This window comes from Serratia sp. LACPHL-BACT-2024-00286 (assembly GCF_043109535.1).
Taxonomy (GTDB): domain Bacteria; phylum Pseudomonadota; class Gammaproteobacteria; order Enterobacterales; family Enterobacteriaceae; genus Serratia; species Serratia sarumanii.
On record NZ_JBICNA010000003.1, the window covers coordinates 223,518 to 279,596 of the forward strand.

The 56,079-nt window shown below is 60.5% G+C and carries 55 protein-coding genes and 1 tRNA gene (2 of these 56 running past the window's edge); 17 read left to right on the forward strand and 39 right to left on the reverse strand.

What is annotated here, in order from left to right:
- Positions 1–773 carry the 5' portion of an SLC13 family permease gene (locus ACF8MC_RS10775; protein WP_164040025.1) on the reverse strand. 340 nt of this gene lie to the left of the window's left edge, so 773 of the gene's 1,113 nt are visible here — the first part of the coding sequence; it begins with the start codon at positions 771–773; its stop codon lies off the left edge, out of view.
- Between the two features lie 154 nt (positions 774–927).
- On the opposite strand from ACF8MC_RS10775, the gene apbE reads away from it, so the two are divergent.
- Entirely contained in the window at positions 928–1,959 is a 1,032-nt protein-coding gene (gene apbE, locus ACF8MC_RS10780) for an FAD:protein FMN transferase ApbE (RefSeq protein WP_039564940.1), read from the forward strand.
- A gap of 62 nt (positions 1,960–2,021) precedes the next feature.
- Here apbE and ACF8MC_RS10785 read toward each other — a convergent pair whose 3' ends face one another.
- The gene (locus ACF8MC_RS10785; protein WP_004936201.1) at positions 2,022–2,243 is read right to left on the reverse strand and encodes a hypothetical protein; all 222 of its coding nucleotides are present in this window, start codon (positions 2,241–2,243) and stop codon (positions 2,022–2,024) included.
- 212 nt (positions 2,244–2,455) lie between these two features.
- Positions 2,456–3,676 (reverse strand): beta-ketoacyl-ACP synthase I, encoded by a 1,221-nt coding sequence (gene fabB, locus ACF8MC_RS10790; RefSeq protein WP_039564934.1) that lies wholly within the window; start codon positions 3,674–3,676, stop codon positions 2,456–2,458.
- Between the two features lie 170 nt (positions 3,677–3,846).
- Here fabB and mnmC point away from each other — a divergent pair, with 170 nt between their 5' ends.
- A complete protein-coding gene (gene mnmC, locus ACF8MC_RS10795) occupies positions 3,847–5,868 on the forward strand; it encodes a bifunctional tRNA (5-methylaminomethyl-2-thiouridine)(34)-methyltransferase MnmD/FAD-dependent 5-carboxymethylaminomethyl-2-thiouridine(34) oxidoreductase MnmC (protein ID WP_164105201.1) in 2,022 nt (673 codons plus the stop codon).
- Between the two features lie 40 nt (positions 5,869–5,908).
- Here mnmC and ACF8MC_RS10800 read toward each other — a convergent pair whose 3' ends face one another.
- From ACF8MC_RS10800 to prmB, 6 genes are all read right to left on the reverse strand, one after another.
- Entirely contained in the window at positions 5,909–6,190 is a 282-nt protein-coding gene (locus ACF8MC_RS10800; RefSeq protein WP_060438443.1) for a YfcL family protein, read from the reverse strand.
- A gap of 32 nt (positions 6,191–6,222) precedes the next feature.
- Entirely contained in the window at positions 6,223–6,780 is a 558-nt protein-coding gene (locus tag ACF8MC_RS10805; RefSeq protein ID WP_060424372.1) for an elongation factor P hydroxylase, read from the reverse strand.
- Positions 6,781–6,860: 80 nt separating this feature from the next.
- Positions 6,861–7,667: a sulfite exporter TauE/SafE family protein gene (locus ACF8MC_RS10810; protein WP_033635385.1), complete on the reverse strand. Its 807-nt coding sequence runs from the start codon at positions 7,665–7,667 to the stop codon at positions 6,861–6,863.
- 3 nt (positions 7,668–7,670) lie between these two features.
- On the reverse strand, positions 7,671–8,498 hold the full coding sequence (gene mepA, locus ACF8MC_RS10815; protein WP_060424374.1) for a penicillin-insensitive murein endopeptidase: 828 nt from the start codon (positions 8,496–8,498) through the stop codon (positions 7,671–7,673).
- A gap of 5 nt (positions 8,499–8,503) precedes the next feature.
- Positions 8,504–9,589 (reverse strand): chorismate synthase, encoded by a 1,086-nt coding sequence (gene aroC / locus ACF8MC_RS10820; protein WP_033635387.1) that lies wholly within the window; start codon positions 9,587–9,589, stop codon positions 8,504–8,506.
- 65 nt (positions 9,590–9,654) lie between these two features.
- Positions 9,655–10,587 (reverse strand): 50S ribosomal protein L3 N(5)-glutamine methyltransferase, encoded by a 933-nt coding sequence (gene prmB / locus ACF8MC_RS10825; protein WP_033648158.1) that lies wholly within the window; start codon positions 10,585–10,587, stop codon positions 9,655–9,657.
- A 170-nt stretch (positions 10,588–10,757) separates the two neighbouring features.
- On the opposite strand from prmB, the gene smrB reads away from it, so the two are divergent.
- Positions 10,758–11,288, forward strand: coding sequence for an endonuclease SmrB (smrB, locus tag ACF8MC_RS10830; RefSeq protein ID WP_033635388.1), 531 nt, complete (start codon positions 10,758–10,760; stop codon positions 11,286–11,288).
- 72 nt (positions 11,289–11,360) lie between these two features.
- On the opposite strand, the gene sixA is transcribed toward smrB, so the two are convergent.
- The 4 genes from sixA to ACF8MC_RS10850 form a co-directional block, all read right to left on the reverse strand.
- Entirely contained in the window at positions 11,361–11,843 is a 483-nt protein-coding gene (gene sixA, locus ACF8MC_RS10835; RefSeq protein WP_004936230.1) for a phosphohistidine phosphatase SixA, read from the reverse strand.
- 388 nt (positions 11,844–12,231) lie between these two features.
- Complete coding sequence (gene fadJ, locus ACF8MC_RS10840; protein WP_164105237.1) at positions 12,232–14,397, reverse strand: fatty acid oxidation complex subunit alpha FadJ; 2,166 nt, start codon at positions 14,395–14,397, stop codon at positions 12,232–12,234.
- Complete coding sequence (gene fadI / locus ACF8MC_RS10845; RefSeq protein ID WP_060419194.1) at positions 14,397–15,707, reverse strand: acetyl-CoA C-acyltransferase FadI; 1,311 nt, start codon at positions 15,705–15,707, stop codon at positions 14,397–14,399. Before fadI ends, fadJ begins: the two co-directional genes overlap by 1 nt.
- Before the next feature lie 196 nt (positions 15,708–15,903).
- On the reverse strand, positions 15,904–16,200 hold the full coding sequence (locus tag ACF8MC_RS10850) for a YfcZ/YiiS family protein (protein WP_072145088.1): 297 nt from the start codon (positions 16,198–16,200) through the stop codon (positions 15,904–15,906).
- 405 nt (positions 16,201–16,605) lie between these two features.
- Between ACF8MC_RS10850 and fadL the strand changes: the two genes are divergently transcribed.
- Positions 16,606–17,928 (forward strand): long-chain fatty acid transporter FadL, encoded by a 1,323-nt coding sequence (fadL, locus tag ACF8MC_RS10855; RefSeq protein ID WP_033648086.1) that lies wholly within the window; start codon positions 16,606–16,608, stop codon positions 17,926–17,928.
- Between the two features lie 117 nt (positions 17,929–18,045).
- Here fadL and mlaA read toward each other — a convergent pair whose 3' ends face one another.
- The 10 genes from mlaA to ccmA form a co-directional block, all read right to left on the reverse strand.
- Positions 18,046–18,804, reverse strand: coding sequence for a phospholipid-binding lipoprotein MlaA (mlaA, locus tag ACF8MC_RS10860; protein ID WP_164105200.1), 759 nt, complete (start codon positions 18,802–18,804; stop codon positions 18,046–18,048).
- 28 nt (positions 18,805–18,832) lie between these two features.
- Entirely contained in the window at positions 18,833–20,047 is a 1,215-nt protein-coding gene (ccmI, locus tag ACF8MC_RS10865; protein ID WP_033653727.1) for a c-type cytochrome biogenesis protein CcmI, read from the reverse strand.
- Positions 20,047–20,514, reverse strand: a complete 468-nt coding sequence (locus ACF8MC_RS10870; RefSeq protein ID WP_164105199.1) for a cytochrome c-type biogenesis protein — start codon at positions 20,512–20,514, stop codon at positions 20,047–20,049. Before ACF8MC_RS10870 ends, ccmI begins: the two co-directional genes overlap by 1 nt.
- Entirely contained in the window at positions 20,511–21,062 is a 552-nt protein-coding gene (locus tag ACF8MC_RS10875; RefSeq protein WP_015378623.1) for a DsbE family thiol:disulfide interchange protein, read from the reverse strand. Before ACF8MC_RS10875 ends, ACF8MC_RS10870 begins: the two co-directional genes overlap by 4 nt.
- Positions 21,059–23,029, reverse strand: a complete 1,971-nt coding sequence (locus ACF8MC_RS10880) for a heme lyase CcmF/NrfE family subunit (RefSeq protein ID WP_164105198.1) — start codon at positions 23,027–23,029, stop codon at positions 21,059–21,061. The genes ACF8MC_RS10875 and ACF8MC_RS10880 overlap by 4 nt, the downstream gene beginning before the upstream one ends.
- Positions 23,026–23,520 carry a cytochrome c maturation protein CcmE gene (gene ccmE, locus ACF8MC_RS10885; protein WP_004936264.1) on the reverse strand — a complete coding sequence of 165 codons (495 nt, stop codon included), beginning with the start codon at positions 23,518–23,520 and terminating at the stop codon, positions 23,026–23,028. The genes ACF8MC_RS10880 and ccmE overlap by 4 nt, the downstream gene beginning before the upstream one ends.
- Positions 23,517–23,753 (reverse strand): heme exporter protein CcmD, encoded by a 237-nt coding sequence (ccmD, locus tag ACF8MC_RS10890; protein ID WP_004936267.1) that lies wholly within the window; start codon positions 23,751–23,753, stop codon positions 23,517–23,519. The genes ccmE and ccmD overlap by 4 nt, the downstream gene beginning before the upstream one ends.
- Positions 23,750–24,487, reverse strand: a complete 738-nt coding sequence (locus ACF8MC_RS10895; RefSeq protein ID WP_004936270.1) for a heme ABC transporter permease — start codon at positions 24,485–24,487, stop codon at positions 23,750–23,752. Before ACF8MC_RS10895 ends, ccmD begins: the two co-directional genes overlap by 4 nt.
- A gap of 119 nt (positions 24,488–24,606) precedes the next feature.
- Complete coding sequence (ccmB, locus tag ACF8MC_RS10900; RefSeq protein WP_025303731.1) at positions 24,607–25,266, reverse strand: heme exporter protein CcmB; 660 nt, start codon at positions 25,264–25,266, stop codon at positions 24,607–24,609.
- Positions 25,266–25,898 carry a cytochrome c biogenesis heme-transporting ATPase CcmA gene (gene ccmA, locus ACF8MC_RS10905; protein ID WP_033653721.1) on the reverse strand — a complete coding sequence of 211 codons (633 nt, stop codon included), beginning with the start codon at positions 25,896–25,898 and terminating at the stop codon, positions 25,266–25,268. The genes ccmB and ccmA overlap by 1 nt, the downstream gene beginning before the upstream one ends.
- Positions 25,899–26,118: 220 nt before the next feature.
- Here ccmA and ACF8MC_RS10910 point away from each other — a divergent pair, with 220 nt between their 5' ends.
- Together ACF8MC_RS10910 and ACF8MC_RS10915 are read left to right on the forward strand one after the other, a co-directional pair.
- Positions 26,119–27,045: a formate/nitrite transporter family protein gene (locus ACF8MC_RS10910; protein ID WP_164040018.1), complete on the forward strand. Its 927-nt coding sequence runs from the start codon at positions 26,119–26,121 to the stop codon at positions 27,043–27,045.
- A 129-nt stretch (positions 27,046–27,174) separates the two neighbouring features.
- Positions 27,175–27,249 (forward strand) — tRNA-Arg (locus tag ACF8MC_RS10915).
- 94 nt (positions 27,250–27,343) lie between these two features.
- Here ACF8MC_RS10915 and ACF8MC_RS10920 read toward each other — a convergent pair.
- The 4 genes from ACF8MC_RS10920 to ACF8MC_RS10935 form a co-directional block, all read right to left on the reverse strand.
- The gene (locus tag ACF8MC_RS10920; RefSeq protein ID WP_239506357.1) at positions 27,344–28,618 is read right to left on the reverse strand and encodes a lactonase family protein; all 1,275 of its coding nucleotides are present in this window, start codon (positions 28,616–28,618) and stop codon (positions 27,344–27,346) included.
- Positions 28,619–28,638: 20 nt separating this feature from the next.
- Positions 28,639–29,439 (reverse strand): helix-turn-helix domain-containing protein, encoded by an 801-nt coding sequence (locus ACF8MC_RS10925; RefSeq protein WP_060443011.1) that lies wholly within the window; start codon positions 29,437–29,439, stop codon positions 28,639–28,641.
- A gap of 705 nt (positions 29,440–30,144) precedes the next feature.
- The gene (locus tag ACF8MC_RS10930) at positions 30,145–30,366 is read right to left on the reverse strand and encodes a hypothetical protein (protein WP_004936288.1); all 222 of its coding nucleotides are present in this window, start codon (positions 30,364–30,366) and stop codon (positions 30,145–30,147) included.
- Between the two features lies 1 nt (position 30,367).
- Positions 30,368–31,339 carry a hypothetical protein gene (locus ACF8MC_RS10935; protein WP_060443010.1) on the reverse strand — a complete coding sequence of 324 codons (972 nt, stop codon included), beginning with the start codon at positions 31,337–31,339 and terminating at the stop codon, positions 30,368–30,370.
- Between the two features lie 227 nt (positions 31,340–31,566).
- Here ACF8MC_RS10935 and ACF8MC_RS10940 point away from each other — a divergent pair, with 227 nt between their 5' ends.
- The 3 genes from ACF8MC_RS10940 (at position 31,567) to dsdC (ending at position 34,848) form a co-directional block, all read left to right on the forward strand.
- The gene (locus tag ACF8MC_RS10940) at positions 31,567–33,063 is read left to right on the forward strand and encodes a helix-turn-helix transcriptional regulator (RefSeq protein WP_103772925.1); all 1,497 of its coding nucleotides are present in this window, start codon (positions 31,567–31,569) and stop codon (positions 33,061–33,063) included.
- Between the two features lie 134 nt (positions 33,064–33,197).
- Positions 33,198–33,449, forward strand: coding sequence for a CsbD family protein (locus ACF8MC_RS10945; protein ID WP_033648096.1), 252 nt, complete (start codon positions 33,198–33,200; stop codon positions 33,447–33,449).
- Positions 33,450–33,918: 469 nt separating this feature from the next.
- Entirely contained in the window at positions 33,919–34,848 is a 930-nt protein-coding gene (gene dsdC / locus ACF8MC_RS10950; RefSeq protein ID WP_039564894.1) for a DNA-binding transcriptional regulator DsdC, read from the forward strand.
- A gap of 11 nt (positions 34,849–34,859) precedes the next feature.
- On the opposite strand, the gene ACF8MC_RS10955 is transcribed toward dsdC, so the two are convergent.
- Both ACF8MC_RS10955 and ACF8MC_RS10960 read right to left on the reverse strand, forming a co-directional pair.
- Complete coding sequence (locus tag ACF8MC_RS10955) at positions 34,860–35,162, reverse strand: hypothetical protein (RefSeq protein WP_041036126.1); 303 nt, start codon at positions 35,160–35,162, stop codon at positions 34,860–34,862.
- Between the two features lie 213 nt (positions 35,163–35,375).
- The gene (locus ACF8MC_RS10960) at positions 35,376–35,666 is read right to left on the reverse strand and encodes a hypothetical protein (protein WP_015378635.1); all 291 of its coding nucleotides are present in this window, start codon (positions 35,664–35,666) and stop codon (positions 35,376–35,378) included.
- Between the two features lie 397 nt (positions 35,667–36,063).
- Here ACF8MC_RS10960 and ACF8MC_RS10965 point away from each other — a divergent pair, with 397 nt between their 5' ends.
- Positions 36,064–37,215: a porin gene (locus tag ACF8MC_RS10965; RefSeq protein ID WP_164105197.1), complete on the forward strand. Its 1,152-nt coding sequence runs from the start codon at positions 36,064–36,066 to the stop codon at positions 37,213–37,215.
- A gap of 56 nt (positions 37,216–37,271) precedes the next feature.
- Here ACF8MC_RS10965 and mltB read toward each other — a convergent pair whose 3' ends face one another.
- Positions 37,272–38,360 (reverse strand): lytic murein transglycosylase B, encoded by a 1,089-nt coding sequence (mltB, locus tag ACF8MC_RS10970; RefSeq protein WP_033648101.1) that lies wholly within the window; start codon positions 38,358–38,360, stop codon positions 37,272–37,274.
- A 279-nt stretch (positions 38,361–38,639) separates the two neighbouring features.
- On the opposite strand from mltB, the gene ACF8MC_RS10975 reads away from it, so the two are divergent.
- Complete coding sequence (locus ACF8MC_RS10975; protein ID WP_047571123.1) at positions 38,640–39,095, forward strand: DUF805 domain-containing protein; 456 nt, start codon at positions 38,640–38,642, stop codon at positions 39,093–39,095.
- Here the strand turns inward: ACF8MC_RS10975 and pgaD are convergent.
- Genes pgaD through pgaA form a run of 4 tightly spaced genes read right to left on the reverse strand, consistent with a single transcriptional unit; the run spans position 39,092 to position 45,333 of the window.
- Entirely contained in the window at positions 39,092–39,532 is a 441-nt protein-coding gene (pgaD, locus tag ACF8MC_RS10980; protein ID WP_049197208.1) for a poly-beta-1,6-N-acetyl-D-glucosamine biosynthesis protein PgaD, read from the reverse strand. The two genes, ACF8MC_RS10975 and pgaD, sit on opposite strands and share 4 nt — an antisense overlap.
- A complete protein-coding gene (pgaC, locus tag ACF8MC_RS10985) occupies positions 39,529–40,863 on the reverse strand; it encodes a poly-beta-1,6-N-acetyl-D-glucosamine synthase (protein ID WP_033653713.1) in 1,335 nt (444 codons plus the stop codon). The genes pgaD and pgaC overlap by 4 nt, the downstream gene beginning before the upstream one ends.
- Positions 40,860–42,866 (reverse strand): poly-beta-1,6-N-acetyl-D-glucosamine N-deacetylase PgaB, encoded by a 2,007-nt coding sequence (gene pgaB / locus ACF8MC_RS10990; RefSeq protein ID WP_033653711.1) that lies wholly within the window; start codon positions 42,864–42,866, stop codon positions 40,860–40,862. The genes pgaC and pgaB overlap by 4 nt, the downstream gene beginning before the upstream one ends.
- 10 nt (positions 42,867–42,876) lie before the next feature.
- A complete protein-coding gene (gene pgaA / locus ACF8MC_RS10995; RefSeq protein ID WP_164105196.1) occupies positions 42,877–45,333 on the reverse strand; it encodes a poly-beta-1,6 N-acetyl-D-glucosamine export porin PgaA in 2,457 nt (818 codons plus the stop codon).
- Positions 45,334–45,914: 581 nt separating this feature from the next.
- Here pgaA and ACF8MC_RS11000 point away from each other — a divergent pair.
- Together ACF8MC_RS11000 and ypdK are read left to right on the forward strand one after the other, a co-directional pair.
- Positions 45,915–46,352: an antitoxin HicB gene (locus ACF8MC_RS11000; protein ID WP_060452513.1), complete on the forward strand. Its 438-nt coding sequence runs from the start codon at positions 45,915–45,917 to the stop codon at positions 46,350–46,352.
- A gap of 557 nt (positions 46,353–46,909) precedes the next feature.
- On the forward strand, positions 46,910–46,984 hold the full coding sequence (ypdK, locus tag ACF8MC_RS11005) for a membrane protein YpdK (RefSeq protein WP_099782600.1): 75 nt from the start codon (positions 46,910–46,912) through the stop codon (positions 46,982–46,984).
- Between the two features lie 66 nt (positions 46,985–47,050).
- Here the strand turns inward: ypdK and ACF8MC_RS11010 are convergent, their stop codons facing one another.
- From ACF8MC_RS11010 to ACF8MC_RS11020, 3 genes are all read right to left on the reverse strand, one after another.
- Positions 47,051–47,575, reverse strand: coding sequence for a cytochrome b (locus tag ACF8MC_RS11010; protein WP_164105195.1), 525 nt, complete (start codon positions 47,573–47,575; stop codon positions 47,051–47,053).
- A gap of 110 nt (positions 47,576–47,685) precedes the next feature.
- Positions 47,686–48,915, reverse strand: coding sequence for an alanine transaminase (gene alaC / locus ACF8MC_RS11015; RefSeq protein WP_033648107.1), 1,230 nt, complete (start codon positions 48,913–48,915; stop codon positions 47,686–47,688).
- A gap of 119 nt (positions 48,916–49,034) precedes the next feature.
- A complete protein-coding gene (locus ACF8MC_RS11020; protein WP_033648108.1) occupies positions 49,035–49,574 on the reverse strand; it encodes a GNAT family N-acetyltransferase in 540 nt (179 codons plus the stop codon).
- Positions 49,575–49,742: 168 nt separating this feature from the next.
- Here ACF8MC_RS11020 and ACF8MC_RS11025 point away from each other — a divergent pair, with 168 nt between their 5' ends.
- The 3 genes from ACF8MC_RS11025 to ACF8MC_RS11035 all read left to right on the forward strand — a co-directional run bounded on the left by ACF8MC_RS11025 (position 49,743) and on the right by ACF8MC_RS11035 (position 53,509).
- A complete protein-coding gene (locus ACF8MC_RS11025; protein ID WP_164105194.1) occupies positions 49,743–50,987 on the forward strand; it encodes a DUF1479 domain-containing protein in 1,245 nt (414 codons plus the stop codon).
- A 99-nt stretch (positions 50,988–51,086) separates the two neighbouring features.
- A complete protein-coding gene (locus ACF8MC_RS11030) occupies positions 51,087–52,778 on the forward strand; it encodes a sensor histidine kinase (RefSeq protein ID WP_033635418.1) in 1,692 nt (563 codons plus the stop codon).
- Positions 52,775–53,509 (forward strand): LytTR family DNA-binding domain-containing protein, encoded by a 735-nt coding sequence (locus ACF8MC_RS11035; protein WP_033635419.1) that lies wholly within the window; start codon positions 52,775–52,777, stop codon positions 53,507–53,509. The genes ACF8MC_RS11030 and ACF8MC_RS11035 overlap by 4 nt, the downstream gene beginning before the upstream one ends.
- A gap of 4 nt (positions 53,510–53,513) precedes the next feature.
- Here the strand turns inward: ACF8MC_RS11035 and ACF8MC_RS11040 are convergent, their stop codons facing one another.
- On the reverse strand, positions 53,514–53,846 hold the full coding sequence (locus tag ACF8MC_RS11040; protein ID WP_025303752.1) for a DUF2502 domain-containing protein: 333 nt from the start codon (positions 53,844–53,846) through the stop codon (positions 53,514–53,516).
- 397 nt (positions 53,847–54,243) lie between these two features.
- On the opposite strand from ACF8MC_RS11040, the gene ACF8MC_RS11045 reads away from it, so the two are divergent.
- A complete protein-coding gene (locus tag ACF8MC_RS11045; protein ID WP_060430736.1) occupies positions 54,244–55,473 on the forward strand; it encodes an OFA family MFS transporter in 1,230 nt (409 codons plus the stop codon).
- A 71-nt stretch (positions 55,474–55,544) separates the two neighbouring features.
- Here ACF8MC_RS11045 and glk read toward each other — a convergent pair whose 3' ends face one another.
- On the reverse strand, positions 55,545–56,079 hold the 3' portion of the coding sequence (glk, locus tag ACF8MC_RS11050; RefSeq protein WP_047571104.1) for a glucokinase. 428 nt of this gene lie beyond the right edge of the window; the window shows 535 of its 963 coding nt (coding positions 429–963); its start codon lies off the right edge, out of view; its stop codon occupies positions 55,545–55,547.

Consider the following 56,079-nt stretch of genomic DNA (forward strand, 5'->3'; position numbering starts at 1 on the left):
GCGGCGAACACGAAAATCAGGCCCCAGTCGATCTGCAACAGCACCCGGCGCGCCAGCAACAAAAAGCCGGCGAACACCGCCAGCAACCCATACAGCGGCAGGCCGATATCCAGGCACAGCAGGAAGATCGCATACAGCCCCACGCAGCTCAGCAACAGCGGCCGTTGATAGGGGTAACCCTCGGTATTCGGCGTTTTCACGATGTCGCGCGCCGGGAAGCTGAACCAGGTCAACGCCAGCAGGCTCAGCATCATCGCGGCGCCAAACGGCGCCATCTGGCCGATGAAGCCGAGGAAAGAAAGGCCGGAGCGGCTCCACAGCAGGATATTTTGCGGGTTGCCGATCGGCGTCAGCAGCGAACCGGCGTTCACCGCTAGCGCCTGAAAGATGATCAAACGGCCAACCGGCAGCGCCGACAGCTTTTTCAGCGTGATGGTGAGCGGAATGACGATAAACAGCGCCACGTCGTTGGTCAGAAACGACGACAGCAGCGCGGCGGAAAACACCAGGAACAGCGCCAGCCGCCGTTCGCTGTGCAACCGGTTGATAATCTTGCGGCCAACGAAGTCGAAGTAGCCGCTGACCTCGACGCCTTTGGTCAGCAGCATCAGCCCCAGCAGAGTGATGAGGGTGCGGCCGTCGATGAAACCGCCCAGCGCCGCCAGCGGCTGCGGATCAAAGGCGAACATCGCTGCGCCGGCCAGCAACAGCACGTGCAGGAAACGGTCTTTGACAAAGGGGTGGATAAGCCGGGAAATGGCGGTTGAACTCATGGTGGCAGCTTGAAACCTCAGCGAAAAGCATGAGCGAGACGTTAGCTCAGGCGCGGCATCTACGCCAGCAAAATGCTATTTTACCTTTATCCGCTTTCCATTTGCCGCGCTTTACTTTATTTGTAGCGGCTTTCTCGTTTTCAAAGGACATGTTATGGCTTCCCTGTTCGCCAAAGGGGCGTTGCTCAGCGCCTTATGCGCCCTGCTCGCCGCCTGCGACGATGCCGCCTCCCGCCCGCAAATCGATATCGACGGCAAGACCATGGGCACCTTCTACAGCGTTAAAGTCAGCGGTGACGTCGCGATCGGCAAGCAAGAACTGCAGCGGCAGATCGACGCGGTGCTCGAACGGGCCAACGACGATATCTCCACCTACCGCGCCGACTCGGTGCTGTCGCAATTTAACCGCAGCGCCGGCCTCGAACCGCAGCCGATCCCGCGCGGCATGGCAGACATCGTGCTGATGGCCCAGCGCATCGGCCGCGATACCGGCGGCGCCATGGACATCACCGTCGGCCCACTGGTGAACCTGTGGGGGTTCGGCCCCGACAAGCACCCGGTCAAAGTGCCGGAACAGGCGCAGATCGACGCGGCGAAGCAGCGCACCGGCCTGCAGCACCTGAAGCTTATCAGCGACAATCGCGGGGAGTGGCTGCAAAAAGATCTGCCGGACATGTATGTCGATCTCTCGACACTGGGCGAAGGCTACGGCGCCGATGAACTGGTGCGCCTGATGAACCGCAACGGCATTACCAACTACCTGGTATCGGTCGGCGGCGCGGTCTCTTCACGCGGCGTCAACGGCCAGGGCAAACCCTGGCGGGTGGCAATCCAAAAGCCGACCGACCGTGAAAATGCGGTGCAGGCGCTGGTGGATCTGCACGGTTACGGCATCAGCACCGCCGGCAGCTACCGCAACTACTTCGAACAAAACGGCCAGCGCTACTCCCATGTCATCGATCCGACCACCGGCAGGCCGATCAACCACCGCCTGGTTTCCGCCACGGTGATCGCCCCCACCGCGCTCGAGGCCGACGGCTGGGATACCGGCCTGATGGTTCTGGGCACGGAGAAAGCGTTGAAACTTGCCGAAGAGAAAGGGCTGGCGGTCTACCTGATCAGCAAAACCGACGACGGTTTCAGCGCCGTGATGACGCCGCAGTTCAAGGCGTTTTTGGTGCAGTGAAATAAAAAAGCCCGGCGCGCGATGGCCGGGCTGGTTGCATGCGCCCGCAGGCGCTGCGCCGATCACTTGGTCAGCGCGATGATGCCGAGAGTCAGGCCGGCAACCGCCGCCGCGCCGCCGGCGATCGCACCCGCGGTTTCCCAGTTATCCTGAGTGGTGCCCTTCATGCAGGTGTTGGTGTGCACCAGGCGCCCCTGGTCATCGTAGACCGGCACGCAGGGAGAATCGGTGGCGCATCCGGCCAACACGGCCGACAGTAACCCAACCGCAATTAACTTTTTCATACTTCGTGCCTCAATGTTCGATCACTTTGGAAAACTACGCCGAGCGATAATCACGCTACCCGGCTATTGTATGCCCAACGCGTGTAATGGCGAGGTAATGATGTGTCAGGGGATGTGATTTGGGAAAACTCCGAACGCCCGGCCGGCGGGCTTCGGCCAGTAAAAAGCCCGCGAAAACGCGGGCTTGATAGCGAGGTGAGACTCAGGCGGGATTATTTCGCCAGTTTGCGCATCACCAGGGTGGCGTTGGTGCCGCCGAAGCCGAAGCTGTTGGACATCACGGTGGTCAGCTCGCGCTGAGTCGGCTGAGTCACGATGTTCATGCCGGCCGCCTGCTCATCCAGGGTTTCGATGTTGATGCTCGGCGCGATAAAGCCGTGCTCCAGCATCAGCAGGCTGTAGATCGCTTCCTGCACGCCTGCGGCGCCCAGCGAGTGACCGGTCATCGCCTTGGTGGAGGAGATAGCCGGGGTATTGTCGCCGAACACTTCGCGAATCGCGCCCAGCTCTTTCACGTCGCCTACTGGCGTGGAGGTGCCGTGCACGTTGATGTAGTCGATCGGCGCATCCAGATCCTGCATCGCCATCTTCATGCAGCGCACCGCGCCTTCGCCCGATGGCGCTACCATGTCGGCGCCGTCAGACGTTGCGCCGTAGCCAACGATTTCCGCGTAGATGTGCGCACCGCGCGCCAGCGCGTGTTCCAGTTCTTCAACCACCACCATACCGCCACCGCCGGCGATGACGAAACCGTCACGATCGGCGTCGTAAGTACGGGAGGCTTTTTCCGGCGTGTCGTTGTACTTGGTGGACAGCGCGCCCATCGCGTCGAACTCGCAGGCCATTTCCCAGCACAGCTCTTCGCCGCCGCCGGCGAACACGATGTCCTGTTTGCCCAGCTGGATTTGCTCAACCGCGTTACCGATGCAGTGTGCGGAGGTCGCGCAAGCGGAGCTGATGGAGTAGTTCACGCCGTGGATTTTGAACGGCGTCGCCAGGCAGGCGGAAACGCCGGAAGCCATAGCTTTGGTGACCACGTATGGGCCAACCGCTTTCAGGCCGCGCGGGCTGCGCATCGCATCGGCGCCGAACACCTGGAAGCGCGGAGAACCACCGCCGGAACCGGCGATCAGGCCCACGCGCGGGTTGTTTTGATACTCTTCTTCCTTCAGGCCGGAAGAAGCGATCGCTTCTTGCATCGCCAGGAAGGCATAGATGGAAGCATCGCTCATGAAACGCACCACCTTGCGGTCGATCAGGCCGGTCGTGTCGAGCTTAACTTGCCCCCATACGTGACTACGCATGCCGGAATCTTTCAGCTCCTGGGAGAAAGTGATCCCAGAACGTCCTTCCTGCAGGCTCGCCAGGACCTCCTGCTGGTTATTACCAATGCTGGAGACAACTCCCAGGCCAGTAATCACTGCACGTTTCATTCAATACCTCTTCCACTATTTACCTACGGGATTTTGCATCGCACTTTAGCGTACAGATGTAAGCCGAACAAGTCCGATCAGCGTTTTTCAGCTTTATTGTTGTCCAGTTTGCGCCAGGGCGCCAGCGCCGTTAGAATTCGCGGCATCCCTTGAATTTCGAGCTATTGACCGTGAACCACGCCCCCATCCAAACCGCAACGCTAACCTGGAACGAACAGGGTACACCTGTTTCGAAACAGTTTGATGACGTCTATTTTTCCAATCAGGATGGGCTGGAAGAAACCCGCTATGTCTTTCTGCACGGCAACCGGCTGCCGCAGCGTTTCGCCACTCACCCGCGCCCGCTGCTGGTGGTGGCGGAAACCGGCTTCGGCACCGGGCTCAATTTCCTTACGCTGTGGCAGGCCTTCGCGGGCTTCCGCCAGGCCGAGCCGGACGCCGCGCTGCAACGCCTGCACTTTATCAGCTTCGAGAAATTCCCCCTGCAGCAGGCCGATCTGGCGGCGGCGCATGCGCGCTGGCCGGAGCTGGCTCCCTATGCCGATGAGCTGCGCGCCCAATGGCCGCTGCCGCTGCCGGGCTGCCATCGCCTGCTGTTGGCCGAAGGCCGCATTACGCTCGATCTGTGGTTCGGCGACGTCAACGAACTGCTGCCGCAGTTCGACGCCAGCATGAATAACCAGGTCGACGCCTGGTTCCTCGACGGCTTCGCACCGGCCAAAAATCCCGACATGTGGACCGAGCAACTGTTCGCCGCCATGGCGCGTTTCGCCCGGCCGGAAGGCAGCTTCGCCACCTTTACCGCCGCCGGCTTCGTGCGCCGCGGCTTGCAACAGGCCGGTTTTCAGGTCAACCGTTGCAAAGGCTTCGGCCAAAAGCGTGAGATGCTCGCCGGCTGTCTGCCGGCCGATGCGCAGCCCACGCGCCACCCGGCGCCCTGGTATCGGCGTCCGGCGGCGGACAACACCGCCGACATCGCTCTGATCGGCGGTGGCGTCGCCAGCGCGCTCACCGCGTTGGCCCTATTGCGGCGCGGCGCCACCGTCACGCTGTACTGCGCCGACGAGCAGCCGGCCGCGGGCGCATCCGGCAACCGTCAGGGGGCGATTTACCCCCTGCTGAACGGCAGCGGCGACGCGCTGGAGAGTTTCTTCAGCGCCGCGTTTCCTTTCGCCCGCCGCCAATACGACGCCCTGTTGCAACAAGGCGTCGCCTTTGATCACCAGTGGTGCGGCGTCAGCCAGCTGGCCTACGACGAAAAGAGCGGCGCCAAGATCGCCAATATGCTGAAAACCGACTGGCCGCCGGCGCTGGCGGCGGCAGCCGACCGCGAAACGCTCAGCGAACTGTGCGGCGTCGATACCGGCTTTGGCGGCATCACCTACCCGCTAGGCGGCTGGCTCTGCCCGGCCGAGCTGACGCGCGGCGCTATCGCGCTGGCGCAGCGTCAGGGCTTGGTCTGCCAATACCGGCACGATGCACAGAGGCTGACGCAGGAAGAAAACGGCTGGCGCATCGATTTCGCCCACGGCGAAAGCCGCCGCCATGCGACGGTGATCCTGGCCAACGGCCACCGGTTGGCCGAGCTGGCGCCGACGCAAGCCCTGCCGCTGTATGCGGTGCGCGGGCAGGTGTCGCACATCCCAACCTCGCCGGCCCTCGGTCAACTGAAACAGGTGTTGTGCTACGACGGCTACCTGACGCCGGTCAACGCCAACAACGGCCAACACTGCATCGGCGCCAGCTACCAGCGCGGCGACACCGCCACCGACTACCGCGAGCAGGAGCAACAGGAAAACCGCGAGCGCCTGCTGCGCTGCCTGCCGGAGCAGGCCTGGCAGCAGCAGGTGGACGTCAGCGCTCATCAGGCGCGTTGCGGCGTGCGCAGCGCCACCCGCGATCATCTGCCGATGGTCGGCGCGCTGCCGGACTATCAGGCCACGGTGACGCAGTATCAGGATTTGCAGCGGCGAAACCAGCGCGGCGAAACCGTCGCCGATGCGCCGGTCTATCCCGGCCTGTTCGCTATCGGCGGGTTGGGATCGCGCGGGCTGTGCTCGGCGCCGCTGGCAGCGGAAATTCTGGCGGCGCAGCTGTTCGGCGAACCGCTGCCGGGCGATGCGCGCCTGCTGGCGGCGTTGAATCCAAATCGGATGTGGGTGAGGAAGCTGCTGAAAGGACGTACGGTTTAATCAACCTTGAGGGGCGCGGCGGCGCGCCCCGGCATGGCGGTCAGACGGCAGGGGTAGCGGCCTGATAAAGGTTTTCCCACATGCCGCGCACCAGGATCTGATCCGGCGGCGAGAGTTCCCCGGCGGCAATCGCTTTGTGCAGGCTCTCTTCCACCCGCGCTTTCAGCGCTTCGGCAGTGTGCTCGCCCTGCTCTTCCGCTTCGGCCACCGCCAGCGTCAGATGACCGCGCAGGTAGCCACCGGCAAACAGTTCATCATCGCTGGCGTGCTCTACCATGTCATCAATCAGCGCCAAAATGCGCGCTTCGAATTCTGCGATCATCAAATTTCCTCATTAAATAACGGGCTGTGGCGTCAGTTGAGATCTTCCGGATACGGAAAATGCTCGGCCGCCAACGGTGGCGTATTGTAGAACGATTGCAACGCCTGAATAAAGCGCGCAGGCCGTGTGGGTATTCCCTGCTCCAGCAGCGTCAATACCCGGTCGCGCACCTTGCGCTGGAACGCGATGCGATCCGGCTCGCAGTCGCCGTTCAGGTTGTCGCAGCTGACGTTAAACGGGAAACCGGCCGCCACGCAGAACATCCACTCCAGCGCCTGCGGTTTGATCTCTACCGCTTCGAATTCACTCTGGGTTTGCGCGTCGCGCCCGTCCGGGCAATACCAGTAACCGAAGTCCACCCGTTGGCGGCGCGCTTCGCCGGCGATGCACCAGTGCGAGATTTCGTGCAGGCCGCTGGCGTAGAAGCCGTGGGCGAATACGATGCGGTGATACGGCAGTTCGTCGTCGGCCGGCAGGTAGATCGGCTCGTCGTCGCCCTTCACCAGGCGGGTGTTGTAGTCATCGCTGAAGCATTGATTGAAGATCTCGATCAGTTGCTCATAGTGATGGCGGGTCTGTGTGTCTGACATAAAAACTCTATAACCACAAAAATAAAGAGGCCATTATACCCGATAAGACAGGGCGCGTAAGCAACGCCCTCTCTTCATCTTTAACCGTGCACCAGGGCGCTCAACCACTGCTGAATTTCCGCGCCGTGATTGTCGTACAGCAGCTTGAGGCTCATCACCAGCGAGACGATCACGATCATCGGCCGAATCAGCTTCTGCCCGCGGGTCAGCACCATGTGGGCGCCCAAACGCGCCCCCAGCACCTGCCCCACCAGCATCACCAGACCGATGCTCCACACCACCTTGCCGCCGATGATGAACAGCGCCAACCCGCCGACGTTGGAGGTGAAGTTAAGCACCTTGGCGTGCGCCGTGGACTTGGCAAGGTTGAAACCGCACAGCGTCACATAGGCCAGCGCGTAAAACGATCCGGCGCCGGGGCCGAAGAAGCCGTCGTAAAACCCGACGCAGCCGCCGGCCACCAGCCCGAACGGCAAGGCGCCGAGACGGCGTTGACGATCTTCCTCACCCAGCCGCGGCATCAGCAGGAAGTAGAGGCCGATGCCGATCACCAGCAGCGGCAACATCTGCCGCAGCAAATCGGCGCGCATATGCTGCACCAGAATGGCGCCGGCGATCGAACCGATCAGCGTCAGAAAGATCGTCAGCTTCTGGTCGTTGAGGTTCACCGCCCGCCGACGAATAAAGTACAGGCTGGCGGAGAAGGAACCGCCGACCGACTGCAGTTTGTTGGTCGCCAGCGCCTGCGCCGGGGGAACCCCCACCGCCAGCAGGGCCGGTACCGTCAGCAACCCGCCGCCGCCGGCGATGGAGTCGATAAACCCCGCCAGCAGCGCTACTGCAAACAACACCCCGAGCATCTCGGGGCCGATGACGAACCAGTCCATGTATTATTCCGCTGCGAAGTGATTATCCAGCAATGCCTGACAGGTCGGCGGTAACGGCGGCGGCACCGGTTTACCCGGTTTGGCGTTCGGTTGATGCGGCACGAACCAGCTCGCCAGTTCGGCGCCGCAGCCGTCGCCCGGCGGCGGCGTATCCTGCTCTTTACATTCAAGGCTGTCGGCCGGGCAACGCAGGCGCACGTGCATGTGCGCGCGATGGCCGAACCACGGCCGCACCTTGTGCAACCAGGCGCGATCGGCGCCGGCGTCCAGGCACAGGCGCTGTTTGATGGCCGGGTTGACGAAGATGCGCGTCACGTCCGCATCCTGCGCCGCCAGCTTGATCAGCGACTCGATCTGCGGCTGCCATTGGCGCGCCACTACCTGCTTGCCGTCCCCTGACACCAGATCGATCGGCTGCGGCTTCAGCAGCTGCTGCGCGCTCCAGCGTTGACGCGGCAGCTGCAGCCAGATGTCGACGTCGAGCCCCGACTGGTGGCTGGCGTGGCCGCTGCTGAAGCGCCCGCCGGCCGGCATCGCCATATCGCCGATCAGCACCGTGCCCAGCGCTTTCTGATTCGCCTGGCTGCTGAGGCGCTGAATGAACGCCAACAGATCCGGGTGGCCGAAATAACGGCGCTGGTCGGTACGCATCACCTGGTAGTTCGGTGAGTTCAGCGGCAACGGCTGGGCGCCGATGACGCAGCCGTTGGCGAAACCGCCCACCGCCTGCGGCGCGCCGGCCACCGGATGATCGATTTTCTGCCACGGCGTCAGCGCCATGGCGGAGGCGGAGGCCGTCAGGGCCACCAGGCCCAACATCCAGTTTCTCATGGCGATTACCAGCGCGGCACGTCGGAAACCACATCACCGTTTTGCGCACGCTGGCGCAGCAGGTGATCCATCAGCACGATCGCCATCATCGCTTCGGCGATCGGCACGGCGCGGATACCCACGCACGGATCGTGGCGGCCGCGGGTGACCATTTCCACCGCTTCGCCCTGGCGATTGATGGTGCGGCCCGGCACCATGATGCTGGAGGTCGGCTTCAGCGCCAGATGCGCCACCACCGGTTGGCCGCTGCTGATACCGCCGAGAATGCCGCCGGCATGGTTGCTCTGGAAGCCTTCCGGGGTGATTTCATCGCGGTTTTCGCTGCCGCGCTTGGTCACCACGGCAAACCCGTCGCCGATCTCCACGCCTTTCACCGCGTTGATGCTCATCAGCGCGTGCGCCAGATCGGCGTCGAGGCGGTCAAACACCGGCTCGCCCAGGCCAACCGGCACATTTTCAGCAATCACGCTGACCTTGGCGCCGATGGAGTCGCCCTCTTTTTTCAGCGCGCGCATCAGTTCGTCCAGCGCTTCCAGCTTGTCCGGATCCGGGCAGAAGAACGGATTCTGCTCGACCTGATCCCAGTCTTTCAGCTCGCAGGTCACGTCGCCGATCTGCGCCAGATAGCCGCGCACCTGCACGCCGAACTTCTGCTGCAGGTATTTCTTGGCGATAGCGCCCGCCGCGACGCGCATCGCGGTTTCACGCGCCGAAGAACGGCCGCCGCCGCGGTAATCGCGCAGGCCGTATTTCTGTTCGTAGGTGTAGTCGGCATGCCCCGGGCGGAACACGTCTTTGATGGCGCTGTAGTCTTGCGAGCGCTGATCGGTGTTTTCAATGATCAGACCGATGCTGGTGCCGGTAGTCACGCCTTCGAATACGCCGGAGAGAATGCGCACCTGATCCGGTTCGCGACGCTGGGTGGTGTAACGCGAGGTGCCCGGACGACGGCGGTCCAGATCGTGTTGCAAATCGGCTTCGGTGAGCGGGATGCCGGGCGGCACGCCGTCGACGATACAACCCAGCGCCACCCCGTGAGATTCACCGAAGGTGGTGACGCGGAAAATCTGCCCAATACTGTTTCCTGCCATCACGGCTCCTTACCGTTAGTCTTTTATCGTTATGAGGCCCGCCGTGCGGGCCCTGGAAATGCGGTTTAGCTGCGGTAGAGGCTGAAGTGTTCCTTGCAATCCACCAGCTGCTGTTTGGTCAGCATGAACACGCCGTCGCCGCCGTTTTCGAACTCCAGCCAGGTGAACGGAATGTCCGGATATTGATCCATCAGGTGTACCATGCTGTTGCCCACTTCACAAATCAGCACGCCGTCGTCGGTCAGGTAGTCCGGCGCGCAGGCCAGGATGCGGCGCACCAGCTTCAGGCCGTCGCTGCCCGCCGCCAGGCCCAGCTCCGGCTCAAAGCGGAACTCCTGCGGCAGATCGGACATGTCTTCCGCATCGACGTACGGCGGGTTGGTGACGATCAGATCATACTGGATCGCGGGAACGTCGCGGAACAGATCGGAACGGATCGGGATCACCTGGTGTTCGACGCCGTGCGCCTGAATGTTGCGCTCGGTCACCGCCAGCACCTCGCTGGAGATGTCCACCGCGTCCACTTCCGCTTCCGGGAAAGCGTAGCCGCAGGCGATGGCGATACAGCCGCTGCCGGTACACATGTCGAGGATATGGCGTGGCGGGTGTGGGATCAGCGCGCTGAAGCGATCGTTGATCAGCTCGCCGATCGGCGAACGCGGCACCAGCACGCGCTCGTCGACGTAGAATTCCATGCCGCAGAACCAGGCCTTGTTGGTCAGGTAGGCGACCGGGATGCGCTCGTTGACGCGGCGGATCACGCGCTCAACGATGCGATGGCGCTCGCTGGAGGTCAGACGGGCGGTGTGCATGTCCTCCGGAATGTCCAACGGCAGGAACAGGCTTGGCAGCACCAATTGCACCGCTTCGTCCCACGGATTATCGGTTCCGTGACCATAATAGATATTGGCGGCGTTGAAGCGGCTTACCGTCCAGCGCAGCATATCTTGAATGGTGTGCAGTTCGTTCACTGCTTCGTCGACGAAAATTTTGTCCAATTTGCCCTCCGGCAGGCGCTGTGTTTCATGATTTAGCCGCATAGTTTGCCATGAAGCCCGCGACAAATCACGCTTGCCCCTCGCGCTTTTCACTCTGGCCCGAGTTTTGCGTCGACAGCGCTCATTCACAAGGTAAACTAGCGAAATAAACGATTTCCGGTGAATGAAGCATGAAGAACAAGCCCCCTCTGAGCCAAGACGAACAACAGCTCTTCAGAGAGTCGGTGGCGGGCGCGAAAAAGCTGCGCCAGGACACCATCGTCCACCGCCCGCCGAAGCCCAAGGTCAAACAGATTGCCCCGCAGCGGCTGCTGCAGGAGCAGGTCGATGCCAGCTATTATTTTTCAGATGAATACCAGCCGCAGCTGGAAGAAGAAGGCCCGACGCGCTACGTGCGCCCCGGCAGCAGCCCGTATGAGCTGAAGAAGCTGCGACGCGGCGATTACTCGCCGGAGCTGTTTCTCGATTTGCACGGCCTGACCCAGCTGCAGGCCAAGCAGGAACTGGGGGCGCTGATCGCCGCCTGCAAACGCGAACACGTGCACTGCGCCTGCGTGATGCACGGGCACGGCAAGCACATTCTCAAACAGCAAACGCCGCTGTGGCTGGCGCAGCATCCCGACGTGCTGGCGTTTCATCAGGCGCCGAAGGAATGGGGCGGCAACGCCGCCATCCTGCTGTTGGTGGAGCTGGCCGAGTAGCCCCCCGCCGCAGAAACGACTCAGGGCGATGTCAAACATCGCCCTGAGTTTATTCCGCACCGCATCCGCGGTTCACACTTTGGCCATCACCTGCGACGGGCTGACCTGCCATTCAAACTTGCCGTAGCTGCCGTCCGCCGGCAGATCGACGTTGGCAATCGCCGAGGTCGCGAACATCGGCGGGCACTCGCCCGGGCACAGTTCGGCCACCAGATAGCCCACCAGCGGCAGGTGCGACACGATCAGCACCGAGCTCACCCCTTGCATCGCCAGCGCCTGCAGATAGCTACCGACCTGTTCGGCGTTGCCGCCCGGCGTCAGCTCGGGCAACACTTCTTCGCCCTCCGGTAGCGTCAAGGCTTCACGCACCGTCGCCAGCGTCTGTTCGGCCCGCAGATAGGGGCTGACCAGCACGCGTTCAATATCCACAGACTTGGTGTTCAACCAGGCCGCCATCTGACGGGACTCGTCGCGGCCGCACAGGGTAAGGGGCCTTACCGCATCGCTGGCTGCCTCGAGCGCCGCCTCTCCGTGACGCATAATCAAAACTTGCATATTGCACCGCTGTTGTTGACAAAGTAACGCTATACAGAAACGCCGTGCGTGCTGTACCGCCGAGTTTTACAACCCAAAGCCAAAGCTTTAAAACGATAACGCGCCGTCTCTTTATGGCGGCCGGGCATTTTGCCTGAAAGTTTGCCTAAAGAAAACGCTGTTTTTTACAGCAATCCTCCCCGGGCAAACCTCGATTGCTCACAGAACAATCAATTCAACGGGTTAAATTTTAACCTTTCCGCCATGAAATTTATTGATGGCGGTCAAGCTAACTTACCGCTGCCGCAGCCTCGCTGTACAGCCTCACCGGCTGACGCTGTCGCAAGGAGTGATGGCGATCACAACGCGCCCCTGTTGCAACTATAGTGCAAATCGGGCCGCCCTGCGTTCAGCTCCCCAGCGGGTAAAAGCGCTCGCCCTGCTGCGCCATGCGCTGCAGGCGTTCGCACGGGGCGAAATGCTCGCCGTGCTGCTGACGCAGGTAGTCCAGCGTCTTCACCACTTTCTCGGCGCCGAGCTCGTCCATATAGCGGAACGGGCCGCCGAGGAACGGCGGGAAGCCGATGCCGAACACCGCGCCGATGTCGCCGTCGCGCGCGCTGCGGATCACGCCTTCGTCCAGGCAGCGCGCCGCTTCGTTCAGCATCATCATCACGCAGCGTTGAGCGACGGTCGCCGGCAGCATGTGCGCCTTCGGCGTGACGCCGAGCAGCGTATACAATGAGGTATCCGCACGTTTGCGCCGCTGCCGCTGCTGCCCTTCGCTCGGGTAGAGATAGAAGCCGCGGCCGTTCTTGCGCCCTTTGCGCCCGTCTTTCAGCACCGCATCGAACGCGGCAGGCGCGGCGAAGCGCGGCCCCAGCGCCTCGACCAGCACGGGAATGATCTTGGTGCCGACGTCGATGCCCACTTCATCCAGCAGGGTGATCGGGCCGACCGGGAAACCGAAGTCCACCAGCGCCTTGTCCAGCGACTCAATCGGCTCGCCTTCCAGCAGGCAGCGCGCCGCTTCGTTGATGTACGGCGCCAGGATGCGGTTGACATAAAAACCGGCGCTGTCGCCCACCACGATGGCGGTTTTGCCCTGCTTGTGCGCCAGCGCCACGGTGGTGGCGATGGTCTCTTCGCTGGTGCCGGCGTGCGGGATCACTTCCACCAGCGGCATCTTGTCCACCGGGCTGAAGTAGTGCAGGCCGATCACCTGCTGCGGCCGCTGGGCCTTTTCGGCGATGCGGCCGATAGGCAGCGAAGAAGTATTGGAGGCGAACACGGTATGCGGCGCGCAGTTGGCTTCTACCTCGGCCACCATCTGCTGCTTCAGCGCCAGATCTTCGAACACCGCCTCGACCACGATATCCACCTGTTCAAAGCCGGTGTAATCGGTAGAGCCGGAGATCAGCATCATCTGCTTTTGCCGTTCCGCCGGGCGCATGCGCTTGCGGCGCCCCCGCTTGCCGAGCACGTCCCAGCTGTATTTCAGTGCATGGTTGATACCGGTTTCATTGATGTCTTTGATGCGAACCGGCAATCCGCCGCGGGTGGCGGTGACGCAGGCGATGCCGCCGCCCATCAGGCCGCCGCCGAGAATGCCGACGCGATGCAGGGCGTGCGGCTGGGCATTGCCGCCCCGCTCCTTTTTCAGCGCGGTGGAAGCGAAGAACAGGCTGCGCAGCGCCGCCGACTGCGGCGTCATCGCCAGCTCGCCAAAGGCGCGCGCTTCAGCCTCATAGCCGCTGGCGCTGCCGTGATCCAGCCCGGTACGCACCACCTGAATGATGCGCTCCGCCGCCGGGTAGTTGCCGTGGGTTTTCGCCAACGTTTTCTTGCGCACGATGCTGAACAGCAGACTTCTGCCCAGCGGGCCGTTGAGCAGGCGATCCTGCCACGGCAGCTCGCGCTGATGCTTCCAGCCCTGCTTCACCCGCTCGATGGCGGTCTGCAACAGAATCGACTGCGGCACGGCGTCGTCCACCAACCCCATGCGCAGCGCCTGGCGGGCGCGAATGTGCTTGCCGGTCAGGATCATGTCCAGCGCCTTGGCGGCGCCGACCAGGCGCGGCAGGCGCTGCGTGCCGCCGGAGCCCGGCAGCAGACCCAGCTGCACTTCCGGCAGCCCGAGCGCGGTTTTGTCATCCAGCGAACAGACGCGGCCATGGCAGGCCAGCGCCAGCTCCAGGCCGCCGCCCAGGCAGGCGCCGTGAATGGCCGCCACTACCGGCACCGGGAACGCGGCAAGCTGCGCCAGCGTGCTCTGCCCTTTCCTGGCCAGCGTTTCCGCCTCTTTGGCGCTGGTGCAAGCGGCAATCATAGTGATGTCGGCGCCGGCGATAAACGAGTCCGGCTTGCCGGAAACGATCACCAGCCCTTCCAGCGCGCTATGCTGCTGCGCCCGGATCAGCACGTCGTTGACCTGTTCGACGAACTCGGCCTTGAGCGTGTTCACCTTGTCGCCCGGCACGTCGATGGTGATCACGCCGATGTTGTCGGGGCGAATCGTCAGCTGAAAGGCCGACGGTTTGGCGCGCTGTTCATGCAATGCGTTTTCGAAGCTCATCATTCCACCTCCACGATCATCGCGGCCCCTAACCCGCCGGCGGCGCAGGCGGTGGTCAGGCCCAGCCCGCCGCCGCGGCGTTTCAACTCATGCAGCGTCTGGGTGATCATGCGCGCGCCGGTGGCGGCGAACGGGTGGCCATAGGCGATGGAACCGCCCAAGACGTTGAATTTGTCCATGTCCACTTCGCCGATCGCCTGGCTGCGGCCAAGCTTCTCGCGGGCGAACTCTTCGCTGGCGAACATCTTCAGGTTGGCCAGCGTTTGCGCAGCGAAGGCTTCATGCATGTCGATGAGCGTCAGATCGGCCAGACCGATGCCGGCGCGATCCAGCGCCAGCGGCGTAGCGTAGGAAGGCCCCAGCAGCATGTCTTCCCACACGTCGATGGCGGCGAAGGCGAAGCTGCGCAAATAGCCCAGCGGCTGCAGCCCCAGCTCTTTGGCACGCGACTCGCTCATCATCAGCACCGCCGCCGCGCCGTCGGTCAGCGGCGTGCTGTTGGCCGCGGTGACGCTGCCATGCTTGCGATCGAACGCCGGCTTCAGCTTGGCGTAGGAAGCCAGGCTGGAATCTTTACGGATGTTGTTGTCTTCAGAAAGCTGCGCGCGGTAAGGCGGCACATAGGCGGTCATCACCTCGTCGCGCAGCCACCCTTCCCGCCAGGCCTTGGCCGCCAGCTCGTGGGAACGGTGCGCCAACGCATCCTGCGCCTCGCGGGTGATGCCGTGGCTCTTCGCCATCTGCTCGGCGGTATCGCCCATGCGCAGGCCGGTGGAATACTCCGCCACCGCCGGCGGCACCGGCATCAGATCGCGGAATTTCAGCCGGCTGAACAGTTTGAGGCGCTGCGACAGCGTGCGCGCCTTGTTGACGTCCACCAGCGTGCGCGCCAGCGCCTTGCTGACGCCGATCGGCAAGACGGAAGAAGAATCCGCCCCGCCGGCGATGCCGATGCTGATGCTGCCGGCCATGATGCTCTCCGCCACGTTGGCGATCGCCTGGAAGCTGGTGGCGCAGGCGCGCGACACGCTGTAGGCGTCGGTATGGACGCTCATGCCGGTGCCGAGCACGATTTCACGCGCGATGTTCGGCGCCTCGGGCATTTGCACCACCTGGCCGAACACCAGTTGTTCGATAAGCTGCGGATCGATGCCGCTGCGCGCCAACAGCTCGCTCACCGCCGTTTTCCCTAAATCCACCGCCGGAATGCCGTGATAGGCAGTCGCCTGTTTGGCAAAGGGGGTACGCAGTCCATTCACAATCGCAATGCGGTCACCATGACGGGTCACCAACGGCAGTGCCTTACTCATAAATGCTCCTGAAGAAAATAACGTCAGCGCAATGGGCAGAAAGAGGTCTGACCTGATGAGGTCATTGTTAACCAAACGGTTACATTTGGCAAACCGGCAGAGATCAAAACTGCGAGCAGGCGCACTTTCTATCGGGGGCGGTGTGGGGAAAGGCAATCCCCGGCACGCAGCACGCGGCGCCGGGGTAAAACGGGGATTAACGCAGGCCGAGCTGGAAGATCAGGGTTTCCGCCTGACAGGCGAAGGTAAAATCGGCCTCCAACTGCACGCCGCCGTCAACCGGTTTAATGCTACTGCTGATGTCACAAGGGTCGGATTCGACCGCGCGTGCCTTTTCGCTCAGGGCGGCCAGCATCGCCTCCGCATCTTGTTGATTGCTGAACACCTGGCTGTAGGACGCGGTGCAATCGGTGTTATCCATCACGGTGCCGACATCCACACAGCAACACGCGGCGGTTTCCTGGGCGCTGCATTTATTAATTGCATCTGACATGATTGGTTCTCCTCAAAGGCCTCGGTTATCAGCCCAAATTGCCGTTTTACTCACCGGCACAAAGCTACAAAATTCTGCAGGTATTTTACGCCTCCACGCCGGCAATCACTAGCACTTACTTTTAATGGGTGTTTTAAGTGATGGAAATCACAAATAAAAATGAGCGCCTGCTAAGGAATGGTAAGAATTTTGTTATTTACCGCTGGCGTTTTGTTAAGCAGATCTCTTTTTTGACATCAGGTTGGAAATATTTCAAAAACAAACTTGCAACATTTTCACAGGTCAGACCTATACTTCAGCCACTGGTCTGATTTGTCTGAACGATAACGGACCCTACAATCCCGCGCTCCTTGTTACCTCGTGTAACAATAGTTTAAATAATAAACACATAATGAGGTTTTGGTCATGAGCCAGAAAAACCTATTGACTAAATCAGCTCTCGCAGCTGCAGTGGCAATTATCTCTTCAAACGTGTCTGCCGCAGGATTCCAGCTGAATGAGTTCTCATCAGCTGGTTTAGGACGTTCGTATTCTGGCGAAGGCGCCATGGCGGATACGGCGGCCTCCGCAAGCCGCAACCCGGCGTTGCTGATGATGTATACCCGCCCGGAACTTTCTTTCGGCGCGGTCTTCATCGACCCGGACGTTGACATTACCGGTCAATCCCCTTCCGGCGCCAGTTTGGATTCGAAAAACATCGCGCCGACCGCCTGGGTGCCGAACCTGCATTATGTTCACCCGATTAACGATCAGTTCGCCGTAGGCGGCTCGGTCACCAGCAACTACGGTCTGGCGACCGAATTCAACGACGGCTATACCGCCGGCGCTTACGGCGGCAAGACCGATCTGACCACCCTCAACCTGAACCTCAGCGGCGCATACCGTCTGAATCAACACTTCAGCTTCGGTCTGGGCTTCGATGCGGTGTACGCCAAAGCCAAACTGGAACGTTACGCCGGTGAATTGCCGAAGCTCATCGCCGGTTCCGGCCAATTACCGCCGCAGCTAGCCGGCCCTGTTTCGCAGATCCCGGCAGATACCCAGATTTCGCACCTGAAAGGCGACGAATGGGGCTTCGGTTGGAACGCCGGTATTCTGTACGAAGTGGATGAAAACAACCGTTACGGCCTCACCTACCGCTCTGAAGTGAAAATCGACTTCGACGGCGACTACAAGAGCAGCCTGCCTTCAGCCTTCAACCCGCTGCTGGCCTCTCAAGGTCTTCCGTGGGGCACCAACGGCAACACCATTCCGGGTTCTCTGAGCCTGCACCTGCCGGAAATGTGGGAGCTGTCTGGTTACAACAAAGTGGCGCCGCAGTGGGCCATTCACTACAGCCTGGCCTACACCAGCTGGAGCCAGTTCCAGGAGCTGAGAGCCACCGGCAACAACGGCCAAACGCTGTTCGAGAAGCATGAAGGCTTCAAAGACGCTTACCGCATCGCGCTGGGTACCACCTACTTCTACGACGACAACTGGACCTTCCGTACCGGTATCGCCTTCGATGACAGCCCAGTGCCAGCACAGAACCGTTCGATTTCCATTCCGGATCAGGATCGCTTCTGGCTGAGTGCCGGTACCACCTATGCGTTCAACAAAGACGCGTCGGTCGACGTCGGCGTTTCCTACATGCACGGCCAGAAAGTCACCATCAAAGAAGGCCCTTACACCTTCAACTCTGAAGGTAAAGCCTGGCTGTATGGCGCCAACTTCAACTACCGCTTCTAATCTCGCCTGAGATGGATGCCAAAGCGCCCCGCGGGGCGCTTTTTCTTTGCCTGCCGCGTGCCGCCGGCATAAAAAACCCGCCTGCCGGCGGGTTTTTCATTGGCGTGACGCCCGTGATTACTGCGAGTCGATCTCGTCCAGTTCGCCCTGAATCGCCTTGGCGTTCGGGTTCTCTTCCGGCTTGAGCGAGCCGCCGTTGGCGATGAAGTCGTGGCGCTGGAAGTAAGCTTCGCGCACCATGATGTAAGGATCGGAGGAGTTGCGCAGCAGGCCGTCGGAATCCAGCAGCTGGGCGCGGGTTTCGATCCCCTCGACCACCCATTTGCCCGCCGACATCCAGAAGGTGAGGTAGCTCAGCATCGGATACAGCGTATCCGCAAAGTCGCCGCCGTCTTCACGCAGGGTGAAGCTGCCGTAGCCCGGCAGCATCACGTACGGGCCGTAACCCACATCGTAATGCCCCAACGTGCTGCCGAAGCGGTTCGGCTCTTCGCGCGCCAGTTTCGGGTTGGCCATGCCGGCCACGTCGATCAGGCCGCCCATCCCGAGCAGGGTGTTCAGGAAGAAGCGGTTGAAGTGAATCATCCCGCGGTAAGGGTCGCCCTTGAGGAAGGCGTTGACCATGCTGGCCGGCTCTTCCAGGTTAGAGGTGAAGTTGCTGATGCCGTTACGCGCCGGCATCGGCACGTAGTCACGCCAGGCCACCGCGGCCGGACGCAGGATATAGGGATCCAGGACGTTGTAGTTGAAGTCGAACATCGTCCGGTTGAATCCTTCCAGAGGATCGGAACGCCCTTGCGGATCGTTGTCTGGCGCGCTGGCACAGCCCACCAGTAATACCGTTGCGAATGCCACCCCAGTCAGGCGAAAGTTCATATTTTTCTCCATAAAAACACGTTCGGTCTTATTTTTCAGTGACCTGCTTGTTTATCTGAACGCTAACCTGCTCTTTACCGCTGAATGTCTGCAGCGAGCTTTCGCCGAACCAGTCCCCCGGCTGCGGCGTGGCCAATCCGTCCTGTGAGAGGCGCACACGCACCTGCACCTGATGCTGCGCCGAGAGCAGACGCTCGGGCATCATGGCGTTGCCGTCATCCAGTGAGAAAGACAGCGGAAAACGGCTCAGCGGCAATTGTTTTACCGCCACCGGCACCGGGCTAACGCCGTCAGTGACCGAAATGACCAGCGTCCCCTGCGGCGGCAAGGCTTTCGCCGCCTGCGGTGACAGCGAAACGGTCACATTCAGTTTAACATTTTCTCCGCCTGCCTGGGCTTTTGCTTGTGCAATGCTGCGCTTTATCACTTCCGCGCGCGGATCGTTGGCCGGCAGCAGCTGCAGCATCACCTGCCAGGCGCCGATCGCCTGCTTGAAATCGCCCTGTTCGAAGGCATTGAACGCCAACAGGCTCAGCACCCGCGGATCGCCGTGGTTTTCCGCGATCATGCGCCGCAGCAGCTGCGTCGCCTGCTTGTTATCCTCCGGATCGTTGGAGCGCGTCAAGACCTCGGCATAGCCGAGCCGCACTTCCAGACTATTCGGATCCAATTGATAAGCATGGGCAAACGCCTGCGTGGCGGTGGTGGCGTTGTTCAACGCCATGCCGACGCGCCCCAGCATCATCCAGTCGTTGATGTTGCGATCGTCCTGCTGCAGCGCGGTGCGCAGCCCCAGCCCGAGGCGGGCGATCTCTTCCATGCTCAGCGGTTTGGCGCGCTCATTGGCAACGCGCTCGCGCAATTCCGGCATTTGCGCCTGCACCAGACGCCAGTCCAGCACCTGCGCCAATCCGCCGGTTTTCAGATAAAAGCCAACGGTCACCGCCAGCAATAACAGCACGCCCGGCACCAGCGCCCAACGATTGATCGGTTTCGCCTGCGCCGCTTGCTCGGCCGGGATGTCGTTCAACAGGTTCTGTTGCAGCTCTTTCACCAGCTCCGGGCGCTCGGCCACCACGCCCTGCTGCTCGTCCTGCTCCAGCTCGCTGAGACGATCCTGATAAAAAGCCTTGTTCAACGCATCGCGCGTGGCGGCGCTTTGCTTGCCGTGGCGCATTGCCGGCACCACCAGCAACGCGGCGGCGCCGGCCAGCAACACGCAAATAATCAGCCAAAAAGCCATTAGGGTTTCTTCCTGTCAGTCTCTTGCAACAGCGCCGCCAGGCGCTGCCGTTCCCGTTCGGAGAATGCATCGTCCACCGCCGCGCCAGGCCGGCGCCGGGCGCGCAGGATCACCACTGCCCCGCCGATCAGCACGAACAGCAGCGGGCCGATCCACAAGATCAGCGTCGCCGGCGTCACCGGCGGTTCATAGGTGACGAAATTGCCGTAGCGCGCCACCATGTAATCAATGATCTGCTGCTTGCTTTGCCCCTGCATCATCAGCTCGTACACCTTGATGCGCATGTCGGCGGCGATGATGGCGTTGGAATCGGCAATGCTGTTGTTTTGACATTTCGGGCAGCGCAGCTGTTCGGTCAACTCGCGATACTGCTGCTCCTGCTCGACGGAGTTGAAGCGATAGGTATCGATCGCCGCGGCGGCGCTCCAGCTCAGCAGCGCGGCGCACAGCAGGACAATCAGCCTCATGCCTCACCTCCGTACTTTTTATACAGCGGCAGCACTTCCTGCTGCCAGACGCGCTCGTTCATATCGCCGGCGTGGCGATAGCGAATAATCCCCTGGCCGTCGATGAGAAAGGTCTCCGGCGCGCCGTAGACCCCGAGATCCAACCCCAGCATGCCGTCGCCGTCGTACAGGCTGAGGGCATAGGGATTGCCGAGGGAATTCAGCCAGGTCACCGCCTTGGCGCGATCGTCTTTATAGTTCAGGCCGACCACCCGCACGCCGCGCGCCGCCAGCGTGTTGAGATACTGGTGTTCCGCGCGGCAGGTCGGGCACCAGGTGGCCCAGACGTTGAGCAATATCGGCTTGCCGTCGCGCAGCACCGCCTGATCGTAGGTTTTGCCGGGCTGATCCAGCGATTCCAGCCTGAAGGTCGGCACCGGCTTGCCGATCAGCGCCGATTCCAGCATGGTCGGATCTTCGCCGCCGGCGTTGCGCGTCAGCTGCACCATCAGCGCCGCCACCAGCAGCAGGAAGAGTACCAACGGGATAAACAGCAGCTTGCGCTTCATGATTGCGTCTCCAGCTTGCCTTCGCGCTTGAGTTTTTTGCTCATGCGGTAACGCGGGTCGAGGATGCACAGCAGGCCGCCGATCGCCATAAAGACGCCGCCGAACCAGATCCAGCGCACAAAGGGTTTGTAATACAGGCGCACCGCCCAGGAACCGTCCTCCAGCTCCTCGCCCAGCGCCGCATACAGATCGCGGCTGAAACCGCCGTCGATCGCCGCCTCGGTCATCATGCTGCGCGCCACGCTGTAGTAGCGTTTCTCCGCGTGCAGCGTCGCCTCCGGCTTGCCGTTGCGCGTGACGTCGATGATGCCGACGCCGCCGCTGTAGTTCGGGCCGCGAATGTCGTGCACGTCGCGGAACACGAAGTGATAGTTGTGAATATCCACGCTGTCGCCGGCCTTCATCCGCACGTCGCGCTCCACGCTGTAGTTCTGGCTGAAGGCGATGCCGATCACCGTCACCGCCACGCCGAGGTGGCCGAGCACCATGCCCCAGTGGCTGCGGGACAGCTGGCGCAGCCCGCGCCAGAAACCGTGACGGTGGGTAGCGCGCTCATGCAGCTCCATCAGCGTCAGGATGATCACCCACAGCGCCATGATCAGGCCCACCACCGTCATGCCGGCGATGCTGTCCTGCAGCAGCCACGGCAGCAGAATCGACAGCACCAGCGTCGCCAACAGCGCCACGCCGAGGCGGCGCCACAGCTTGCTCGGCTCATCGCGGCGCCAGCGCACCAGCGGGCCGATGCCCAACAGCAGCGCCAACGGCGCCATCAGCCAGGTGAACATGGTGTTGAAGAACGGCTCGCCGATCGAGATGCTGCCCAGCCCCAGCTGTTTGTGCACCAGCGGCAGCAGCGTGCCCAACAGCACCACCAGCATGGCGGCGATCAGCAGCACGTTGTTGCCCAGCAGGAAGGTCTCGCGCGAGAAGGTCTCGTGCTGCACCCGGCTGCGCACCTGGCCGCCCTTGACCGCGTACAGCAGCAGCGAACCGCCGATCACGATCACCAGATAGGCGAGGATAAACATGCCGCGCGCCGGATCGGAGGCGAAGGAGTGCACCGAGACCAGCACGCCGGAACGCACCAGGAAGGTGCCCAGCAGGCACAGCGAAAAGGCAGTGATCGCCAGCAGCACCGTCCAGGCTTTGAACGTGCCGCGTTTTTCGGTCACCGCCAGCGAATGCATCAGCGCGGTGCCGGCCAGCCACGGCATAAAGGAGGCGTTCTCCACCGGATCCCAGAACCACCAACCGCCCCAGCCCAGCTCATAGTAGGCCCAGGCCGATCCGAGCACGATGCCCAGCGTGAGGAACACCCAGGCGGCGGTGGTCCACGGGCGCGACCAGCGCGCCCAGGCGGTGTCGAGCCGGCCGGCCATCAGCGAGGCGATGGCGAACGCGAAGGCGACCGAGAAGCCGACATAGCCCATATACAGCAGCGGCGGGTGGAAGATCAGGCCGATATCCTGCAGCAGCGGGTTGAGATCGCTGCCGTCGATCGGGAAATTCGGCAGCGTGCGGGTGAACGGATTGGAGGTCATGATGATGAACAGCAGGAAACCGGCGGTGATCATCCCCATCACCGACAGCACCCGCGCCACCGCATCCTGCGGCATCGCCCGGCTGCACAACGCCACGGCCAGCGACCAGCAGCTCAGCAGCAGCACCCACAGCAGCAGCGAACCTTCATGCGCCCCCCAGGTGGCGGCGATGCGGTAATACACCGGCAGCCGGGTATTGGAGTTGGTGGCCACGTAGGCGACGGTAAAATCGTTGACCACGAAGGCGTGCACCAGGCACAGGAACGCCAGCGCAATCGCGGCGAACATGCCGTAGGTCAGCGGCCGGGCCACCGCCATCATGCGGCTGTCCTGCCGCGCCGCGCCCCACTGCGGGTAAATGCTCAGCAGCAGCGCGATCGCCAGCGCCAGGCACAGCAGAAAACTGCCCAGTTCCGGCATCATGACTTGGCGCCCTCCGCCTGCGGCGCGTTATACGCTTCCGCCGGGCCTTTGTGGTTCTCTTTCATCGCGTCGGCCACTTCCGGCGGGGTGTATTTCTCGTCGTGTTTGGCCAGCACTTCGCGCGCGTTGACCACGTTGCCCTCACCCAGCACGCCCTGCGCCACCACGCCCTGCCCTTCGCGGAACAGGTCCGGCAGAATGCCGGTGTAGGTCACGCCGATCGCGCCGCGCGCGTCGTAAATCTTGAAGCTGACCTGCAGCGTATTGGGATCGCGTTTCACCGAGCCCGGCATCACCATGCCGCCGATGCGCAGCCGCTGGCCGACCTCGGGCTTCTCATGATTTTCGCCCTTGCCCTGCAAAATTTCACCCGGGGTATAGAACAGATCGATATTGGAGCGCAGCGCGTACAGCATCAGGGTCGCGGTCAGCGCGATGCCGATCAGCACAACGATCGCCAGATAAAGGCGGCTTTTACGACGTGGATTCACAATGATTTCTCCCGCGGTGCGGCGGATTTTTGTTTTGATTGTTGCGCATGGCGAATGCGCCGCTCGCGCGCCTGACGGCGGCCGATCTCGGCGAGCAGCTGGCGCCGTTGCCAGACGGTGTGCGCCACCAGCCCCAACAGCGAAATCAGCGTGGCGGCGACCGCCAGCCAGACATAGAAGGCGTAACCGCCCATGGCGAAAAACGCCGACCAGGAATCGAATGCGGCATTCATGACTGACGCTCCTTATTCACCAGCCCGGCGACCCACGGGCGCTGGCGTTCCTGGAACAGGATCAGATTGCGCAGGCGCATCAGCGTCAGCGTGACGAACAGCAGCAGGTAGCCGAGGATCGCCCAGCGCAGCGGGGTGCGCATGCTGGGCGCGATGGACTGCTGCATGTTGGTCGAGCCCTGATGCAGCGTATTCCACCATTCGACCGAGAAATGGATGATCGGGATATTCACCACACCCACCAGCACCAGAATCCCGGCGGCGCGGCCCGCCAGGCGGCGGTCTTCGAAAGCGTTGTACAGCGCGATGACGCCCATATAGAGGAACAGCAGCACCAGCTCGGAGGTCAGACGCGCATCCCACACCCACCAGGTGCCCCACATCGGCTTGCCCCAGGCGGAGCCGGTCACCAGCGCGATAAAGGTGAACACCGCGCCGATCGGCGCCATCGCCGCCACCACGGTATCGGACATTTTCATCTGCCACACCAGGCCGATAAACGCCGCCACCGCCATCGAGGCGTAGATGCCCATCGACCACATGGCCGCCGGCACGTGAATATAAATGATGCGGAAGCTGTCGCCCTGCTGATAATCCTTCGGCGCGAAACCAAAGCCCCATGCCCAGCCAAGCAGCAGGCAGGCCGCCGCCGCCAGCCCCAGCCAGGGGATAAAGCGGCCGCAGACGTGATACAGCCGTTCAGGCCGCGCCAGTTGATGTAACCATTTCCACATTGTCGTCAGTGCTCACGGTAATTTTTATGCGTCGGCCGCCCCGAGGGTTCGAAACGGCGAAAATCTTCTGCGGGGTACGCTCTTGTCGGCCTTGCCCGTCTGTTCATTCAATACGTTAGCTAGTGTACGCTCACTCGCAGCGCCGCCGCGGTGGCAAATGGCGCCAATGTCACGCTGCCCGCCAGCATCGCACCGAGTATCGCCAGGTAACCGTCGATCGGCATGCCCATCGAAGCGGCGTCGATCGCCCCGGTGGCGAAGATCAGCACCGGAATATACAGCGGCAGCACCAGCAGGCTGAGCAGCACGCCCCCTTTGCGCAGGCCGACGGTCAACCCCACGCCGATAGCGCCGATCAGGCTCAGCGTCGGCGTGCCGAGCAGCAGCGTCCCCGCCACCGCCAGCCAGGTCTGCATATCGAGCGACAGCAGCAGCGCCACCAGCGGCGACAGGATCAGCAGCGGCAGCCCCGTCACGACCCAGTGAGCACACACTTTGCCCAGCACCGTCATCGGCAGCGGCGTCGGCAGCAGCAACAGCTGCTCCAGCGAGCCGTCGAGGAAATCATCGCGAAACAGCCGCTCCAGCGACAGCAGCGAAGCCAGCAGCGCCGCCACCCACACGATGCCCGGCGCAATGCGCGCCAGCAGCTGCGGCTCCGGGCCAATCCCCAACGGGAACAGCGTGATCACTATCAGGAAAAACCACAGCGGGTTGACGATCTCCGAGCCTTTACGGCAGGCGATCTTCAGTTCGCGGCGCACCAGGGTCAAAAACATCACAAACTCCCCGCGTCGTGTTCCGCCAAACGAACTTTGCCCACCGTTTGGCCGACGCCGGCCAAATCCTGATGGGTGGTCAACAATACCATGCCGCCCCGCTGCGCATGTTGTTCAAAAAGGCTAATCAACTCGGCCACGCCCTGTTTGTCGATCGCCGTCAGCGGTTCATCGAGGATCCACAGCGGCGCCGCGCTGAGCCACAGCCGCGCCAGCGCCACGCGCCGCTGCTGCCCGGCGGAAAGCTGCGCCACCGGCAGATCTTCGTAACCCACCAGCCCCACCTGCTCCAGCGCGCGCCAGATGGCCTGATGCTCGGCCGCGCCGCGCACCGCCTGATAAAACTGCAGATTTTCGAAGGGCGTCAATACGGCTTTGATGCCGGGCTGATGGCCGATAAACAGCAAATCTTGCTGGTAATTCGCGCGATCGCGCAGCGTGTTGCGCCCGCGCCAGCACACCTCGCCGCCGTCCGGCCGCGCCAGGCCGGCGAGAATGCGCAGTAAACTGGTCTTGCCCGCGCCGTTCGGCCCTTCTACCTGAATGATATCGCCCGGCTGAACTGAAAAGCTTAGCTCGCTAAACAGGATGCGCTCATCGCGCACGCAACTCAGACTTTTGGCTTCCAGCATCGGGGAACTCATATTTTTCTTTGGGATAGCGAATCATAGCATAAGCCTTTCCCCGCACGCAGCCCGCGGCGGGCGCGCCGACGGGCCAATATGGCGAGCAGGATCAAGAATGCGTGGAAAAAATCGGCGGATTTTAACTCTTGTTACCTTTTTCTGTATTTCGCCGCATTTAACTACGCTTAATGACGTGAACTCACCCTTATGAAGCAGGAGCGACAGCATGAACGAACAGCGACGCCAGGAGCACGAGCCGAATGAGACGATGCAGGTAGAGAGCGAAGAACAGGAACAGGGCAAGCGCGAAATCGAAGTCAGGGAAGAAAATCTGCCGTCGCGCGCGGCGGCGGTGCATGAACAGATCCGGATGGAAGGCGAAAAAGAGCTGGAGCGCGACTGGCTGGCATTGCTGTGGTCGGCGATCGCCGCCGGGCTGTCGATGGGCGCCTCGCTGGCGGCAAAGGGCATTTTCCACGCCCGCCTGCCGGACGATCCCAGCCGCTTTTTCATCGAGAACCTCGGCTACACCTTCGGTTTCATCATTGTCATCATGGCGCGCCAGCAGCTGTTTACCGAAAATACCGTCACGGCGGTATTGCCAATCATGCATAAACCCACGCCGCGCAACCTGCTGATCCTGCTGCGCCTGTGGGGCGTGGTGCTGCTCGGCAACCTGATCGGCACCGGGCTGGCGGCGCTGGCGTTTACCCATATGCCGCTGTTCGACGCCGAGACGCGCGGCGCCTTCATCAGCCTGGGCGAAGAGGTGATGCGCCATACGCCGGGAGAAATGTTCGCCAACGGCATCCTGGCCGGCTGGATCATCGCCACCATGGTGTGGATGTTCCCGGCCGCCGGCGCGGCGAAAATCTGGGTGATCGTACTGATGACCTACCTGGTGGCGATTTGCGATCTGACCCATATCGTGGTCGGTTCGGTCGAGATCCTCTATCTGGCGTTCAACGGCGCGATTGAATGGCAAGAATTCATTTACCCGTTCGCCCTGCCGACGCTGGCGGGCAACATCATCGGCGGCACCTTTATCTTTGCGCTGATAAGCCACGCGCAGATCCGCAACGATTTGAGCGCCAAAAATCGGGCGGCGCGCCTGCAAGAGGAAAAACGGCGCCACGGCGGGGAAAAACCGTGATCGCCGTCGGTTCGCCGAGGAAATTTCGGCATGAACTGGCGAGGTATTGAGCAAACGCGCCGCTAAGCGCTTATTCTGCGGGTAAAAAAAGGTATAATGCCCCGGCAGCTTCGGTTGCCGGCCCGCAGCGTCCCCGTAGTTAAACGGATATAACAAGCCCCTCCTAAGGGCTAGTTACTGGTTCGATTCCAGTCGGGGACGCCATTCTTTCTCATCTAGCCATTCCCCGTCATCTGCACCCGCAATCCGCCCTTTTCCCCCGTTCAGATTCGATTTCCCCCGAGCGTTATGATGGGCATTAATTAAAAAACTTAATATCCGTCGGCGTTGAAATCGCCGCCGCTTCACCTCTGGCCTGCAATTCGCCCTTTTCATCATCGAAATCGAACAGCATAACGGTGTTGGTGAACACATTCGTGACATAGAGGTAGCGGCCGCCGTCATCGAAAGCGAGCGCACGCGGCTCAATGCCGCCGGCCTCATAGCGCGTCGGTGCGCCCGGCAGCCCATCCTCGCCAATTTTTAATACCAGCAGGTGGTTATCGGCACCGCGATTGGTGGCAATAAGATATCTGCCGCTCGGGCTGAGGATTATTGCCCCACCGCTTTTCGCCTCCGCTGAATCCTTCCCGCCGTTCAGTTTCACCTTCCCTTGCCGCGTCAATCGATGGTCGCTGACGGCAAACACCTCGATTTCACTCGCCATTTCAGTGATGACGTAGGCGTATTCCCCTTCTGGCGAGAACGCCATGTGCCGTGGGCCGGCGCCGGGTGCGAAGGCGACATCGCGCGAAGCATCCGCTTGCAAAGGCTGCGCGTTGTCCGAGCGATAGCGGTAGGCGCGCAGCTTGTCCCCGCCGAGATCCGCCGCGTACAGGTATTGGCCATCGCGGCTGAAGGTGGTGGAGTGCGCATGGCCCCCTTCCTGGCGCCCCTGCACGACGCCGGAGCCGGGCGTGAACGGAAAATGCTGCACCCGTTCCCCCAGTTTGCCGTCGCCGCCAATCGGTAATACCGTCACCCCCGCGCCGCCTTTGGCGACGGAGTAGTTGGCGACAAACAGAAACTTGCCATCCGGGCTGAGGGTGGCATGCGTCGGCTGCCGGCCCGCGCTGCTCACCGTATTCAGCACCCGCACGGCGCCGTCTTTGTCTATCGCCAAGGCAGTGACCGTTCCCGCGTTCTCCTCATTGGTGACATAGGCGAAACGGCCATCGCGAGATTTTACGATCCATGACGGGCTTTTCATTTTAATCACGTCGAGCAGCGTTAATGTGCCGTCGCCATTAACCGCCAGACGATAGAGGCCTTCACTGGGGTGCGCCGGTTTCTGCACCGCAGGCGCATCCGGAATATGGGTCCAGGTGCCGACTAACGCTATTTGCTGATGCTCCCGATTATTTGCCATCGCATTTCCTGAAAACATGAAAAGAGTTAATGCCAACGCGAATTGAATGGCCTGCCTGGCTAAACCGGCCACGCTCGCTCCGCCAGACACAGACAATGTCAAAGGTAGCATACGGCGCGCATAATGACGCTTATTCATCGAATCGGGGAATTTCTCTATACTCATGATGTTTCCTTTTCTCAACGCTACGCTACAGGAATAAGTATATCGACATTGACGACGCAACTGTGTAAATGCTCATGTCTATATAGTTCGATAAAAAAACTTTCTCTCACCTTGACATTGATAGCCGGCAGATAGGCGTCATAGATATCTGCAAAAAAATCAATGTACTCAGACAACTCACCCATAAAGGGGATGACAATATATTTCCCTCTGGGTATGTAGAAATTGAAGATAGAATGAAAAACCTCTTGCTCCTTACCGTTTGAATGCCATTTTCCCGCTCTGTTGTTTTCCGCACGATAAGCCTTCCCATGCTTGCTTAACCATTTCTCATTAGTCTGCGTAATGTCACCGGCATCTCTGTATTTCCTTATGGAATGGAAGATCAATGCCTTGTACTGCTTTAACAGCTCGATATCATCCGGCATGACCGTGTGATAAAAATAGGGTTTTTTGTCAATGCCATACGGTGGGATCTGGGTGGAAAAATCCCATCCCCGGCTGTTCCTAAAGCTGTTGGGCGTTTCGCCAAAGAAACGTTTAAACGCCCGCGTGTAACATTGCTGAGAGGCAAAGCCCGATGCCAAGGCGACATCCAATATGTTCCCTTGATGTTGTTTAAGCAAGATTGCGGATCGGCTCAGTTTTCTGTTTCTGATATAAGTCCCTAACGTAATGCCAAAATAATGTTTAAACAGCCGCTGTAAATGCCATTTAGAGTAACCCGAGATAATAGACACTTTCTCAACGGAAAGTCCCTCTATAATATTCTTCTCCATATACTCTAACACCTGTAAAAGAATATCTTTTCGATAGTCCATGCGCGCTCCTTGCTTTTATAAAAATCGTGTCCGTTTCATTAAAATCGTTAACCAACCAAATCAAGTCATTAAGATTAATCCTAAAAAAAATCACCCTGACAACGCCATTTTTACGGCATGGGAAAAGTCATCATATAAATAACTGAAAATGATCATGTTATATAAATACGCTTGCGAAAAACACGTGAATAAAAAATGCGCCACGCAAAATGCATCCATTAAAGATGCATTTGCCACGCCAGGGCAAATCACACTTTATGTTAATTGTTTTATCTTAAAGTGTTTTTTTGCATCCCAATTGCATGACCAAATAGGAATTTCATCATTGCAAATTAAAATGCATTTTATAATCAGGCTGACTGATAAAGCTTATTGAGGCTAATAAATAAAAGCATGAGCAGCGTTTGAAAAGAAGATAGGGACAGGCATATTTTCTGAACATCGGGCCAGAAAATCACAGATCGTAATAGGCAGCTTCTTTTATCTTTTTTCCTGCGCTGAGAAGAACCGATGTTTTAACACATCTTGCTAGATGCCCTATTTTACCCTCCACGCCAATTGGGGCGCTACTTTGCCCACCGTGAACCGCCGGCCCTCCAACGTAAAAGCCTCATGCCGACTCGCACCGTGCGTTGTTGCCAGAATAGCCTGATTGCCCAGTAAAAAGCCCAGCCTATAAGGCCGGGCCTTTCATTAACGGCCTGATTAATCAGCCAGGTTGTCGATCTCTGCGGATCTGTGCTTGCGCAACAGATACAGCAGCAAAGATACCCGCCGCTCGGTGCGTTCCGGGGTATCCGGCGGCAGGTTGTAGCGCAGGGTGTAGCGCTCGTTATTCTCGTTGCAAAAATCGATGACGAGCACGGGAGCAGAGGCCCCCGCTACTTTTCGATAATTCAGCGAGATGCACGACAGGTTTTTTTTCATCTCAACTTACCGCGACAGTGCGGCGGGTTGATTCGGCAATCCGCCCCACGCCGGCGCTCAGCGCAGCGCCCAACAGCAGCATCAACAGCGAACCCCAAGCGGCGCGCGACAGCTGTTTGGCCGCTTCGTCGGCCGCTTCACGCGCTTTCTGCTCGGCCTCGGCCTTGAGTTTTTCCACTTTCTGCACCGCCTGCTGGTAAGCCTGAGCATAGTTATCGACGATTTGGCTCGCTTCATCGCGGCTTTTGCCGGTGCGCGCCGCAACGATATTCACCAGCGCATCCTTGTCGGCGGCGCTCAACGTCGGCTCACCGGACTGCTTGATACGGTCGAACCACTGCTTGAGCTCGGAGGCGGCCTGCGCCGGATCGGCAGCCGCGTCCATGGCCGATTGCTTGCCGTCGGCGGTCGCCCTATCGGCCTTCTGTTCCAACCGAGCCGGATCCAGTTCCGGCTTGCCGGTCTGCTTGAGCGTGGCGTTCAACTGGTTTTCCAGGCTTCCCCAGTCAAGGCTGATGCCCTTTTTATCCAGCTGTTGCTTGAGGCCTTCGCCCACGTTTGGCGCCGCCGCCGCCAGGCCGCTGCCCGCCAGCGAAAGCCCTTTGCCCACCGCGCTGCCCGCCAGCCCCACCACGCCACTCGCCAATGAAACCACCAGCCAAGTGGTCAGCAAGGTGGTGATCGCCCAGCTCAGCAGGCCATGCAAGCCGCCGCGGTTCGGTGCGGTGCGGCCGGCGACGAACGCGCCTGCGGCCAGCGACGCCAGCGTTGAAACCAGCAGCCAGATCCCGGTGCCAGTGCCAAAGCCGCTCAGCGGGTTACCCTTTTGCATCATATCCACGGCCTGGGCGCCGATAGCCGTGCCCAGCACGCTGAAGATCAGATAAGTCACCAGCGCCACGGCACTCCCGGCCAATATCGAGCCCCATGACACCTGAAACGCAAAGCGATTTGATTCATAGACAGTGGTCATCGTTGTTCCTTATATTTTCTGGACAAGTGATTGCACGCACGGCGGATAACCGCGCAGACAGATGCAGTCTGCCGCGCGGCGTCGTCGGCCGTCCCGGTTCATTTGCGCCAGAATGACTAGTGCATTCACACCCTGCGAATACGCACGTTATGCACTAAGCTGCTCAGCGAGTAGCGTAACCCGCGGCCCCGGTCAGAGGCCGCTCCCTTCTGTCTAGCGGAGAACACATGAGCCAATCCGTCCTGGCCAGCGAAACCCACCGCGGCCACCTGCAGCAAATCATCTCCGGCTTGTCCGACGGCGTGATCCTGACGGATACCGATCGAACGCTGCTCTGGGCCAACGAGGCCGCGTTGGCCATGCATGGCGTGAGTCATCAGAAAGCCCTGGGGTCCAATGCCGGCGAGTACGCGGCGCGTTTTGCCCTGCGCTATCGCAACAATCATCCGCTGGCTTTGGAACAGTATCCGCTGAACCGGGTTGCCGATGGCGAGACCTTCACCGATGTGGTGGTGGAGGTTCGGCAAGCCGACGATCCGGACAGCTTCTGGGTGCACCGCCTGCGGAGCCTGATTATCACCGATGCGCAGGGGCAACCGGAGCTGCTGGCGCTGATCCTGAGCGACGCGACGGAGTGGGCCAGCGCCGAACAGCGCTTTGAAAAAACCTTCAACGCCAATCCGGCGCCGGCGGTCATTTGTCGGCTAAGCGACCTGCGCTACGTCAAGGTCAATCAGGGGTTCCTCGATATGACCGGTTACCAGCGTGAACAGGTCATGGGCCGTTCGGTTTATGAACTCGACGTTTTGGAACAGGCGGAGCACAAAGATCTGGCGATACAGCGCCTGGGGGAAGGCGCCACCATTCCGCAAATGGAGGCTGAGCTGAAACTGCCCGGTGGCGGAAGCAAGCTGGTGGTGGTTGCCGGCCAACCGCTGGACATCAATGAAGACGACTGCATGCTGTTCACTTTTACCGATCTCGAACCCCGGCGCCAGGCGGAATCGGCGCTGCGGGAAAGTGAAGAGCGGTTCGCCAAGGCATTTCGCCTGAGCCCGGTGCCGACGTTGCTGTGTACCGCGCACGAGCGGCGCGTGCTGGACGTCAACGAAGCCTTTACCCGCACCACCGAGTACGACGCCGAAGCCTTGATCGGCAAGACGATCGATGAGATCCCGTTTATTGACGATCCCGAGGCGAACCGCCGTTTGTTTGCCGCGCTGGAAAAAAGCGGCAACGTCGAAGGGCTGGACATCCGGGTACGCAAGAAAGGGAGTGAGTCGATCGACTGCGTGGCCTCGGCGGATGCCGTCAGCATCCACAATGCGCCCTGCTACCTGCTGGTGCTCATGGACATTACCGAACGCAAACGCTCGGAGCTGGAGCTGGTCAGCGCCATCGAAGAAGTGATGCAGGACGCCTCCTGGTTCAGCCAAACCCTGATTGAAAAACTGGCCAACGTGAAAAGCATCAACCGGCCCGACCAGGCCGGATTGACCGCCAGCGATCTCACGCCGCGCGAGCGCGATGTGCTGGAGTTGATTTGCGAGGGGCTGCCGGACAAGAAAATCGCGGCGCGTCTCAATCTGGCGCTCAACACCATTCGCAACCATGTCGCGACAGTCTATTCCAAGCTTGGCGTTCACAGCCGCAGCGAAGCCATCGTCTGGGCCAGAGAACGCGGGCTGTTTACCGGCGGGCTGGCCGCCAGGAACGGAAAGTAGCCTGCAAATGCACTATCCGCACCGATGCAAACGCCCCTTATAGGCTCAAAGTGAAGTGCATAACATGGAGGTGCAAATGCAGGCTTTCGCCCTGTGCGGAAGCCAAACGGATCGAACCTTAGGAGCGCATCACAATGAACAGCGAAAAAGCCAATGGCATGATGGAAAAAGTGGCGGGCAAGGCGCAGGAAATGGCGGGCGACGTCACCGGAAACCCACGTTTGCAGGCCGAAGGCGCCACGCGCTATGCAGCGGGCGCGCTGCAAGAAAAATACGGCGACGCCCTGAGCTGCGCCGGCAGCATGATGAAGAAAAACCCCCTCGCCGCATTAGCCCTCATTGCCGGCGCTGGCCTGTTGACCGGCCTGCTGCTGCGCCGCCGTTGATACGCGCCGGCGAGCAAACCGTCTTTCCCTGAACGCCGCGCCCGGTTAACGACAACCGGGCGCGGTGCTATCGGCCAACGGGCAATGCCGTGCGAGCATATGGCCTTTTCGATTTATTCATCCGTTACGCCGACAATGATGATTAACGGCTATTCAGCGGCATCGGGTTATTATGGCGAAACGGCGATATCCCTCATGGAATAGACGGCATTCTTTTTCATACCGTCGCACGCCGCCTTTACTCACTGCTTAACGACAGCCATTTTATTTTCCTCGCGTATTCCTGATTTTTATCGTCTTCTCAACCCAAACCCCTCGGCGGTTATTTACGGTCTTGGTGCAATAAATCGGCTTACCCTCAACATCATTAAAACCATCAGGTTAAAATTCGACTCCATTCGTCAACCTGGGTTTATCCTCCTCTCCATTAAATGTTAAGATCGCTGTATTGCGCGCACGGAGAAATAGCATGTTCCCCACTAAAAAACATTCACAGCGGGCCACCCCGCTGACCAGCTATCAATTTTCCCGGCTGCATACTTTCGAATGCGTCGCCCGTCATTTATCTTTTGCGCTGGCGGCGCAAGAATTGTCGATCACCCCCAGCGCCGTAAGCCACCGCATTAATTTGCTCGAAAAGGAGTTGGGTTTTCTGCTATTCCAACGCTTTCATCGCAGAATTACCCTAACGCCGGAGGGCGAGCGCATGCAATGGGCGCTGGACAGCTCCTTCAACACGCTGAATCAGGAAATTCTGGACATCAAGAATCGCGAGCTGACGGGGACATTGACCCTCTATTCGCACCCGTCTCTGGTGCAATGCCTGCTGCTGCCGCGCATCGGCGATTTTATCGCCCAGCACCCCACCATTCACCTCAACATTCTGACCGGGCAGGAGATCATCAACCTGGCCAACCGCGGCGTGGATTTGGCGATGTACTTCGGCAAACTGCCCTCGGGGCGGCATCTGGACGAGGCCTTTATGCAGGAATCGATGGTGCCGATCTGTACGCCGCAGTACGCCGCCGCACATAGCCTGTACGATGCGCCGGAAAATTTGGCCCACTGCACGCTGCTGCACGATCGCTACAACTCCGGCGAAGACGAGTGGCAAACCTGGTCGCAACACTTTGCGCTGGGGCTGGATACCGACAGCAAAAGCATGGAGTTCGACCGTTCCGATCTCGCGGTGCTGGCCGCCACGCGGCACCTTGGCGTCGCCATGGGGCGGCTCAATCTGGTGCAGGACTGGATCAAAAGCGGCGAGCTGATCATTCCGTTCACCGACATGACCGTGCCCTGCGAGCACTGCTATTTTACCTCGACCATCTCCGAGCGGCAGTGGCCGAAAATCCTCGCGTTTAAGCAGTGGATCATGAAAATCGCCCCTCTGGTCTGATGGCCGGAGGGCTAGCGCATTATTTTAGGGGAATAAGAAAAATTCAGCGCGCAGGCGTAGAGCCGGCCGGCCTTTGAATAAGAGATATATTTGCGGTTTTTATCCCAGGCCAGCAGGGAGTTATTGGCAAAATAATAAACCTCCAATTGCATCCCATTAGCCAACCTCGACCAGCCTCGGCTTCGTATCACGGTAAAATCACCGTTATCGCCGAGCGTAATCAGCGGCACGCCCCAGGCATAGCGGGATATTTGCAGCTGAATAATGAATTGGCTTTCGCAGCTTATTTGGTAGTTCTGTACATCAACATCCATAATTTATATTTTTGGTGCCACCCTTCGATAAAAATAAATAAGATAAGAACAACTCACCACGCTTAACACCAGCGCGATCAGCAAACAGGCGCACAGCGTGGCGCGATCCCAGGTGAAGCGCTGGCCGCGGCGGCAGCCCTGCCGTCGATTCCGATTCTCGCATTCATAATAGGGTTCTCGCCGCCGCGAGAATAATAACAGGCTACCGTCGCGTTATTCTTTGTACACCACGATTTCCTGATAAAGCTTAATCACCTCACCATCGCTGTCGACGGAGTCGGTATATTCGGTTTGCTGCGCCAAATGAATCACCTTCCATCCTTTGCGTGCTAATTCGGGGATCGTCAGGCGCCCCACGCCGCGGCAGGAAAACAGGGTATCGTCAGACAACCTGAGCTTGCTAACCTCTGCATAATCATAGGCTTGAGAATGGCAAACGTGCGACTCCGCCGCCATCGCCGGCAGTGAAAACAGCCCCACTAACAACATTAACAGGTTTCTCATGGCGACCTCCCAATCGCTTATTCATGCCGGCCGATTACGCAGACAAAGGCTGACGTTAATACGCCGGCGAAAGGCTCGAATTAATTCTCTCTTGCACGGCTGAAATTACAGGCTGGCGCCGGTGACTGACAAATGAAAAATATAAACCTTGGCGTTAGATGAATTCATCCGAATCGCCAGACATGCGCAACGGCCCTTTTCACCGCACGAAATGGTTAAAAACCGGTCGATAATTAGCAAGAAAAGTAATTCTTTATGTCACTGTTTATGTTACAAATGCCGCCCGCCGCTAACACACCAAAAAAAACCGTCAAAATGCGTGAAAACGCAGCGTTCTGCGCAAAACATCGGCATGGCGGCGCTGATGGGGCGGTCATACATAAAACAGGGATAACACATGGCAATCAAATTGCGCGTATTGACTCAAGCGGTGGCGCTGGGTCTGGCGATCGGCAGCGCGTCGTTCGCCGCTCAGGCGGAAATCACCCTGCTGAAGCAGGATCCGCAGGCCGGCGATCCGCTCAGCAGCCTGAACTTCACCGTTGGCGGCAGCATCCGTCCACAGTTCAACAACATGACGGGCGACGGCGACAAGGGCTCCTACAAGCGTAACGGCTTCGACGGCGGCACCCGCTTCCGTTTCGCGGCGGACTACTACCTGTTCGACGATATCAGCTGGATCAGCTACTACGAGCTGGGCGTGAACATTCCGGCGCTGTTCGACTGGGATCACCACTATGCCGACGGCGCGAGAAACACCAGCCGCCGCATGCTGTACACCGGCCTGAAAAGCAACACCTGGGGCCAGATGACCTTCGGCCAGCAGAACAGCGTTTACTATGACGTGGTGGGCGCCAAGACCGATATCTGGGACTACGACATGCTGGCCCAGGCGCCGGGCAACGGCATCAACGGCGACTACGACGGTTCTTACCGTTCACGCAAAATGCTGAAGTACAAGAACCGCTTCGGCGATGCGGACGTTTATGCCTCGTACCTGTTCAGCGACAGCGACTACCTGCCGGGCAACGGCCTGCGCTATAAGCGCAAAGGCGGCGGCTCACTGGGCGTGGATTACCACATCACGCAGGATCTGACCTGGGGCACCGCCTGGAACTACACCCGCGCCGAAATGCGCAATCCGTCCACCAGCGGCAGCAAGAGCTACGATCAGCACATCGTCGGCACCGCCCTCAGCTGGAAACCGGACAACTGGACGCTGACTTTCGGCGGCGGTTACTACCACGACTTTCTGACCACCAAGAAAACCGACATCAACAATTACTTCGCCGGCGATGCCTGGGGTATCGAATACCTGGCCGGTTATACCGTGCCGGTGGGCCAGTACGCGGTGAAATCGGTAATGCCGTACTTTATGGGCGATCGCCTGGAATACATCAGCGGCCGCAACTACCAGCGCATCGACAACGGCCTTGGGGTTACCGTGCAGTTTGACTACGGCTTCCGCGTTGACGTAGAGCACGTGCTGACATCGAGCACCGACAACCTCGGCGATATGACCGTGGTGCGTCTACGCTACGATTTCTGATTGTTCCGCACGTAAAAAAGGCCGCGCAAGCGGCCTTTTTCGTTATTGAAGCAGCGTCAGAAGCCGCCGCGCGCCGAACGCCCTACCGCTTCGCCCAGCTGCCATACCGCCATGGCGTAGTGGGTGCTGTGGTTATAGCGGGTGATGACGTAGAAGTTCGGCAGGCCGTACCAATACTGGTAGCCGGTGCCGACGTCCAGCCGCAGCAGGCTGGCTTCCTGATTGTCGCCGAGCGAACCCTGCGGGCTTAGGCCGGCTTCCGCCAGCGCAGCGACCGAGTAGCGGGTCTTGAAGCCGTTTTCCAATCCCGGCGCCTGGCCGTTGGCCTGAATCGCGACCGGCTCGCCTTTGGACCAACCGTGCGCCTTGAAGTAATTGGCCACGCTACCGATGGCATCGACCGGATCCCACAGGTTGATATGACCATCGCCGTTGAAGTCGACCGCATAGCTCTTGAAGGAAGACGGCATGAACTGCCCATAGCCCATCGCGCCGGCGAAGGAGCCGCGCAGTTCGAGCGGATCGTCGCCCTCGGTGCGCGACATCAGCAGGAAGGTTTCCAGCTCGCCGGCGAAGTAATCGGCGCGGCGCGGGTAGTTGAAGGCCAGCGTCGCCAGTGCATCGATAATGCGGGTTTTACCCATTACGCGGCCCCAGCGGGTCTCCACGCCGATAATCCCCACGATGATCTCCGGCGGCACGCCGTACACCTGCCAGGCCCGCTGCAGCGCATCCTGATATTGATTCCAGAACACCACGCCGTTTTGCACGTTATCCGGCGTGATGAACTTGTTGCGGTAGCGCAGCCAGGAACCGTTCGGGCCGGTAGGCCCCTGGGTAGACGGTTTCGGCGCCTGCCTGTCCATCAGCCGCAGCACCGAATCCAGGCGCCGAGCCTGCGCCAGCACGTCGTGCAGCTGCTGTCGATCAAAGCCGTGTTCCCGCACCATCTTATCGATAAAGCGTGCGGTATTCGGGTTATTGGCGAAATCTCCACCCAGCGGCGCGCCGCTGTGCGCCGGGCTCAGCAAAAAGCCGCCCTTTACCGGGGTGCCCTGCGGCGTAGCGGTGGTACTGGGTTTCGGCGTGCTGCTACAGGCAGCAAGCAAGGTAATCAGCGGTAAAAGCGCAACCAGGTGACGCATCGGATATCCATATAGCCATGCAAGAGATAAGTGGGAGTTATGTTAATGCATTGTTCAACGCGAACAAACAGGATTATGCCGCCAATTACCGCGCCAGGTAGCCAAACGTGCCAAATTGTGACGTTTTGCACGGTGAAAGGACGCCCGGTGCGGCCGCGCGGAATCTCAACCGCGACTAAATGAGAAAAATTATCACCTTGACGCCCCCTTTTACCCCGATAAAATGCCCGGCTGCTTGCCATCCGGCTATCGCCGCAATGATCACGACAATGGACTGTAATGGAATCTCTCGGACAACTCGCCAAAGATCTTTACCGTGGGCGCATCTCGCGCAAACCCTTTGTTTTCTCGCTGGCGATCTTCGCCGTTGGCATCGTGTTGCTGTCGTTTCTGTCGACCTACCTGGATAAAAACCATTTTCGCGCCCATGCGCACGGCGATACCGAGGAATTCGTCTCAGTGCTGCTGTATCTGCTGTGCATTATGGTCTGGGCGCTGTTCTGTTTCGGCCTGGTGGCGTGGTTCATGGCCAAAACCGCGTTCCGGCTCAACGATATCGGCCTGCCCGGCTGGGCGCTGGCCGCAGCGTGCTATGTTTGCTCGGTGCTCAACAACTACTCCCCCGGCCCGGTGGCGCGCTGGCTGCCGCTTTTCAGCCTGGCCGTCATGATCTGCGCTCTGCTGTTGCCGCCGGGCGGGCTGCGCCGCAGGCCGGGCGGCGACGCTGACGATTAACGCAGCTGCACCACCTTGTTCGTGGCCGGTTCGGCCGCCGTCAGCCTGCCGCTGACCTGGCTGATGCCGCCGCCGCTGTTATGGGACACCACGGCGATCGGCAAACGCCGCAGCTGCCGGGTCAGCTCGGGCGTGATATAGCCGATGTGGGTGTTCTGTTGCTGTTTCCGCCAGCGGTCGGCTGCCCTGCGACGGGAGAAATACTGGTTGTATTTGGCCCAGGCGATCAGCGTGACGGCATTGAACAACGCCACAATGATGTACAGCGAGATCACTTCCAGCAGCGACAGGGCGGAGCCCACCCCGTGCTGATCCATCACCGACATCAGGCCGCGGCTGAACAGATAAAGGAAGCCGCACCAGGCGAAAAGCGTCAGCAGGCTGTCTACCACGCGCGGCAACAGGCCGCGTTCGGAATAAATCAGGACGTCCGTCATTCTTTGATCCTCCCAATGCCCCGGTCGGGGCTGATCCAGCGCGCACGCCCGCGCCGAGCTTTCAACATCACTTTGGAAAACGCCACCAGCGTGGTCAGCAGGCTGAGCAGCCAATACACCAGCGGATACCAGATGATCCAGAACAGCGAGCGGCCGAAGCCCTTCTCATAGCGCTTCTCCAGCAGCAGGCTGACGGTGAACTGCAGCAGGCACACCACGCCCAGCACCAGGCCGGTAAACGCCGGCGTCAGCAACGAGTGAATGCGGATGCCCTCCGGTAGCGGCACCGCCAGCCCGACCAGGAAAATCAGCACGCTGACCAGGTAAGTGAACGCCCACAACGTGGAGAGGCAATACTCGGCGAACAGCAGCCACATATGCCGGTGCTCCCAGGCCCACAGGTTGCGCAGATTCTTTAAAAACACCTCGGCGCCGCCCTGCGCCCAGCGCAGGCGCTGCTTCCACAGCCCGCGCAGGGTCTCCGGCATCAGGATCCAGCACAACGCCCGCGGTTCGAAGAAGATAGCCCAGTGCTTGAGCTGCAGTTTCCAGCTGATGTCGATGTCTTCGGTGATCATGTCCTGGCTCCAGTAACCGACATCGGTAAGCGCTTGCTTACGAAACGCGGCCACCACGCCGGAGATGGTGAACAGGCGGCCATAAACGCGCTGCGTGCGCTTGATAAGGCCGATGATCGATGAAAACTCACCGACCTGGATGCGGCCGATCAGCGTGGAGCGCGTGCGGATGCGCGGGTTGCCGGTCACCGCGCCGACGTGCGGATTGGCCAACAGCGGCGCCACCAAATAGGCCGCCGCATCGCGATCCAGCAGCGCATCGCCGTCGATGCACACCAGATACTCGCTGCGCGCCGCCGCCGCGCCCGCCTGCAGCGCGATCGCTTTGCCCTGATTTTGCGCCAGATGGATCACCCGCAGCCGGGGGAACTCCAGCGTCAACTGATCCAGCACCTCGGCGGTGTCATCGCTGGAGCCGTCGTTGATGGCGATCACTTCGATATTTTCATAGCGCTGCGCCATCGCCGCCGAAATGGTTTCACGCGCGTTCAACCCTTCGTTGAAACAGGGGATCAGCACGCTGATCGACGGGTTGCCCGGCAGCACCGGCGCGGGCATGTCCGGGCTCCAGCGCCAGTGGCGCTCGCGGTGCAGCCAGAAATAGATGCCACCGGCGATCCAGATACCGGACATGAACAGCGGCCAGAAAAACACGAAGTTGAGCAGCACTTCGCCGGTAAACAGCAGGACGATGCCGAAAGGCACGCTCAACACCAGACACAGGATGAATAAGGCAATTAAACGATCGGTCATGGCAGTGGGAACCAGGCTGAGGACAACACCGGGCGAACGGCATCCAGCTTAGGCCGATCGTCGAGGAAGTTGTCGGGGTAATAACCAAAGCTCTGAGCGCCATTGCGCTGCAGGCGACGCATCCATTCGGCCAGCAGTTGACCGTCATCCAGGCTGATCCGGCGCTCCTTGCGCCAGTCGACGGCCTGCAACTCAAACACCGTTTTATCGAGCGCGCCGGGGTAAGCGGCCACTTTGCCCACCAGTTGATCCAGCCAGCGGCCGCTGTCGGCGCGCGGCACGTTTTCCATCAGCGGCATCGCCATCGGCGCCACCCAGTCGTAGGCCTGCAGGAAATCCGCCAGATTCTGGCCAAACCAGGCTTCGCTGGCGGGATCGAGCACCGGCATCGCATAGATGTTGCGCGCGGTTTGCACCTGCGGGCCGCGGATCGCCCGCACCCGCTCGGTCAGCGACTGGGTAAATTCGATCAGCGCCCGGCTCTTGAAGCGCGTCCAGCGCGCCATCGCCTGCGGATCCTGGCGTATCGCCGCCACCGAATCGGCGAAGCCGGCCTGGCGGTAGGCCGCAGCGGCGTCGGGGCCGGCATCTTCGAAGTCCGACAGCAGGGCATCGTCGTGGAACAGGATCCCTTTGAAGGTGGCGTGAGCCGCCAGATCCTCGTAGATCTCACCGATGCGCTGGCGCGCCACCGGGCTGAACGGGGACAGGCGGCGGTACTGCTTGTCGTCTACCGACAACTGCCCGTTTTGCGGATCGAGGCGCTGTACGCGCGGCACGTCAGATCCCAGCTCGAACGCCAACACCGGCATCCAGGCATACACGGCCACGCCGGTGCGCGAAGAGAGCTGCCAGGAGACCCGGTTGAACAGGTCGGCCTTCATCGGCAGCCAGCGGTTGGGGAAATAGAGCTCGCGCACGTTGCCGTCGCCTTTTGGATCGGCGAACGCCTGCAGGAAAACGGTATTGATGCGCAGGTCGTAGATGCGCTGGATCAGCTTGTCGAGGTTTTTGGCCTGCTGCTGCGGATCGGGATCGTAAAGGTAGTCGAGATCGACGTGCGCCACCCGCATGATCTGCCGGTTCTGTATCTGCGTCAGCTGCTGGGCGAAGCTCGTCAGCGACGGGTTGCCGGCCACCAGCATGCGCGGCACGTTCTCAGGCGCGTTGACGTCTGCCAGCCCGTTCTCCAGCGTCAGCGCCATGCGGTAACCGTGCTTGCGCGCGATGTCCAGCGCCACGCCGCCGGCCGCGCCGTACGGCCAGACCCAGACGCGCGGCGCCTTGCCGGTGGCGGCGGTGATGCGCTGGGTGATCAACGCCACGTCCTTCTCGATGCGTTGGCGATATTCCGCCTCGCTTTCGTAACGGCCCTGTTTGGCGTCATACAACCGATTGGCAACCGCCGGTTCGGTATTGCCCTGCGGGTTGGCGATGCCGCCGTAATGCGAAGCGTAGGTGTGCGCGCCGATCTCCACCAAGCCGGAGTCCGACACTTCCCGCACCTGCTGCCAGGTGAGGAAGCGATCGCGCGGCGTCATCAGGCCGCCGAAATCGACCGGCTTGTCGGCCGGCGCATCCAGCCAGACGCCGACCGGCGCCAGCACCGCCGGCCAGTTGTAGGCCTTCAGCAGCGGGAAGACCCGGCTGTAGAAGCTGCGGTAGCCGTCGTCGAAGGTCAGCAGCACCGCCTTGTTCGGCAACGCCGGGCCGCCGTTTTGCGCCTGCAGGATCTGCTCGACCGACACCGGCTGGTAGCCGTTTTGCTTCAGCCAGGCGAACTGTTCATTGAGCGCGCTGGTGCGCACCGACATGTAGCGCTGGTCCGCCGCGCCGTCTTCCACGTCGTGATACGCCAGCACCGCGTAACGGTTGGCCGGCCACGGGCGTTCCATCGGCCCCACGGGCCGCTCCGCCGGCGGCGTGAAGCGCGGCACGTCCGCCTGGCTGCAGGCGGTGGTCAGCAACGCGGCCAACACGAAAAGCGAAGATCGAATAAGCATGATTATTCCTTTAAAAACGATAATTCAGATCAAACGTCACGCCGATGTTCCGCTCGCGCTTGCCGTCGTAAGGATGCTTCTCAAACTGCAGCATCGCGCCGGCGTCCAGCACCCCGTTCCAGCTGATGCGCTGGCCGTAACCCAGTTGGGTGATCGGCTTGCGCGCATAGTCCCGCTGCCAATAGCTGCCGGCGCCGGCCTGGAACTGCTGGCTCCACTCGGTCTGATAATGGCGATACAGAGTGTGATCGAGCGTTAACGACGGCAGCAGCGTGAAGTCGCGCTTCGGGTTGTAATACGGCACGTTCTCCTGGCTGTTGCGGCTGCCGGACAGCGTCAGGTTCATGTCCAGCCGATAACGGGCGCCGGCGAGCAGCCGTTGCCGCCCTTCCAGGCCATATTCCAGCCGGTTGTTGCCGTCCGAGAAGTGCGAAGGCGCCACGCTGGCGCGCAGCTCGCGGCTTTCGTTCTGCTGCCAACGCAGCCACAGGTTGCCGCCGTTGGCGCTGATGCCGTTGGTCAACGCGCGCAGCGGCGTCTCGGCCGACAGGCGCGCCACCGAACCGCCGAGGCGCCATTGATCATTCAGGTCATACCAGGATGAAAGGCGCAGGCCGAGCTCATTGCCGTGGCCGTAGTTGCGGTTGGCCACCTCGGCTTCCAGCCACAGATCGCGCGAGCGCCACTCGGCGCCGGCGCTGAGATCGCGGTTGATGCCCTTGCCCTCGTCGAACTGGCCGGTGTTGAATCCCCAGCCGGTGAACAGCCGCCAGTTGTCGTCGATCGGCGGTGAATAGAGCGCGGCGTGAATGCCGAAATCGTGGCTGCCGCTGACCGGCCCGTCGGAATCGATGCCCTGATTGCCGCTGATGCGCAGTTCAGACATGTGGTGAATGCGGCGCGAACGCTCGAGCTGCTGAGCGGCGACGCTTTCCGGCGCGCGTTGGATGACGTCGTCGGCCAGCAAATCCAGCTGCCGCCACTCCTGCAATTCCTGCGCGACATAGCCCTGCTGGATCTCCAACGGCAGGCTGCGCGGCTCCAGCCCTTCCACCTGCTTCAACTCGTCCTCGGCGCGGCGCGGCCAGCCGCGCGCCAAATAAACGCTGGCCAATGAGATGCGCAGCCCCTGATTGCCCGGCGCCGTGCGCGCCAGATGGGTCAACTGCCGTTCGGCCTCGGCCAGATCGCGTTGATAAACCCGTGACTGCGCCAGCAGCGATTGGCCGACCAGCCAGTCATCGTTGTAGGCCAGCGTCGGCAGCTGGTACAAGCGGGTCGCGTAGGGATAGCGCTGGCTGACGCGCTGCGCCAGCAACGCCGCCCGATCGATGCGTTCGTCCTCCGCCTGCGCGTAAAACAGATCGGTTTCGTCTTCGGCGGTCACCGCCTGCGGCGCGGCGGCGTTCAGGCGGCTGAAAATGGCCTGCGCCTTATCCGGCTGCTGCAGGTAGAGGTAGGCGGACGCCGCCCAGCGCTGGGCATAATCCGGCACCGTGCGCCCTTCCGCCTGCAAGGTTTGATACTCGCTCACCCCATCGGCCATGCGATAACGCGCCAGCAGCGCGCCCAGGCGATCGATACGCGCCTGCTGGTAGCTGTCCTGCGCCTCCGGCAGCGGCCGCCACTGCGTCAGCAGTTGGTCATAGCGCGCCAGCGCGCGGTCGGCGATGACGAAGCGTTCCTGTTCGCCACGAGCATCGATAAACGACAGCCGCACCAGTTCGGCGGCTTCATCCGCCTGCAGGCGCCGCTGCTGCGCGGGCGGCAATGCCAGCCCCTGGCTTGCACGCAGCGCCGGATCCGCGACCCGGTTCGCCGCCAGCAGCGTCACGTAATAAGCCTGAATGCCGGCGTCGGACGGCGCCAGCGCACGGGCGCGGGTCACGTTTTCCAACGCCGCCCAGCTGCGGCCGGCGGCCTGATCCACATAGGCGCGCGTCAGATACCACGTCGCCGGTTCCAGTAACTTCTCCGCTTTGGCCGCTTCCGTTTGCGCCTGCGCATCCCGCCCGGCATCCGCCAGCGTCATCACGTAGCCACGCTGCAGGCCGCCGTCGGCGGGAGCGAGCTGCAACGCCGCTCGCCACAGGCGCAGCGATGGTTGCCACTGCTTAAGATTGCGGTAGGCGCGGGCCGCCGTCGCCAGGCTGGCGCTATCCCGCTGCAGCGCGGCGCCGTCGGCACGCCAGAGTGCGACCACCTCTTCGTCATGGCCGGCCCAACCGGCCACCTGGATATAATCGGCTCGCTGCTGCAGGCTCAACCCCTCCCGAGCGCGCCGCTGCGATAAATACGCCAGCACCGGCGCGGTATCGCCCGATCTGGCCTGACGGATCAGCGCGTCATAGCGCTCATCCGCCAGCGCGGCGGCCGGCAGGGATAAACCGATAAACAGCAATGACGCCGCATATTTGGTGACGTGGCGTTCGGTAAAGCGTAATGAACGCGAGTTAACTTTAGGCACGAGGTATTCCTTTAATCCGTGAGCTGCTGTCCTGGCAGAGTGCAAATGCGAGCAGGCACCCGAAAAGTCGGCTAGAGCCGTCGGGTAATAAGCATGGAGTAATGAATATTTCTGTCTGGCGCAAACATAAAGAGAATCGAATGCGCCTTTGCCTAAAAAGAGTATTTTATAAAGCTGCCGGTGAATACCGCAGCCAGGTGATATCTGCCTGAAACTGGAATTTCACAATTGTTAATAAGTGAAATAATAAAAATTAAACCACCACAAATCAAACACATGAACTTTTATCATGATCAATATTCTTATTTTCACCCTTCCGTGTGAAATTGTATAAAAACCGGCGTGATATTTGATTTTAATTCTCATTATCACCCATCAACAGGGATATTAATCCAAACACCTAATTAAATAATCTTTCTTCCCGGAAAAAATAATAAGAATATTGCTCACAAGGAAATTAAATTTGCCTGCTAATAATTATTATTTTCAATTTAAATTCCCCCACGGCTGCGTTCATGCTGGCTATCTCCCGGGCATGCCGTCACAATAGCGCCTCATTCAGGCCTCAATCAGGGATTGCCATGTACAGCCACTACCCCGCCCATTACACCTTCGATCGCGACAGCGATGCCTGGCAGATCGGTTTTCACGACTTCCCCGAGTGGCAATCTGCCTGCTATAAACGCGAAGACATCGAGCTGGAAGCGCAGGAAAGCCTGCTGGCCGCCATCGCCGCCGCGATGGACGAAGGGCTGCCCCTGCCCGCCCCTTCCCCTGTGCAAACCGATGATCTGAGAGTACATCTGCCGACGCTGGTGGCGCTGAAGATCGAGCTGCACAACGCCATGCTGCGCAAAAACACCGGCAAAGCGGCACTGGCGCGCAAGCTGGGATTCAACGGCGGGCAAATGGAGCGGTTGCTGGATATCGGCTACGCCTCGAAGGTTGAGGCGTTGGAGCAGGCGCTGTATCTGCTGGGCTACGAAGTGCGCGTGACAATAAGCGAAGTTTGCCAATAGGTTAGCGGCAGGTAAGCGAAATATTATCCAACGGGGCTAAATTTTCCCCGTTTTGCGCCGATATGATCGCTACCTAATCACTTGTCGCAACAACGAAGGCTAAAAATGGAGTGGAGTCGCCGTCATATTTGGGCTGTTATTCTGCTGTCTTGTCTCGTTTTTTGGGTCATTTTGGCGACCGGCATCAACGCCGTCGCCTGAGCGCCTGCCGCCGCATTGCAATACCTCGATTTTATAGCCCGCTGCGGCGGGCTACTTCCTGGCGCTTGCCCATAAAAAGCGTTATAAAACAGCCCTCACTGTGCAAAAAACAGCCAAAAATTGTGATCAAAAACACAGTATTGAAATCAGACCAGTATTGAGAGTACATTAGCGCCGATCCTGTCGCGGTTCGGATTTTACCTCACGGAGCATGAGGCGCGACAACCGGACAACCCGCGCTCGAGGACGTTGTTCTTTCGCTTGGAAGAATCCGCCCGACAAGCAGGTTGCCCATAAAATACTCAGCACAACAATCGGGATCATTGCTGGCGAGGACTCCAGACAGGAGTTGTTCAGTGAAATATTTTTTGATGGGCGTGTCATTCATGCTGGTTGCCTGGGTTGGCACCTTCATGTTGATGGTTGCCTGACAGCAGCCTGACCGGGAACACAGACAAAGGGACGCGCAAGCGTCCCTTTGGCGTTTCGGCTAGCGATCATTTGCCCGGCATCATGCGGCGCAGGGTGTCGTCCTTGCGCAGATAGTGATGATACAGCGCCGCCAGCGCATGCGCGCCAATGATAAAGTAGCCAACGTTTGCCAACGTCTCATGCACCGTTTTGACCAGCCGGCGCATCACCGGATCCGGCGTCACCCACTGCGGCACCGGCCAGCCCAGCAAAGACCACGATTTGCCGCCGTAGGCCAGGGTTAACATACCCAGCAGCGGCAACATCAGGAAGACCACGTTCAGCAGCCAATGGAAGATCTTGGCGCCCACTTCCTGCCATTCCTCCAGCGGCGGCGTGATCGGCGGCGCAGCGCGGAAAGCGCGCACCGCCAACCGAATCAGCATCAGGGCAAAGACCGATACCCCGAAATCAAAGTGCAGATTTTTGACCACCGGCCCCCACGCCTCCGGCATCGAATCCTTCAGCAACATCGCCGAATAGGTGAGGATCACCAGCAGCAGCGTCAGCCAATGTAAAACGATTTGCGATCGCGCGTAGCGGTTGCTCATACACTCAATCCAAAAAATAAAACTCAGCGTAGTCGAGCATAATGGGGAAATAATGAAGAAAACCTTGGGACGGAAAAAATAAGGCCGGGTGAACGCCCGGCCTGACAGGATTATTTGGCGCTGCCCGCCTTGCCCGGCTTCAGCAGCCCGTCCGCGCGGAACATCGCCTTGATGCCGCGCACCGCCTGGCGGATACGGTCCTGATTCTCGATCAGCGCGAAGCGCACGTGGGTATCGCCGTAGTCGCCGAAGCCGATGCCCGGCGAGACGCAGACCTTGGCTTCCGCCAGCAGGCGTTTGGCGAACTCCAGCGAACCAAGGTGGGCATAAGGCTCGGGAATTTTCGCCCACACGTACATCGACGCCTTCGGATTTTCCACCATCCAGCCGGCCTCATGCAGCCCCTTCACCAGCACGTTGCGGCGCTGCCGATACTGCTCGGCGATATCGCGCACGCACTGCTGATCGCCTTCCAGCGCGGCGATGGCCGCCACCTGCAGCGGCGTAAAGGTGCCGTAGTCGTGATAGCTCTTGATGCGCGCCAGCGCGCTGACCAGCTCGGGGTTGCCGACCATGAACCCGATGCGCCAGCCGGCCATGTTGTAGCTTTTCGACAGGGTGAAGAACTCCACCGCAATGTCTTTCGCCCCCGGCACCTGCATGATCGACGGCGCTTGCCAGCCGTCATAGACGATATCGGCATAGGCCAGATCGTGGATCACCAGCACGTTGTACTGCTTGGCCAGCGCCACCACCCGCTCGAAGAAATCCAGCTCCACGCACTGCGCGGTCGGGTTGGACGGGAAGCCGAGGATCATCATTTTCGGGCGCGGAATGGTTTCCCGAATGGCGCGCTCCAGCTCACCGAAGAAATCCACGCCGTCCACCAGCGGCACCGAACGCACCTGGGCGCCGGCGATCACCGCGCCGTAAATGTGGATCGGGTAGCTGGGGTTCGGCACCAGCACGGTATCGCCGTGATCGAGGGTCGCCAGCATCAGGTGCGCCAGCCCCTCTTTCGAACCGATAGTGACGATGGCTTCGCTTTCCGGATCGATGTCCACCTGATAACGATCGGCATACCAGCGCGAAATGGCGCGACGCAGGCGCGGAATGCCGCGCGAGGTGGAATAACCGTGGGTGTCGTCGCGCTGGGCGACGGCGCACAGTTTTTCCACGATGTGCGGCGGCGTCGGGCCGTCGGGGTTACCCATGCTGAAGTCGATAATATCCTCGCCGCGACGGCGCGCGGCCATCTTCAGTTCGGCGGTGATGTTGAATACGTAAGGGGGAAGGCGTTCAATGCGCGTAAAACGGCGCTGTGGACTGTTATCAGCCATAGGGGATTCCTCGATAGACGTTAGCGCCCGGACCGTCCGAGCGACGCTGGCCAGCGAACTGACCGAATATCGAACATAGCGCAGCGCCGACGAGCTTGTCGATACCCGGCGCGATATTTTTATTTGCCGCCCTGAAACTCCGCCGCCAGCAGCCCAAACAGCCAGTCGTCGCACCACTGCCCCGCCAGACGGTAGTTGTCGCGCAGCGTGCCTTCAAGCTGAAAACCGCACGACTCCAGCAGGCCGCGCGAAGCGAGGTTGCCCGCGGTTACGGTGGCGGTCAGCTTGTGAAAACCGCAGGCGTTCACCGCAAAATCCAGCACCGCCCGCAGCGACTCCTTGCCATAGCCCTTGCCCTGGCCGGCAGGCAAACTCCCGTATCCCACTTCCGCCTGCCGATACGGCACCCACTGCGGGCGAAAGCCGGTAACGCCCACCGCCTCCCCGCTGTGCTTCTCACGCATCACCAGGCACAGCCACTGCTCACCGTGTTTGTCCCAGGCCGGCAACCGCTCCTCGAACCGGGCGCGGATCTCCGCTTCGCTGCGCGGATCGGAGATGTAACGGATCACCTCGGGATCTTGGTACAGGCGCAAAAACAGCGGCCAATCCTCGGCGGTTATCGACTGTAAGTGCAGACGTTCAGTGACCAGCTTCATAAAATCTCCGAAAAACGAAAAAGAGGAACTTACGAATGAAATATATCTCTTTATTTTCCCCGATTGGTTGCCGATAATCATTCACGTTAAAACCACAAAACCATAACGTCTTGCCCGATTCCCTACAACCGCTCGCCGCAGTCACTCACGCGGCACGAGGAGAACACCATGGCCTCTTTAGTCATCGACGATATTCCGCAGACGATCGTTAACGTCAAGCGCCAGCTGCGCCAGGCATTGCCGAACTACCGCGACGTATTTCTGGCGCTGGAAGAGAACATCCGCGGCCAGGTCGAACAGATCCGGCGCGAGCTGGCCGCCGGCCACAATCCGGTGCCGCAGATCGACGCGGAAGATATCCTGCAACAGCGCGTCAGCGAACAGCAGATAGCACTGATCAAACAGCGCGGCGCCTGCGCCATTCGCGGCGTGTTTCCCCGCTCCAAGGCCGAGGGCTGGAACCGGGAAATCGGCGACTACCTCGAGCGCAACAACTTCGTCGAGCGGTTGAAAAACGCCGCCGAAGACAACTATTTCGGCAAACTGGCCGCCAGCAAACCGCAGATCTACGGCATCTATTGGTCGAAACCGCAGGTCGAGGCGCGGCAGGATGCGCGCATGCATGCGGTGCAGGTGTTCCTCAATAGCCTGTGGGCCACCGAGAGCAACGGCAAACAGCATTTCGATCCGACCCGCGTCGCCACCTATGCCGATCGTACCCGCCGCCGCCCGCCGAACTCCTCGTCGCTGGGTCTGTCGCCGCACGTCGACAGCGGCACCATCGAGCGCTGGCTGGACGAAAACTTCCGCTATGTGTATCGCCACGTTTTCTCCGGCGACTGGCAGCAGTACGATCCCTTCGCCGCCGACGGCCGCACCGAGGTGCGCGAGATAGCCTCCCCGGCGGTCTGTTCGATGTTCCGCACCTTCCAGGGTTGGACGGCGCTGACGCCGCAGCGCACCAATGCCGGCACGCTGAACCTGGTGCCGATCGCCAATGCCATGGCCTATGTGCTGCTGCGCGCGCTGCAGGACGACGTCGCCGACGACGATCTGTGCGATGCGGCGCCGGGCCGCGCGCTGTCGATCTCGGAAAAATGGCATCCCCTTTTATTAAGTGGGATTTCCCCTATTCCCGATCTGGAGCCGGGCGACACGGTATTTTGGCACTGCGACGTGATCCACGCGGTGGAGAACGAGCATAACGGCGAGTTCGACAGCAACGTGATGTACATCGCCGCCGCGCCGGGCTGCGAGAAAAACGACGCCTATCTGCAGCGCCAGCTGCCGAGCTTTATCGACGGCAGAACGCCGCCGGACTTCGCCCCCGACGACTTCGAGGTGGATTTCGACGGCCGCGCCACCGCCGACCTGCTGACGCAGCTGGGTAAAGCGCAGCTCGGCATGGGCTGATCCCCCGCCCGTGGCGCGCGCCACGGGCCCCTTTCGCTGTGGTATACTGCCGCCATCCGTAGGCCGCAGCGAGAACCCGTCGTGCACCCTTTTTTTGAAATGCTGTTGGCGGTGTTTGATCGCGCCGCGCTGATGTTGATCTGTCTGTTTTTCCTGACCCGCACCCGGCTGTTCCGCCAACTGCTGCAAAAAGAAGACCATACGCCGCTCGAGCTCGGCATCGTCACGGCGATCTTCTCGCTGTTCGCGCTGTTCAGCACCTACTCCGGCATCAACGTCGAAGGGTCGCTGGTCAACGTGCGCGTCATCGCCATCATGGCCGGCGGCATCCTGTTCGGCCCCTGGGTGGGGATCGTCACCGGCATCGTCGCCGGGGTGCACCGCTATCTGATCGACATCGGCGGCATCACCTCGGTGCCTTGTCTTATCACCAGCATCATCGCCGGCATCAGCGCCGGCTACATCAACCTCAAGGTGAAAAAAGAGCAGCGCTGGCGCGCAGGCATCGTCGGCGGCATGCTGTGCGAATCCCTCACCATGCTGCTGATCGTGCTGTGGGCCAAGCCGACCGAGCTTGGGTTGGACATCGTGTCGCAGATTGCCCTGCCGATGATCCTCGGCACGGTGTGCATCGGCCTGATCGTGCTGCTGGTGCAGAGCGTCGAGGATGAAAAAGAGGTGATCGCCGCGCGCCAGGCCAAGCTGGCGCTGGATATCGCCCACAAGACGCTGCCCTATTTCCGCAACATCAACAGCGAATCGCTGGCCACCATCTGCGATATCATCCGCCAGGACATCCGCGCCGACGCGGTGGCGATCACCGATACCCACCAGGTGCTGGCCTACGTCGGCGTAGGGCGCGAAGCCTACCCGATCGGCCGCGAAGGGCTGAGCCGCGTCACCCGCGAAAGCATTCGCCACGGCAAAATCATCATCAAGAACAACCTGGAAAACCCGGCCGCGCCGCAGATCCATTCGCAGCTGGTGGTGCCGCTGTGGGAAAAAGGCGAAGTGACCGGCGCGCTGAAAATTTACTACTGCCACGCCCACCAGATCACCAACACGCTGAAGGTAATGGCGGTCGGGCTGTCGCAGATCATCTCCACGCAGATCGAGGTTTCCCGCATCGAGCATCTGCGCCAGATGGCGGACAAAGCCGAAATGCGCGCGCTGCAGAGCAAGATCAACCCGCACTTCCTGTTCAACGCGCTGAACGCCATCTCTTCCTCTATCCGCCTGAATCCGGACACCGCGCGCCAGCTGATCATCAATCTGTCGCGCTACCTGCGCTACAACCTGGAGCTGAACGACGAACTGATCGATATCCGCAAGGAGCTGCATCAGATTCAGGACTATATCGCCATCGAACAGGCGCGCTTCGGCGCCAAGCTGACGGTGATTTACGACATCGACGACGACGTCTCGGTGCGCATTCCCAGCCTGCTGATCCAGCCGCTGGTGGAAAACGCCATCGTGCACGGCATCCAGCCCTGCAAGGGTAAAGGGGTGGTGGTGATCGCGGTGAAAGATCAGGGCGATCGGGTGAAGATTTCGGTGAAGGATACCGGCCACGGCATCAATCAGGAAACCATCGACCGGGTGGCGCGCAACGAGATGCCGGGCCACAATATCGGCCTGCTCAACGTGCACCACCGCGTGTCGCTGCTGTATGGTGAAGGGCTGCATATCCGCCGCCTGGAGCCGGGCACCGAAATCGCGTTCTACATCAGCAAAAACGGCGGCAAGCTGCATCAGGAACCGAGCGCGCCGCCGGTCGGGGAGGCCTCATGAAAGCCATCATCGTGGAAGACGAATTCCTCGCGCAGGAAGAACTCAGCTACCTGATCAAGAAACACAGCAATATCGATATCGTCGCCAGCTTCGAGGACGGCCTCGACGTCCTGAAATACCTGCAAACCCACCAGGTCGACGCCATTTTCCTCGACATCAATATCCCGTCGCTGGACGGCGTGCTGCTGGCGCAAAACATCAGCAAGTTCGCGCATCGCCCGTCGATCGTGTTCATCACCGCCTATAAAGAGCACGCGGTGGAAGCGTTCGAGATCGAGGCGTTCGACTATATCCTCAAGCCCTATCACGAAGCGCGCATCGTCACCATGCTGCAAAAGCTGGAGGCGCTGCATCAGCGCCCCGCCGGCGCGGCGGAACCCGCCAGCGCGCCGAGCCGCGGCAGCCACAGCATCAACCTGATCAAAGACGAGCGGATCATCGTTACCGACATCAACGACATCTACTACGCCGCCGCCGATGAAAAGGTGACGCGGGTCTATACCCGCCGTGAAGAGTTCGTCATGCCGATGAACATCACCGAGTTTTACGGCCGGCTGCCGGAAGCGCATTTCTTCCGCTGCCATCGCTCTTACTGCGTTAACCTGGCGAAGATCCGCGAGATCGTGCCCTGGTTCAACAATACCTACATTCTGCGGCTGAGCGATCTTGAGTTTGAAGTGCCGGTCAGCCGCAGCAAGGTGAAAGAGTTTCGCCAGCTGATGCGCCTGTAAGCGCTTACCAGCGCGGGCCCGGACGGTAGTAATAGCCGGGCGGCGGCGGTGGCGGCATGCGGTAATGCGGCCGGTCTCGCCAGTCGCGCCGCGGCGGCCCGTAGTAAATCACCCGTGGCGGCGGGCCATAATAGTACCCGCGCGGGCGTTCATACCGGTGGTGATCGGCCCACCAGCGCGGATCGCGCCAGCGATAGCCGTCCCAGTAGTGGCCGCGATTATCGCGATCGCCGATATGCAACGACAGGCCCGGCACGTTCACGCCGATGGACACGTCGGCCTGGCTCGCCAGCGGCAGCGCCAGCAGCGCGGCCAGTAACAACAGCGTTTTTTTCATTTCATGGACTCCTGCAGAGCGGACCTCGTCCGATCGCAGATAACATAGTCCCGCGCTCATCGCCGCTCTATAGGCGCAATGCCGATTTACGCCATTCAGACGCATCCTTCACAATTTCACCACAATCGTTCACCGGCAGTTAACAATAAATCGTTGATATCTTTGATGTAGATCACGAGCCACCCACGGCATTTCACGCGCTTTTCGGCGCAAAAACGGCAACTCACGCCGCATAACATGCATTTCATTCCTTCCGCCGTGCAACTCATTCCCGATCCGCCGCCCGCCGGGGGGGCCGGCCATATAATAAGCCCATACCGCGGGAACACAGCTTCACCCCGCAAATTTCAGCCAGCGGCTCACGCCCGGCAACGCACACACAGGAAGGAGACCGGCCATGAACACCAAACCGGCAAATCGCAGCTTAATCGTTCTCGGCACCATCATCTGTCAGATGGGCCTGGGCACCATCTACACCTGGAGCCTGTTCAACCAGCCGCTGGTCGACAAGTTCCACTGGGGGCTGGCGGACGTCGCCACCACCTTCTCCATCACCAGCTTCTTCCTGGCCTTCGCCACGCTGTTCGCCGGCAAGCTGCAAGAGCGCTTCGGCATCCGCAACCTGACGCTGTGTTCCGGCATTCTGGTCGGCCTGGGCCTGATCGCCAGCGCCCACGTCAGCTCGCTCGACATGATCTACCTGCTGGCCGGCGTGGTGGTGGGCTTTGCGGTCGGTATCGCCTACATCTCCACCCTGTCCAACCTGATTAAGTGGTTCCCGGCCAATAAAGGCCTGATTTCCGGCATCTCCGTCGGCGCCTTCGGCAGCGGCAGCCTGCTGTTCAAATACGTCAACGCCGCCCTGATCGCCGACGTCGGCGTTTCCGGCGCCTTCTTCTACTGGGGCGCCATCGTGATGGGCCTGATCGTCGTCGGCTCCCTGCTGCTGAAAGAGCCGGTGCTGGCGACCAACGCCGCGCAGCAAGGCGCCAACGGTCTGGGCAACGACTTCAGCGTGCGCCAGATGCTGGCCACCAAAGAAGCCTATCTGCTGTTCACCATCTTCTTCGCGGCCTGCATGAGCGGTCTGTACCTGATTGGCATCGTGAAAGACATGGGCGTTCAACTGGCCGGGATGGATTTGGCCACCGCCGCCAACACCGTGTCCGCCGTCGCCATCTTCAACACCGCCGGCCGCATCATCCTGGGTACGCTGTCCGATAAAGTGGGCCGTATGCGCGTCATCAGCTTCACCATGTTGGTTACCGTGCTGGCGATTGTCGCGCTGAGCTTCATGACCCTGAACCACACGCTGTTCTTCATCTGCGTCGGCGCGGTGGCCTTCTGCTTCGGCGGCAACATCACCGTGTTCCCGGCGATTGTCGGCGACTTCTTCGGCCTGAAAAACCACAGCAAAAACTACGGCATCATCTACCAGGGCTTCGGCCTGGGCGCGCTGGCCGGTTCGTTCGTCGCCAAATACTTCGGCGGCTTCCACGCCACCTTCATGGTGATTGGCGTCCTGTCCGCCGCCTCCCTGCTGATTACGCTGTTCATCAAAGCGCCGAAAGCGCTGGAAGCGGAAACGGCAGAAACCGCCCAGACGGCGGAATTGGCCAAAGCCTGATCCCCCGCGAAAACGACAAGGGGCGCAACCTGCGGGTTGCGCCCCCTTTTTTTATTACTTCATCTCTGGGCTTACAGATGCATGCCCAGCGTTTGGCGCAGATGCGCGCCGGCACCCAGCAGGCCCGGCTGGCCGTGCGTTATCATGAACACCGGGATGTCGCGCACATAGTCACGGAAACGCCCTTTGTCTTCGAAGGCGGCGCGGAAGCCCGAGGCCTTGAAGAATTCCATAAAGCGCGGCACGATGCCGCCGGCGATGTACACGCCGCCGAAGGTGCCCAGATTCAGCGCCAGGTTGCCGCCGAAGCGCCCCATGATCACGCAAAACAGCGACAGCGCACGGCGGCAATCGATGCAGCTGTCGGCCAGCGCCCGCTCGGTGATGTCCTTCGGCTCCCATTTTTCCGGCAGGCGGTTGTCCGCCTTGACGATGGCGCGATACAGATTGACCAGGCCCGGCCCGGATAGCACGCGCTCGGCGGAAACGTGCCCCACTTCACCGCGCAGCACCTCCAGAATGATGTCCTCTTCTTCGCTGTTCGGCGCGAAATCGACATGGCCGCCCTCGCCCGGCAGGCTGACCCAGCGGCGATCGATGTGCACC

Bases quoted from the DNA above. Each gene is read 5' to 3' on its own strand.
- apbE (WP_039564940.1), top strand. From the start codon at position 928: ATGGCTTCCCTGTTCGCCAAAGGGGCGTTGCTCAGCGCCTTATGCGCC.
- ACF8MC_RS10785 (WP_004936201.1), bottom strand. From the start codon at position 2,243: ATGAAAAAGTTAATTGCGGTTGGGTTACTGTCGGCCGTGTTGGCCGGA.
- fabB (WP_039564934.1), bottom strand. From the start codon at position 3,676: ATGAAACGTGCAGTGATTACTGGCCTGGGAGTTGTCTCCAGCATTGGT.
- ACF8MC_RS10800 (WP_060438443.1), bottom strand. From the start codon at position 6,190: ATGATCGCAGAATTCGAAGCGCGCATTTTGGCGCTGATTGATGACATG.
- ACF8MC_RS10805 (WP_060424372.1), bottom strand. From the start codon at position 6,780: ATGTCAGACACACAGACCCGCCATCACTATGAGCAACTGATCGAGATC.
- ACF8MC_RS10810 (WP_033635385.1), bottom strand. From the start codon at position 7,667: ATGGACTGGTTCGTCATCGGCCCCGAGATGCTCGGGGTGTTGTTTGCA.
- mepA (WP_060424374.1), bottom strand. From the start codon at position 8,498: ATGAGAAACTGGATGTTGGGCCTGGTGGCCCTGACGGCCTCCGCCTCC.
- aroC (WP_033635387.1), bottom strand. From the start codon at position 9,589: ATGGCAGGAAACAGTATTGGGCAGATTTTCCGCGTCACCACCTTCGGT.
- smrB (WP_033635388.1), top strand. From the start codon at position 10,758: ATGAAGAACAAGCCCCCTCTGAGCCAAGACGAACAACAGCTCTTCAGA.
- sixA (WP_004936230.1), bottom strand. From the start codon at position 11,843: ATGCAAGTTTTGATTATGCGTCACGGAGAGGCGGCGCTCGAGGCAGCC.
- fadJ (WP_164105237.1), bottom strand. From the start codon at position 14,397: ATGAGCTTCGAAAACGCATTGCATGAACAGCGCGCCAAACCGTCGGCC.
- fadI (WP_060419194.1), bottom strand. From the start codon at position 15,707: ATGAGTAAGGCACTGCCGTTGGTGACCCGTCATGGTGACCGCATTGCG.
- ACF8MC_RS10850 (WP_072145088.1), bottom strand. From the start codon at position 16,200: ATGTCAGATGCAATTAATAAATGCAGCGCCCAGGAAACCGCCGCGTGT.
- fadL (WP_033648086.1), top strand. From the start codon at position 16,606: ATGAGCCAGAAAAACCTATTGACTAAATCAGCTCTCGCAGCTGCAGTG.
- mlaA (WP_164105200.1), bottom strand. From the start codon at position 18,804: ATGAACTTTCGCCTGACTGGGGTGGCATTCGCAACGGTATTACTGGTG.
- ccmI (WP_033653727.1), bottom strand. From the start codon at position 20,047: ATGGCTTTTTGGCTGATTATTTGCGTGTTGCTGGCCGGCGCCGCCGCG.
- ACF8MC_RS10870 (WP_164105199.1), bottom strand. From the start codon at position 20,514: ATGAGGCTGATTGTCCTGCTGTGCGCCGCGCTGCTGAGCTGGAGCGCC.
- ACF8MC_RS10875 (WP_015378623.1), bottom strand. From the start codon at position 21,062: ATGAAGCGCAAGCTGCTGTTTATCCCGTTGGTACTCTTCCTGCTGCTG.
- ACF8MC_RS10880 (WP_164105198.1), bottom strand. From the start codon at position 23,029: ATGATGCCGGAACTGGGCAGTTTTCTGCTGTGCCTGGCGCTGGCGATC.
- ccmD (WP_004936267.1), bottom strand. From the start codon at position 23,753: ATGAATGCCGCATTCGATTCCTGGTCGGCGTTTTTCGCCATGGGCGGT.
- ACF8MC_RS10895 (WP_004936270.1), bottom strand. From the start codon at position 24,487: ATGTGGAAATGGTTACATCAACTGGCGCGGCCTGAACGGCTGTATCAC.
- ccmB (WP_025303731.1), bottom strand. From the start codon at position 25,266: ATGTTTTTGACCCTGGTGCGCCGCGAACTGAAGATCGCCTGCCGTAAA.
- ccmA (WP_033653721.1), bottom strand. From the start codon at position 25,898: ATGCTGGAAGCCAAAAGTCTGAGTTGCGTGCGCGATGAGCGCATCCTG.
- ACF8MC_RS10910 (WP_164040018.1), top strand. From the start codon at position 26,119: ATGAACGAACAGCGACGCCAGGAGCACGAGCCGAATGAGACGATGCAG.
- ACF8MC_RS10920 (WP_239506357.1), bottom strand. From the start codon at position 28,618: ATGAGTATAGAGAAATTCCCCGATTCGATGAATAAGCGTCATTATGCG.
- ACF8MC_RS10925 (WP_060443011.1), bottom strand. From the start codon at position 29,439: ATGGACTATCGAAAAGATATTCTTTTACAGGTGTTAGAGTATATGGAG.
- ACF8MC_RS10930 (WP_004936288.1), bottom strand. From the start codon at position 30,366: ATGAAAAAAAACCTGTCGTGCATCTCGCTGAATTATCGAAAAGTAGCG.
- ACF8MC_RS10935 (WP_060443010.1), bottom strand. From the start codon at position 31,339: ATGACCACTGTCTATGAATCAAATCGCTTTGCGTTTCAGGTGTCATGG.
- ACF8MC_RS10940 (WP_103772925.1), top strand. From the start codon at position 31,567: ATGAGCCAATCCGTCCTGGCCAGCGAAACCCACCGCGGCCACCTGCAG.
- ACF8MC_RS10945 (WP_033648096.1), top strand. From the start codon at position 33,198: ATGAACAGCGAAAAAGCCAATGGCATGATGGAAAAAGTGGCGGGCAAG.
- dsdC (WP_039564894.1), top strand. From the start codon at position 33,919: ATGTTCCCCACTAAAAAACATTCACAGCGGGCCACCCCGCTGACCAGC.
- ACF8MC_RS10955 (WP_041036126.1), bottom strand. From the start codon at position 35,162: ATGGATGTTGATGTACAGAACTACCAAATAAGCTGCGAAAGCCAATTC.
- ACF8MC_RS10960 (WP_015378635.1), bottom strand. From the start codon at position 35,666: ATGAGAAACCTGTTAATGTTGTTAGTGGGGCTGTTTTCACTGCCGGCG.
- ACF8MC_RS10965 (WP_164105197.1), top strand. From the start codon at position 36,064: ATGGCAATCAAATTGCGCGTATTGACTCAAGCGGTGGCGCTGGGTCTG.
- mltB (WP_033648101.1), bottom strand. From the start codon at position 38,360: ATGCGTCACCTGGTTGCGCTTTTACCGCTGATTACCTTGCTTGCTGCC.
- ACF8MC_RS10975 (WP_047571123.1), top strand. From the start codon at position 38,640: ATGGAATCTCTCGGACAACTCGCCAAAGATCTTTACCGTGGGCGCATC.
- pgaD (WP_049197208.1), bottom strand. From the start codon at position 39,532: ATGACGGACGTCCTGATTTATTCCGAACGCGGCCTGTTGCCGCGCGTG.
- pgaC (WP_033653713.1), bottom strand. From the start codon at position 40,863: ATGACCGATCGTTTAATTGCCTTATTCATCCTGTGTCTGGTGTTGAGC.
- pgaB (WP_033653711.1), bottom strand. From the start codon at position 42,866: ATGCTTATTCGATCTTCGCTTTTCGTGTTGGCCGCGTTGCTGACCACC.
- ACF8MC_RS11000 (WP_060452513.1), top strand. From the start codon at position 45,915: ATGTACAGCCACTACCCCGCCCATTACACCTTCGATCGCGACAGCGAT.
- ACF8MC_RS11010 (WP_164105195.1), bottom strand. From the start codon at position 47,575: ATGAGCAACCGCTACGCGCGATCGCAAATCGTTTTACATTGGCTGACG.
- alaC (WP_033648107.1), bottom strand. From the start codon at position 48,915: ATGGCTGATAACAGTCCACAGCGCCGTTTTACGCGCATTGAACGCCTT.
- ACF8MC_RS11020 (WP_033648108.1), bottom strand. From the start codon at position 49,574: ATGAAGCTGGTCACTGAACGTCTGCACTTACAGTCGATAACCGCCGAG.
- ACF8MC_RS11025 (WP_164105194.1), top strand. From the start codon at position 49,743: ATGGCCTCTTTAGTCATCGACGATATTCCGCAGACGATCGTTAACGTC.
- ACF8MC_RS11030 (WP_033635418.1), top strand. From the start codon at position 51,087: ATGCTGTTGGCGGTGTTTGATCGCGCCGCGCTGATGTTGATCTGTCTG.
- ACF8MC_RS11035 (WP_033635419.1), top strand. From the start codon at position 52,775: ATGAAAGCCATCATCGTGGAAGACGAATTCCTCGCGCAGGAAGAACTC.
- ACF8MC_RS11040 (WP_025303752.1), bottom strand. From the start codon at position 53,846: ATGAAAAAAACGCTGTTGTTACTGGCCGCGCTGCTGGCGCTGCCGCTG.
- ACF8MC_RS11045 (WP_060430736.1), top strand. From the start codon at position 54,244: ATGAACACCAAACCGGCAAATCGCAGCTTAATCGTTCTCGGCACCATC.